49 protein-coding genes and 2 pseudogenes (1 of these 51 running past the window's edge) are annotated in these 56,148 nt (G+C 69.5%); 28 read left to right on the plus strand and 23 right to left on the minus strand.

Features of this window, described 5'->3' with window-relative positions:
- Positions 1-88 precede the first annotated feature (88 nt).
- The gene (locus ACWPXE_RS29520; RefSeq protein ID WP_454020680.1) at positions 89-433 is read left to right on the plus strand and encodes a hypothetical protein; all 345 of its coding nucleotides are present in this window, start codon (positions 89-91) and stop codon (positions 431-433) included.
- Positions 434-515: 82 nt separating this feature from the next.
- Here the strand turns inward: ACWPXE_RS29520 and ACWPXE_RS29525 are convergent, their stop codons facing one another.
- Complete coding sequence (locus tag ACWPXE_RS29525; protein WP_454020681.1) at positions 516-2,567, minus strand: cellulase family glycosylhydrolase; 2,052 nt, start codon at positions 2,565-2,567, stop codon at positions 516-518.
- Between the two features lie 390 nt (positions 2,568-2,957).
- Between ACWPXE_RS29525 and ACWPXE_RS29530 the strand changes: the two genes are divergently transcribed.
- Positions 2,958-3,368, plus strand: a complete 411-nt coding sequence (locus ACWPXE_RS29530) for a hypothetical protein (protein WP_454020682.1) — start codon at positions 2,958-2,960, stop codon at positions 3,366-3,368.
- Positions 3,369-3,424: 56 nt separating this feature from the next.
- Here ACWPXE_RS29530 and ACWPXE_RS29535 read toward each other — a convergent pair whose 3' ends face one another.
- Positions 3,425-3,775 (minus strand): hypothetical protein, encoded by a 351-nt coding sequence (locus tag ACWPXE_RS29535; RefSeq protein ID WP_454020683.1) that lies wholly within the window; start codon positions 3,773-3,775, stop codon positions 3,425-3,427.
- A 250-nt stretch (positions 3,776-4,025) separates the two neighbouring features.
- On the opposite strand from ACWPXE_RS29535, the gene ACWPXE_RS29540 reads away from it, so the two are divergent.
- The 8 genes from ACWPXE_RS29540 to ACWPXE_RS29575 all read left to right on the plus strand — a co-directional run bounded on the left by ACWPXE_RS29540 (position 4,026) and on the right by ACWPXE_RS29575 (position 13,302).
- Positions 4,026-5,288, plus strand: a complete 1,263-nt coding sequence (locus ACWPXE_RS29540; protein ID WP_454020684.1) for a GTP cyclohydrolase II — start codon at positions 4,026-4,028, stop codon at positions 5,286-5,288.
- On the plus strand, positions 5,285-6,493 hold the full coding sequence (locus ACWPXE_RS29545) for a DUF1688 family protein (protein ID WP_454020685.1): 1,209 nt from the start codon (positions 5,285-5,287) through the stop codon (positions 6,491-6,493). Before ACWPXE_RS29540 ends, ACWPXE_RS29545 begins: the two co-directional genes overlap by 4 nt.
- Positions 6,494-6,522: 29 nt before the next feature.
- Positions 6,523-7,158 carry a uracil phosphoribosyltransferase gene (gene upp / locus ACWPXE_RS29550; protein WP_454020686.1) on the plus strand — a complete coding sequence of 212 codons (636 nt, stop codon included), beginning with the start codon at positions 6,523-6,525 and terminating at the stop codon, positions 7,156-7,158.
- A 146-nt stretch (positions 7,159-7,304) separates the two neighbouring features.
- The gene (locus tag ACWPXE_RS29555; RefSeq protein WP_454020687.1) at positions 7,305-8,309 is read left to right on the plus strand and encodes a BMP family protein; all 1,005 of its coding nucleotides are present in this window, start codon (positions 7,305-7,307) and stop codon (positions 8,307-8,309) included.
- Between the two features lie 194 nt (positions 8,310-8,503).
- Positions 8,504-10,045, plus strand: a complete 1,542-nt coding sequence (locus ACWPXE_RS29560) for an ABC transporter ATP-binding protein (RefSeq protein WP_454020688.1) — start codon at positions 8,504-8,506, stop codon at positions 10,043-10,045.
- Complete coding sequence (locus ACWPXE_RS29565; RefSeq protein WP_454020689.1) at positions 10,035-11,084, plus strand: ABC transporter permease; 1,050 nt, start codon at positions 10,035-10,037, stop codon at positions 11,082-11,084. Before ACWPXE_RS29560 ends, ACWPXE_RS29565 begins: the two co-directional genes overlap by 11 nt.
- A 5-nt stretch (positions 11,085-11,089) precedes the next feature.
- Entirely contained in the window at positions 11,090-12,013 is a 924-nt protein-coding gene (locus tag ACWPXE_RS29570; RefSeq protein WP_145708446.1) for an ABC transporter permease, read from the plus strand.
- Entirely contained in the window at positions 12,013-13,302 is a 1,290-nt protein-coding gene (locus ACWPXE_RS29575) for an amidohydrolase family protein (RefSeq protein ID WP_454020690.1), read from the plus strand. The genes ACWPXE_RS29570 and ACWPXE_RS29575 overlap by 1 nt, the downstream gene beginning before the upstream one ends.
- Before the next feature lie 51 nt (positions 13,303-13,353).
- Here the strand turns inward: ACWPXE_RS29575 and ACWPXE_RS29580 are convergent, their stop codons facing one another.
- Positions 13,354-15,417 carry a methyl-accepting chemotaxis protein gene (locus ACWPXE_RS29580; protein ID WP_454020691.1) on the minus strand — a complete coding sequence of 688 codons (2,064 nt, stop codon included), beginning with the start codon at positions 15,415-15,417 and terminating at the stop codon, positions 13,354-13,356.
- Positions 15,418-15,868: 451 nt separating this feature from the next.
- Between ACWPXE_RS29580 and ACWPXE_RS29585 the strand changes: the two genes are divergently transcribed.
- Both ACWPXE_RS29585 and frc read left to right on the plus strand, forming a co-directional pair.
- Positions 15,869-16,297 (plus strand): PAS domain-containing protein, encoded by a 429-nt coding sequence (locus tag ACWPXE_RS29585; RefSeq protein WP_174439798.1) that lies wholly within the window; start codon positions 15,869-15,871, stop codon positions 16,295-16,297.
- Between the two features lie 83 nt (positions 16,298-16,380).
- Positions 16,381-17,631, plus strand: coding sequence for a formyl-CoA transferase (frc, locus tag ACWPXE_RS29590; protein ID WP_014200103.1), 1,251 nt, complete (start codon positions 16,381-16,383; stop codon positions 17,629-17,631).
- Positions 17,632-17,758: 127 nt separating this feature from the next.
- Here frc and ACWPXE_RS29595 read toward each other — a convergent pair whose 3' ends face one another.
- Positions 17,759-18,019 carry a hypothetical protein gene (locus ACWPXE_RS29595; RefSeq protein ID WP_014200106.1) on the minus strand — a complete coding sequence of 87 codons (261 nt, stop codon included), beginning with the start codon at positions 18,017-18,019 and terminating at the stop codon, positions 17,759-17,761.
- A gap of 97 nt (positions 18,020-18,116) precedes the next feature.
- Between ACWPXE_RS29595 and soxR the strand changes: the two genes are divergently transcribed.
- On the plus strand, positions 18,117-18,578 hold the full coding sequence (gene soxR, locus ACWPXE_RS29600) for a redox-sensitive transcriptional activator SoxR (protein ID WP_014200107.1): 462 nt from the start codon (positions 18,117-18,119) through the stop codon (positions 18,576-18,578).
- A gap of 438 nt (positions 18,579-19,016) precedes the next feature.
- Here soxR and ACWPXE_RS29605 read toward each other — a convergent pair whose 3' ends face one another.
- From ACWPXE_RS29605 to ACWPXE_RS29635, 7 genes are all read right to left on the minus strand, one after another.
- Positions 19,017-19,862, minus strand: coding sequence for an IclR family transcriptional regulator (locus ACWPXE_RS29605; RefSeq protein WP_454020692.1), 846 nt, complete (start codon positions 19,860-19,862; stop codon positions 19,017-19,019).
- Between the two features lie 108 nt (positions 19,863-19,970).
- Positions 19,971-22,724 (minus strand): formate dehydrogenase subunit alpha, encoded by a 2,754-nt coding sequence (gene fdhF / locus ACWPXE_RS29610; RefSeq protein ID WP_174443849.1) that lies wholly within the window; start codon positions 22,722-22,724, stop codon positions 19,971-19,973.
- 1 nt (position 22,725) lies between these two features.
- Positions 22,726-24,456 (minus strand): NAD(P)H-dependent oxidoreductase subunit E, encoded by a 1,731-nt coding sequence (locus ACWPXE_RS29615; RefSeq protein ID WP_454020693.1) that lies wholly within the window; start codon positions 24,454-24,456, stop codon positions 22,726-22,728.
- Positions 24,457-24,573: 117 nt separating this feature from the next.
- Positions 24,574-26,331 (minus strand): oxalyl-CoA decarboxylase, encoded by a 1,758-nt coding sequence (oxc, locus tag ACWPXE_RS29620; RefSeq protein WP_059399668.1) that lies wholly within the window; start codon positions 26,329-26,331, stop codon positions 24,574-24,576.
- Between the two features lie 41 nt (positions 26,332-26,372).
- On the minus strand, positions 26,373-27,062 hold the full coding sequence (locus ACWPXE_RS29625; RefSeq protein WP_035673347.1) for a GntR family transcriptional regulator: 690 nt from the start codon (positions 27,060-27,062) through the stop codon (positions 26,373-26,375).
- A 292-nt stretch (positions 27,063-27,354) separates the two neighbouring features.
- On the minus strand, positions 27,355-28,239 hold the full coding sequence (locus tag ACWPXE_RS29630) for a lipid kinase (RefSeq protein WP_454020976.1): 885 nt from the start codon (positions 28,237-28,239) through the stop codon (positions 27,355-27,357).
- Positions 28,236-28,913 (minus strand): HAD family hydrolase, encoded by a 678-nt coding sequence (locus ACWPXE_RS29635; protein WP_103041554.1) that lies wholly within the window; start codon positions 28,911-28,913, stop codon positions 28,236-28,238. Before ACWPXE_RS29635 ends, ACWPXE_RS29630 begins: the two co-directional genes overlap by 4 nt.
- 205 nt (positions 28,914-29,118) lie before the next feature.
- On the opposite strand from ACWPXE_RS29635, the gene ACWPXE_RS29640 reads away from it, so the two are divergent.
- From ACWPXE_RS29640 to ACWPXE_RS29650, 3 genes are all read left to right on the plus strand, one after another.
- A complete protein-coding gene (locus tag ACWPXE_RS29640) occupies positions 29,119-30,234 on the plus strand; it encodes an AI-2E family transporter (protein WP_454020694.1) in 1,116 nt (371 codons plus the stop codon).
- 326 nt (positions 30,235-30,560) lie between these two features.
- Positions 30,561-31,175, plus strand: a complete 615-nt coding sequence (locus ACWPXE_RS29645; RefSeq protein WP_454020695.1) for a DUF2076 domain-containing protein — start codon at positions 30,561-30,563, stop codon at positions 31,173-31,175.
- A gap of 382 nt (positions 31,176-31,557) precedes the next feature.
- Positions 31,558-32,616 carry a Glu/Leu/Phe/Val dehydrogenase dimerization domain-containing protein gene (locus tag ACWPXE_RS29650; RefSeq protein ID WP_454020696.1) on the plus strand — a complete coding sequence of 353 codons (1,059 nt, stop codon included), beginning with the start codon at positions 31,558-31,560 and terminating at the stop codon, positions 32,614-32,616.
- Positions 32,617-32,623: 7 nt separating this feature from the next.
- Here the strand turns inward: ACWPXE_RS29650 and ACWPXE_RS29655 are convergent, their stop codons facing one another.
- Positions 32,624-33,289, minus strand: coding sequence for a MarC family protein (locus ACWPXE_RS29655; protein ID WP_454020697.1), 666 nt, complete (start codon positions 33,287-33,289; stop codon positions 32,624-32,626).
- Positions 33,290-33,486: 197 nt separating this feature from the next.
- Here ACWPXE_RS29655 and ACWPXE_RS29660 point away from each other — a divergent pair, with 197 nt between their 5' ends.
- The 3 genes from ACWPXE_RS29660 (at position 33,487) to ACWPXE_RS29670 (ending at position 35,629) form a co-directional block, all read left to right on the plus strand.
- Positions 33,487-34,527, plus strand: a complete 1,041-nt coding sequence (locus ACWPXE_RS29660) for an alpha/beta hydrolase family protein (RefSeq protein ID WP_454020698.1) — start codon at positions 33,487-33,489, stop codon at positions 34,525-34,527.
- A 61-nt stretch (positions 34,528-34,588) separates the two neighbouring features.
- Positions 34,589-35,272, plus strand: coding sequence for a class I SAM-dependent methyltransferase (locus ACWPXE_RS29665; RefSeq protein ID WP_454020699.1), 684 nt, complete (start codon positions 34,589-34,591; stop codon positions 35,270-35,272).
- Positions 35,273-35,395: 123 nt separating this feature from the next.
- Complete coding sequence (locus ACWPXE_RS29670; RefSeq protein WP_454020700.1) at positions 35,396-35,629, plus strand: hypothetical protein; 234 nt, start codon at positions 35,396-35,398, stop codon at positions 35,627-35,629.
- 17 nt (positions 35,630-35,646) lie between these two features.
- Here ACWPXE_RS29670 and ACWPXE_RS29675 read toward each other — a convergent pair whose 3' ends face one another.
- Entirely contained in the window at positions 35,647-36,465 is an 819-nt protein-coding gene (locus ACWPXE_RS29675) for a hypothetical protein (RefSeq protein ID WP_454020701.1), read from the minus strand.
- 352 nt (positions 36,466-36,817) lie between these two features.
- Between ACWPXE_RS29675 and ACWPXE_RS29680 the strand changes: the two genes are divergently transcribed.
- The 3 genes from ACWPXE_RS29680 to ACWPXE_RS29690 all read left to right on the plus strand — a co-directional run bounded on the left by ACWPXE_RS29680 (position 36,818) and on the right by ACWPXE_RS29690 (position 38,966).
- Positions 36,818-37,597 (plus strand): response regulator transcription factor, encoded by a 780-nt coding sequence (locus ACWPXE_RS29680; protein WP_454020702.1) that lies wholly within the window; start codon positions 36,818-36,820, stop codon positions 37,595-37,597.
- A 200-nt stretch (positions 37,598-37,797) separates the two neighbouring features.
- Positions 37,798-38,043: an antibiotic biosynthesis monooxygenase gene (locus ACWPXE_RS29685; protein WP_454020703.1), complete on the plus strand. Its 246-nt coding sequence runs from the start codon at positions 37,798-37,800 to the stop codon at positions 38,041-38,043.
- Between the two features lie 26 nt (positions 38,044-38,069).
- Positions 38,070-38,966, plus strand: a complete 897-nt coding sequence (locus tag ACWPXE_RS29690; protein WP_454020704.1) for a sigma-70 family RNA polymerase sigma factor — start codon at positions 38,070-38,072, stop codon at positions 38,964-38,966.
- A 47-nt stretch (positions 38,967-39,013) separates the two neighbouring features.
- Here ACWPXE_RS29690 and ACWPXE_RS29695 read toward each other — a convergent pair whose 3' ends face one another.
- The 7 genes from ACWPXE_RS29695 to fliF are packed head-to-tail and all read right to left on the minus strand — an operon-like array spanning position 39,014 to position 44,596.
- Entirely contained in the window at positions 39,014-39,643 is a 630-nt protein-coding gene (locus ACWPXE_RS29695; RefSeq protein WP_454020705.1) for a hypothetical protein, read from the minus strand.
- A gap of 11 nt (positions 39,644-39,654) precedes the next feature.
- Positions 39,655-40,683 carry a flagellar motor switch protein FliG gene (locus ACWPXE_RS29700; protein ID WP_014200129.1) on the minus strand — a complete coding sequence of 343 codons (1,029 nt, stop codon included), beginning with the start codon at positions 40,681-40,683 and terminating at the stop codon, positions 39,655-39,657.
- 9 nt (positions 40,684-40,692) lie between these two features.
- Positions 40,693-41,016, minus strand: coding sequence for a hypothetical protein (locus tag ACWPXE_RS29705; RefSeq protein WP_051658806.1), 324 nt, complete (start codon positions 41,014-41,016; stop codon positions 40,693-40,695).
- A gap of 4 nt (positions 41,017-41,020) precedes the next feature.
- Entirely contained in the window at positions 41,021-41,803 is a 783-nt protein-coding gene (gene fliP / locus ACWPXE_RS29710) for a flagellar type III secretion system pore protein FliP (protein WP_454020706.1), read from the minus strand.
- A 32-nt stretch (positions 41,804-41,835) separates the two neighbouring features.
- On the minus strand, positions 41,836-42,177 hold the full coding sequence (gene fliN, locus ACWPXE_RS29715) for a flagellar motor switch protein FliN (protein WP_454020707.1): 342 nt from the start codon (positions 42,175-42,177) through the stop codon (positions 41,836-41,838).
- On the minus strand, positions 42,165-42,896 hold the full coding sequence (locus ACWPXE_RS29720) for a fliH protein (RefSeq protein WP_454020708.1): 732 nt from the start codon (positions 42,894-42,896) through the stop codon (positions 42,165-42,167). The genes fliN and ACWPXE_RS29720 overlap by 13 nt, the downstream gene beginning before the upstream one ends.
- Positions 42,896-44,596 (minus strand): flagellar basal-body MS-ring/collar protein FliF, encoded by a 1,701-nt coding sequence (gene fliF, locus ACWPXE_RS29725; RefSeq protein ID WP_454020709.1) that lies wholly within the window; start codon positions 44,594-44,596, stop codon positions 42,896-42,898. The genes ACWPXE_RS29720 and fliF overlap by 1 nt, the downstream gene beginning before the upstream one ends.
- A 187-nt stretch (positions 44,597-44,783) precedes the next feature.
- On the opposite strand from fliF, the gene ACWPXE_RS29730 reads away from it, so the two are divergent.
- The 6 genes from ACWPXE_RS29730 to ACWPXE_RS29755 all read left to right on the plus strand — a co-directional run bounded on the left by ACWPXE_RS29730 (position 44,784) and on the right by ACWPXE_RS29755 (position 49,769).
- Positions 44,784-45,284 carry a flagellar basal body-associated FliL family protein gene (locus ACWPXE_RS29730; RefSeq protein WP_109139275.1) on the plus strand — a complete coding sequence of 167 codons (501 nt, stop codon included), beginning with the start codon at positions 44,784-44,786 and terminating at the stop codon, positions 45,282-45,284.
- A 17-nt stretch (positions 45,285-45,301) separates the two neighbouring features.
- A complete protein-coding gene (gene fliM, locus ACWPXE_RS29735; RefSeq protein ID WP_454020710.1) occupies positions 45,302-46,408 on the plus strand; it encodes a flagellar motor switch protein FliM in 1,107 nt (368 codons plus the stop codon).
- Positions 46,389-47,033 (plus strand): DUF6468 domain-containing protein, encoded by a 645-nt coding sequence (locus tag ACWPXE_RS29740; RefSeq protein WP_454020711.1) that lies wholly within the window; start codon positions 46,389-46,391, stop codon positions 47,031-47,033. The genes fliM and ACWPXE_RS29740 overlap by 20 nt, the downstream gene beginning before the upstream one ends.
- 3 nt (positions 47,034-47,036) lie before the next feature.
- Positions 47,037-47,759, plus strand: coding sequence for a MotE family protein (locus ACWPXE_RS29745; RefSeq protein WP_454020712.1), 723 nt, complete (start codon positions 47,037-47,039; stop codon positions 47,757-47,759).
- Positions 47,760-48,038: 279 nt separating this feature from the next.
- Entirely contained in the window at positions 48,039-49,106 is a 1,068-nt protein-coding gene (locus ACWPXE_RS29750) for a flagellar hook-length control protein FliK (protein WP_454020713.1), read from the plus strand.
- 15 nt (positions 49,107-49,121) lie between these two features.
- Positions 49,122-49,769 (plus strand): flagellar hook assembly protein FlgD, encoded by a 648-nt coding sequence (locus ACWPXE_RS29755; RefSeq protein ID WP_454020714.1) that lies wholly within the window; start codon positions 49,122-49,124, stop codon positions 49,767-49,769.
- 83 nt (positions 49,770-49,852) lie between these two features.
- Here ACWPXE_RS29755 and ACWPXE_RS29760 read toward each other — a convergent pair whose 3' ends face one another.
- The 3 genes and pseudogenes from ACWPXE_RS29760 to ACWPXE_RS29770 form a co-directional block, all read right to left on the minus strand.
- Entirely contained in the window at positions 49,853-51,025 is a 1,173-nt protein-coding gene (locus ACWPXE_RS29760) for a calcium-binding protein (protein ID WP_454020977.1), read from the minus strand.
- A gap of 192 nt (positions 51,026-51,217) precedes the next feature.
- Positions 51,218-53,443, minus strand: a pseudogene (locus ACWPXE_RS29765) (Calx-beta domain-containing protein); the annotation flags it as partial.
- A 102-nt stretch (positions 53,444-53,545) separates the two neighbouring features.
- Positions 53,546-56,148 (minus strand): annotated as a pseudogene (locus ACWPXE_RS29770) (nidogen-like domain-containing protein); its annotated part runs 8,617 nt beyond the window's last position; the annotation flags it as partial.

Raw genomic sequence — 56,148 nt, forward strand, 5'->3', positions numbered from 1 at the left:
CGGACATTCGACGCGCCGCGGGGCCGAGCCGCGGCGTACGGTGGGGGACTCCGCTTCGCGCCCCGCGAGGCCGGTCGATCCAGTCGTGATGGCTCTGAACCTGCTGAACGGTCCCCGCACCCGGGCGGCGCTTCTGAAGGCCGTGGAGGAACGGGTGAAAACGGATGCGGAGGAGCGCCGCCGCTTCGCCGCCGCCGCCGGACGGGTGCAGGGCGCCACGGGCGAGCAGGCGCTGACCCAGGCGGTCGGCAATTACCTGCGCGACCTGTCCCGCCTTCCCGAAGCCGGGCGCAGCGGGCCTTATCTGTGGCTGGCCGAGACGGTCGCCATCCTGGCCGGCGGCGGGCGTCCGGGACAGCCGGCCACCCTCTTCCGCGACCCGCGGGCCGAGGCGGAGGCGCTTTTCCGCCCACGTGGAGTGGCCTCAGCGTAAGCGGGGCGCTTGAAAACGGGACAGGCTCGGCACCGGAGATCGTCCGGCGCCGAGCCTGTCCTTCAAAGAACGAAACGTACGATCAGGCGATCGTGCCGTCGAACAGGGCCGGCTCGATGGCGTTCATCTTCGCCGTGTTCACCGCCCAGTCGTCGGTCATGATGCCGCCGGTGTCTCCCGAGCCGGGGCTCCAGGCCCAGTAGGTGAAGCTGACGCCCTGGTCGCCCGCCGCCAGATCGGACTTGCCGTCGCCGTTGTAGTCGCCGTCCATGTACTTGACCATGGCGTCGAGCCACTGCTTGTCCTGGCCGGTCTCCAGCTTGGTCCCGAACTCGCCGACCAGGACCGGCGCGATGTCTTTCTGGACGATCCAGCCCCAGGCGTCCGTCCAGATGTCCTTCATGTTGTTCGGATAGCTGGGGTCGTTGAACCAGCCGAAGCCGGCCATCGACGGCGGGTAGTCGTGGACGGAATAGACCAGCTTGTTGTCGATGTTGAAGTCGACCGGGTTGGTCTTCACGCCGTCCAGGTTGCCGCCCCACCAGTAGGTGCCCTCGGACGAGTTCTCGACGCCCTCGACGATCAGCAGCCAGTTCGGGTTGACCGACTGGACGGCGTTGCCGATGCGCTCCGCCGCGGCCTTCCAGTCGGTGGCCTGGTTGCCGTCGCCCCAGGTGGCTTGGCCGTGCGGCTCGTTGTGCAGGTCGGCGGCGACGACCGACGGGTTGTCGGCGTAGCGCTGGGCCAGCATCTTCCAGTTCTCGATCATCTTCGATTCCGGATACTGGCTGGTGTACCAGAGCCCGTTCTCGTTGGCCGAGGCGCCGTCACCGGAGCGGTGGTGGTCGAGGATGATCTTCATGCCGGTCTGATCGGCGTAGTCGATGATCTTGTCGAACACCTCGAGGCTGGTCTTGCCCTGAAGCTCCGGGTTCTTCGAATAGTCGATGCCGGTCGGCATGCGGCCGTTGTCCAGCATGGCGTCCGACCAGGGCAGGCGGATGGTGTTGAACCCCTGGTCCTGCATCTGGTTCATGATGTTCTTGTAGCTGTCCTGCCACAAGCCCTGCGGGGCGAAGGCATAACCCTCCGCGCCGAACCAATTGACGCCGGTCAGCTTCACGTTGTTGCCGGCGCTGTCGACGATCTGGCTGCCCTCGGTGTGCAGGTAGCCGCCGCTGGACCCGGTGCCGCTGTCGGTGGAGGGGGCGGTCACCGGGGCGGTCGGCGTGGTCGGCGTCGTGCTCGGAGTCGTGGAGGGCGCGGAGGCGGAACCGGAGGTGAACAGGCCCTTGTCGGCCTCCACCACCAGCGTGCCGTTCCACCACAGATCGGCCTGCCCCTTGATGACGTCCTTGCCGTCGAGCGCGCCCTTGTCGTAGCTGACCGCGGAGTCGGTCGGGGCGTATTCGTGGCCGTTGATGGTCACGCTGCCGACATGCAGGTTGCGGTCCTGGCCGTTCACCGTGGCATCGTTGTCGTACTGGACCTGGACCTTGTGCGCCTGATCGGCGGCCAGATCGGTCTTGAAGGAAAAGTTCTTCGACTCCGTGCCGGCCGTGCCCTCGCCGATCGTCTTGCCGTCCGCCAGCACCGTGAAGTGCGCGTTCTGGCCCGCCGCGGCGGTGCCGCGGGCGTTGATGGTGATGGTCGAGGAGCCGGTGCCGCCCGTGGCGACGCTGTCAGCCTCCGGCGCGGCGGGGGTGCTGCCGGAAGTGGCCGTATCGGGCGTGGCACCGTAGAGCGACGCCGGGGTGGAGAAGTTCAGCGACCCGTTCCACCACAGGCCTTCCTGGCCGGCCATGGTCCCGCCGGCATCGTCGTGCCGCTCGTAGCTCGCGTCGGTCGGGCTCAGCGTGTGGCCGTTGATGACGATGGACTTGATGCCGAGGTCGCGGTTCGACCCGGCGTTCACGTCGTCGTTGTCATAAACAACCTGGACTTTGTGTGCCTGACCAGAGGAAACGTCAACGTCGAATGTATAGGCTTTCGGCTCGGCCGAGCCCACCGACGCCTGACCAACATCCTTGCCGTCGATCATCAGACGAAAGTGAGGATTCACAGCGTCCGAAGAGGTGCCATAGGCGTTCACGACGATTTTGGACTTGGTCAAACCAGTGGAGGTCGTCGCCATTTGTCTATTCCATTGCGGTTTCGATGGCTAGACCGTGGCTCCAGATAGTTAACGAAATACTAACAATTCCTTTAAAATGAATTAACCATTTGTGGCAAATAGGAGCGGCCGGCCGCAGGCTTTGCCTGATGCGGCGACGCAACAGCAGGCCCGCTCTGGGTTTGCCGGGGACGCGCCGGGAGCACCGCCGCCGCCCTCGCGCAGGACCGTTCGGCGCCCGTGCCCCAGTCTGGTCACAGGCGGAAGGCCAACCCGTTCACATCCGGGATGCCCCGATCGTCCCGGTGTGGACAGCGTGGTGCGAGCCGGCACGGAGTCCGCTCTTCCGAAGTGTCAACCCGTGGGCGAAGCCGCGCGTGCTACACTGTGCGTCACGACGGATGGTGGATGATGACGGGCATGAGGATGGTGGCGGCGCTTTGGACGGCGGCTTTGGCGACGGCCTCGGCAACCGCGCTTGCCGGCGCGCCGGTTCAGGCGTCCCCGGCCCCCGCCGTGGGGCAGAGCGTGTCGCTGGTGACCACCAACGGGTCGGCGACTTTCAAATTGTGCCGCAACTGGGTGTTCACCCACACCTGCCGCGAGTACGGCAACGTGCCGGTGCCGGCGCGCATCGCGGCGGGAGATTCGTTTGAAATCACCTTCGGCAGCAACCCGAAGACGATGTGGTTCCGGGTCAAGGCCGTCCTGCTTCAGGACGGGCGCTGTCTGCTGATCCCCAAGCACGAGGACATGCCCGCCAAGGGCGAGGACGAGCCGGTGGACATGCTGATCGTGGACCCCTGCCGAGTCCTGCGATGAAGGCCCTGCGGTAAAGGCGCGCCCGGTTGCGGGCCGCCTTCCGCAGGACGGCAGACTCAGCGCAGCGGGATGTTCATCTGCACGCTGAGGCCCGGGGCGGGCGCGTAATAGACCGGCGGCGGCGGTGCGTAGACCACGCGCGGGGCCGGGGCGTAATAGACGGGCGGCGGACGGCGCATCACCACGACCGGCGGGGGCGGCTCGTAAATCACCACGGGGCCGTGGCCGCGGTGGTGATGCTTGTGCTTGTGCTTGCGCCAATGCTTGTGGTCGTCGGCCATGGCCGGAGCGGCCAGCGCCACGGTCAGCACCAAGCTTCCCAGCGCCACGCTCCAGGCGCGCTTGCCAGGCTCGCGCTTGCCGAAACCACCTTCGCCTGAATGGCCCGCGCCTGAGTGGACGGACATTCCCTGCATCCTTTTTCTGCGATCGGTTGGCCCGATCCTAACAGCAGATCGTGCGCCAAAGCTCTGGCTCCAACCATCCGCCCTGGGACAAATTTCGGGCACCCCTTATTCCCCGAAGGTGGTGCCCCCGGCGGAAAGCGCGGGTCGAAAACCGAACGAACGTCAGAGGTTGCGGCCATTCGATTTGGTGTTCGCAGGCGCCAAAACTGTGTCACACTGTCGCATGGTGAATGGCATCGGGAGCGTCCGTATGGAAAGCCGCCGCAACCAGCCGCAACGTCACATCGTGCTCGCCTCGCACCCGACCGGCGGCGCCAAGCCGCGCTACACCCCGGTCCACTGGGGCGCCCCCACCGCCGCGGAGCGCGGGCCGGTCGTCGCCTCGCTCTCCGACCCGGCGCAGCGCAATTCCATTGGCGCCCACGCCGGCAGCTACGCGGTCTACCGGGCGCTCGCTGTCGCGGCGGGGCAGCTCAGCGCCTATCACGTGCCGGACCTGACCAACACCGCCCCGGCGGAACCGATCGGCCCGCACCCGCAATGGGGCGCCCCGGAGAAGATCGTCTCCATCGACCCCTTCGGCCACATGGTCAGCGAGGCCTTCGGCGATCATCTGGCGCGCGGCGTCGACGTGCGCCCGACCATCGCGGTGACCAAGGCGCGCATCAAGATGCCGGAGCTGGTGGACGCCATGCGCGCCGGGCGGCTGGCGGCGGACGGCCAGATCCTGCTGCCGAGCGGCGACGCCCGCGTGACCAAGGTCGCCATCGAGCCGGTGTGGTTCCTGCCTGGCATCGCCAAGCGCTTCGGCATCACCGAGAGCGCGCTGCGCCGCGGCCTGTTCGAGCACACCGGCAGTATGTTCCCGGAGCTGGTGACCCGCCCCGACCTGAAGGTCTTCCTGCCGCCGATCAACGGGCTGACCGTCTACATCCTGGGCGATGTGGCGGCGTTGACCGACCCGGCGCGCAAGGTCGCCTGCCGGGTCCATGACGAGTGCAACGGGTCGGACGTCTTCGGCTCCGACATCTGCACCTGCCGCCCCTACCTGACCCACGGCGTCGAGGAGTGCATCCGCACCGCCCAGGAGAACGGCGCCGGCTTGGTCATCTACAACCGCAAGGAGGGGCGCGCGCTCGGCGAGGTGACCAAGTTCCTGGTCTACAACGCGCGCAAGCGGCAGCCCGGCGGCGACCGCGCGGAGGCCTATTTCGAGCGGACGGAATGCGTGGCCGGCGTCCAGGACATGCGCTTCCAGGAGCTGATGCCCGACGTCTTCCACTGGCTGGGCGTCACCCGCATCGACCGCATGGTGTCGATGAGCAACATGAAGTCCGACGCCATCCGCCGCGCCGGGATCGAGATCGTCGAGCAGATCCCGATCCCGGACGAGCTGATCCCCGACGACGCCAAGGTGGAGATGGACGCCAAGAAGGCCGCCGGCTACTTCACCCCCGCCGTGCCGACCGCGGAGGAACTGACCGTCGCCAAGGGCCGGGGGCTGACCGATTGAGCGCCGTCAGCGACGATGATGTGGGGTGGCTGCTCTCCGCCGACGCGGTGCGCCAGCGTGCCCACGCGATCCTGGCGAAGGCCGAGCGCGGCGATCTCGCCCATTTCGCGTTTCGCCCGGACCGGCTGGCCGAGGCCGCCGCCCTGGTCGCCGCGGTGACACGGGAGTCCTACCCGGACCTGGATGTTCCCTACCACAGCCGCTGGCGGCACTTCGTGGTGGAGGGCGAGGACCGCTGGGCGGCGCTTGCCGCCGGGCTGAGGGCGGACGCCGACGAGATCGCGCGCATCCGCTTCGACCTCGCGGTGACCAGCGTGCTGCTCGACGCCGGGGCCGGCGACCGCTGGCGCTACCGCGACGCGGCGGGGGTGGAACTGGCCCGCTCCGAAGGGCTGGCCATCGCCAGCTTCGACCTGTTCCGCTCCGGCGGCCTCGCCGACGATTCGGTCCACGCCCCGCTGCGCGCCGACGCGGCGGCACTGGCCGCCATGAGCGGGGAAACACTTGCTCGCGGCTTCCAGGCCGGGCCGGACAACCCGCTGGTCGGGCTGGAGGGGCGCGCGGGCCTGCTGCGCCGGCTGGGGAGCGCGCTGACTGCCGCACCCGACCTGTTCGGCACGCCGGGGCGGGTCGGCACCCTCTACGACGCGCTGAAGGCGCAGGCCGTGGACGGCACGCTTCCCGCCTCCGCCATCCTCGACGCGGTGCTGCGCGGGTTGGGGCCGATCTGGCCGGGCCGGATCGAGCGCGGCGGCGTCAATCTCGGCGACAGCTGGACTCACTCGGCGGTCGGCCTCGTCCCCTTCCACAAGCTGTCGCAATGGCTCAGCTACTCGCTGGTCGAGCCGCTGGAAGGCGCCGGCATCGCCGTTACCGGGCTGGACCGGCTGACCGGCCTGCCGGAATACCGCAACGGCGGGCTGCTGGTGGACAGCGGCGTTCTGGTGCCCAAGGACCCGCGCCTCCTCACCGACGAGTTGGAGGTGGGGGACGAGGCGGTGGTGGAGTGGCGCGCCCTGACCGTCGCCCTGCTCGACCGCCTCGCCGACGAGGTCCGCGCCCGGCTGGGCGTGCCCGCGGAGAGCTTCCCGCTCGCCAAGGTTCTCCAGGGCGGGACCTGGACCGCCGGGCGCCGGATCGCCCGCGAGCGCCGCCCCGGCGGTGGCCCGCCGATCCGCATCCGCAGCGACGGCACCGTCTTCTGATGTGACGCCAACCACCCGAAGGGTCGCCCATGCCCATTCCGACGCTCACCGTCATCGACCATCCTCTGGTCCAGCACAAGCTGACCCTTCTGCGGCGGCGGGAAACCCCCACCGCCCGGTTCCACGAGGTGATGCGGGAGGTGTCGCAGCTGATGGGCTATGAGCTGACGCGCGACCTTCCCCTGGAGGACCGCCCGGTGGAAACCCCGCTGGCAACCTTCGACGCGCCACTGCTGACCGGCAAGAAGCTGTGCCTCGTCTCCATCCTGCGGGCCGGGCAAGGGCTGCTCGACGGGATGCGCACCCTGCTGCCCTCGGCCCGCATCGGACACATCGGCCTCTACCGCGACCAGGAGACGCTGACCCCCGTCGAGTATTTCTTCAAGGTGCCGGAGGACATCGAGGAACGGATGGTCATCCTCGTCGACCCCATGCTCGCCACCGGCCACACGGCGGTCGCGGCGGTGCACCGGCTGAAGGACGCGGGTGCCGCCTCGATCAAGCTGGCGGTGCTGGTGGCCGCCCCGGAGGGCCTGCGCACCTTCCACGACGCGCACCCCGACGTGCCGGTCTTCACCGCCGCGGTGGACGAGCGGCTGGACGAGAACGGCTACATCCTGCCCGGCCTGGGCGACGCGGGCGACCGGCTTTACGGCACCCGCTGAGAATCGTTGCCGCCCTTTTGGTCACATGCCACCCTGCCGACCCGTGAGAGCCGCAGCAGGGCTGACGCGCACGGAATGGCATTGCCGTTGCAACGCCTCTGCTGCATTTCTGAGCTGAAACAGCAAAGCAGACGGAGGGGGTTTTCATGGGGAACGTATTTGGCGTGGCGCGGCGCGCCGTCCTGTGCGGTGCTGCGGCGGTCGCCGTCGCGGCGATGGCTCTGCCCGCCTGGGCCCAGTCGAAGGTCAAGGTCGCCGGCATCTACACCGTACCGATCGAGCAGCAGTGGGTCAGCCGCATCCACACCGCCCTGAAGGCCGCCGAGGCCCGCGGCGAGATCGAGTATGTCTGGGCCGAGTCGGTCGCCAATACCGACTATGAGCGCGTGATGCGCCAGTACGCCGAGGGCGGCCAGCAGCTCGTCTTCGGCGAGGTCTTCGGCGTCGAGCGCGCGGCCCGCGCCGTCGCCAAGGACTATCCCAAGACCGCCTTCGTCATGGGCTCCAGCTTCAAGCCGCAGGAGCCGAACTTCTCGGTCTTCGACAACTACATCCAGGAGCCGGCCTATCTGACCGGCATGATCGCGGGTGCGGTGTCCAAGTCGAACGTCATCGGCATGGTCGGCGGCTACCCGATCCCGGAGGTGAACCGTCTGATGAACGCCTTCATGGAGGGCGCCAAGGAGGTGAACCCGAACGTGAAGTTCATGGTCAGCTTCATCGGCTCCTGGTTCGACCCGCCGAAGGCCAAGGAAGCCGCCTTCGCGATGATCGACCGCGGCGCCGACGTGATGTACGCCGAGCGCTTCGGCGTGTCCGACGCCGCCAAGGAGCGCAAGGTCCTGGCCATCGGCAACGTCATCAACACCCAGCCGCAGTATCCGGAAACCGTGGTCGCCAGCGCGCTCTGGCACATGGAGCCGTCGGTCGACCGCGCCATCGCCGCCGTGAAGGCGGGCAATTACAAGGCCGAGGATTACGGCCCCTACAGCCAGATGGTCCACAAGGGCTCCAGCCTCGCCCCGCTCGGCACCTTCGAGGGCAAGGTTCCCGCCGACGTGATGGCCAAGGTGAAGGCCCGCGAGCAGGAGATCCTCGACGGCAAGTTCACCGTGAAGGTGAACGACAACGAGCCCAAGTCGACGATGTGATCCACATTTCCTTCTCCCTTCTGTGAGGGAGGCCATCGAACCCTCTCCCCTCTGGGGAGAGGGTGGCCCGAAGGGCCGGTGAGGGGGTTGCGCTTGTGCCGGATGTACCGCCACGCACAACCCCCTCACCCTAACCCTCTCCCCAGAGGGGAAAGGGAATTTCTTGTTGCCTCCCCGGCACCCCGCGGACATCCATGACATCACCCCCCATCGTCCTCCGCCTCTCCGGCATCACGAAGCGGTTCGGGCCGCTCGTCGCCAACGATTCCATTTCGCTGACGCTGCACAAGGGCGAGGTGCTGGCCCTGCTGGGCGAGAACGGCGCCGGCAAGACGACCCTGATGAACATCCTGTTCGGCCATTACGTGGCCGACGAGGGCAGCATCGAGGCGTTCGGTCAGCCGCTTCCCCCCGGCTCCCCCCGCGCGGCGCTGGCCGCCGGAATCGGCATGGTCCACCAGCACTTCACGCTCGCCGACAACCTGTCGGTGCTCGACAACATCGCCGTGGGCACGGAATCGCTGTGGCGCCCGCGCTCCGACCGCACCGCCGCCAAGGCTAAGCTGCTCGACCTCGCCCGCCGCTTCGGGCTGGAGGTGCGGCCCGACGCGCTGGTCGGCGACCTGACGGTGGGCGAGCGGCAGCGGGCCGAGATCCTGAAGGCGCTCTACCGCGACGCCCGCGTCCTGATCCTGGACGAGCCGACCGCGGTGCTGACCCCGCAGGAATCCGCCAGCCTGTTCGACACGCTGCGCCGCCTGACCGCCGACGGTCTGGCCGTGGTCTTCATCAGCCACAAGATGAATGAGGTCTTCGCGGCCAGCGACACGGTCGCCGTGCTGCGCGGCGGGCGCCTCGTCGCCACCCGCAAGACCGCCGAGACCGACCGCGAGGAGCTGGCCGAACTGATGGTCGGCCGCGCCCTGAAGCCGCCCACCCCGACCCCACTGGAGCCGGGCGAGCCGGTGCTGACGCTGTCCGGCGTCACCGTCGCCTCCGGCCACGGGCGCCCGCTGCTCGACGGCGTGGACCTGACGGTGCGCCGCCGCCAGATCGTCGGCATCGCCGGCGTGTCGGGCAACGGGCAGACCGCGCTGGCCGAGCTGGTCAGTGGCCTGATCCACCCCGACTCCGGCACCATGACGCTGAAGGGCGAAGCCGCCGGCAACGCCAGCCCGGCGGAGATGGTCCGGCGCGGCGTCGCCCGCATCCCGGAGGACCGCCACGCCGCCGGCCTCGTCGGGGCTATGGCGGTGTGGGAGAACCTGATCGCCGAGCGCTACCACGACCCGGCCTTCCAGCGCTTCGGCCTGATCCGCCGGGGGGCCGCCCGCGCCTACGCCGAGGAGGTGATCGCGGCGTTCGACGTGCGCTGTCCGGGTCCGGACGCCCGCACGCAGCTGCTGTCCGGCGGCAACATGCAGAAGCTGATCCTGGGCCGCACGCTGGCCCACGGACCGGACCTGATCCTGGCGAGCCAGCCGACCCGCGGGCTGGACGTCGGCGCCGTGTCCTACGTCCATGGGCGGCTGCTGGAGGCCCGCGCCGCCGGCGCCGGGGTGCTGGTGATCTCCGAGGATCTGGACGAGATCCTGGCGCTGGCCGACGGCATCACCGTCGCCTATCACGGGCGCCTCACCCCCGTTTTGCCCCACGGCCGCGTGTCGGTCCGCCAGCTCGGCCTGCTGATGGCCGGGCATTGGGAGATTTTGCCGGAGATCGTCGATGCGGCTTGAACCGCGAGAGCATACCCCGCTGGCCGCCCGCCTGCTGGCGCCCGTGGCGGCGGTGGCGGCGGCGCTGGCGCTCTGTGCGCTGCTGGTCGCCTGGACCGGCGCGCCGGTGCTGCGCGCCTACGGCCTGCTGCTGGAGGGGGCCGCCGGCTCCCGCTTCGCCCTGACCGAGACGCTGACCCGCGCCACCCCGTTGATCCTCACCGGCCTCGCCGCCGCGGTCGCCTTCCGCGCCAAGCTGTGGAACATCGGGGCGGAGGGGCAGCTCTACATGGGCGCGCTCGCCGCCGTCGTGCTGGGCGGCGGCCTGCTCGACCTGCCGGCCTGGCTGCTGCTGCCGACCGTGATGATCGCCGGGGCCGCCGCCGGTGGTGTCACGCTGCTCGGCCCCGCCGTGCTGAAGGTGCGCTTCGGCGTGGACGAGGTGGTCACCACGCTGCTGCTGAACTTCATCGTCCTGCTGCTCGTCTCCATGCTGCTGGAGGGCGCGCTGAAGGACCCCATGGGCATGGGCTGGCCGCAGTCCGCCCCCGTCGTCGAGGCGGCCGAGCTGCCCAAGCTGGTCGAGCGCACGCGGCTGCACACCGGCCTGCTGGTCGCGCTCGGCCTGTCGGCCCTGCTCTGGCTGATCGACACCCGGACCATCTGGGGCTACGAGAACCGGGCGGTCGGTGCCAACCCGCGCGCCGCGGCCTTCGCCGGCATGCCGGTGACCCGCGTCATGCTGCGCACCGCCCTGCTGTCCGGCGGGCTGGCAGGGCTGGCCGGCGTGATCGAGGTTTGCGGGCTGAAGGGCTACCTGACACTCGACCTGTCGCCGGGCTTCGGCTACAGCGGAATCGTCGTCGCCATGCTGGCGCAGCTTCACCCGGTGGGCGTGGTCGGGGCGGCGGTGTTCATCGCCGGCATCTTCGTCGGCGCCGACGCCATGAGCCGCGCCATGCCGGTGCCCAACTACATCGCCGACGTGCTCGTTGCCACCAGCCTGCTGTGCATGCTGGTCGCCGGGCTGCTGACGCGCTACCGGCTGCGGCGGGGGTGAGCGCCATGGAGCTGTTCCAAACGATCCTCGACATCCTGGTCTCCGCCGCCTTCTGGACGGCGGTGCTGCGCATCGCCACCCCCTACATCCTGGGCACGCTGGGCGAGCTGCTGTGCGAGCGAGCGGGCGTGCTGAACCTCGGCATCGAGGGCATCATGACGATGGGCGCCATGGCCGGCTGGATGGCCGTCTACCAGGGCGCCGACCTGTGGACCGGCGTGCTGGTGGCGGCGCTGTGCGGCGGGCTGATGGGGCTGCTGCACGCCACCCTGACGGTGCCGCTGGGCCTGTCTCAGCATGTGGCGGGCATCGGCGTCACGCTGCTCGGCACCAGCCTGTCCTACTTCGTCTACCGCCTCGTCCTGCCGCAGGCGAGCACCCCGCCGACCATCGAGCCGTTCCAGCCGCTGGACCTGCCCGGCGCGCTGGCGCAGACGCCGATGACCTACATGGCGCTGATCCTCGTCGCCGTGGTCGCCTACGTCCTCTACCGCACGCCGGTCGGGCTGGCGGTGCGCATGGTCGGCGAGAATCCGGCGGCGGCGGAGGCCCAGGGCCTGAGCGTCACCGCGGTGCGCATCGGCGCGGTGGTGGCGGGAAGCGCGCTGATGGCGCTGGCCGGGGCCTTCCTCACCCTGTCGGCCTTCAACGCCTTCTTCTTCAACATGGTCAACGGGCGCGGCTGGATCTGCATCGCGCTGGTCGTCTTCGCCTCCTGGAGGCCCGGCAAGGCACTGCTGGGCGCGGTGCTGTTCGCCGCCTTCGACGCGCTGCAATTGCGGCTTCAACAGGTGGCGGGGGGCGTCCTGCCCTACCAGCTGTTCCTGATGATGCCCTACCTGTTGAGCATCCTGGCGCTGGTGCTGGTGGCGCGCCGCGCCTCCTACCCGCGGGCGCTGATGATCCCGTACCGCAAAGGAGAACGCTGATGTTCGATCTGATCCTGCGCCGCGCCACGCTGCCTGACGGCCGCACCGGCATGGACATCGGCGTCCGCGAGGGCCGCATCGCCGCCGTGGAGAAGGACCTGCCCGGTCCGGCCGGAGAGGAGATCGACGCCGCGGGCCGGCTGGTCACGCCGCCCTTCGTCGATTCGCACTTCCACATGGACTCCACGCTCAGCTACGGCCTGCCGCGGGTCAACCGCTCCGGCACGCTGCTGGAGGGCATCGCGCTGTGGGGGGAGCTGAAGCCGCAACTCGTCCAGGACGCCATCGTCGAGCGGGCGCTGGCCTATTGCGACTGGGCGGTGGCGCGCGGCCTGCTGGCGATCCGCAGCCATGTGGACATTTGCGACCCGCGCCTGCTGGCCGTGGAATCGCTGCTGGAGGTCAAGCGGCGGGTCGCCCCCTACCTCGACCTGCAACTGGTCGCCTTTCCGCAGGATGGCGTCCTGCGCTCCCCCGGCGCGCTGGAGCTTTTGAAGCGCGCGCTCGACATGGGCGTGGACGTGGTCGGCGGCATCCCGCATTTCGAGCGGACGATGGCCGACGGTGCGGCCTCCGTGAAGCTGCTCTGCGAGATCGCGGCGGAGCGCGGGCTGCTGGTGGACATGCATTGCGACGAGTCCGACGACCCGCTGTCCCGCCATGTTGAGACGCTGGTCTACGAGACGCAGCGGTTGGGGATGCAGGGCCGGGTGACCGGCTCGCACCTCACCTCCATGCATTCCATGGACAACTACTATGTCTCCAAGCTGATCCCGCTGATGGTCGAGGCGAACCTCGGCGTCATTGCCAACCCGCTCATCAACATCACGCTCCAGGGCCGCCACGACAGCTACCCCAAGCGCCGCGGCATGACCCGCGTGCCGGAGCTGATGGGCGCCGGCCTGACCGTCGCGCTGGGCCACGACTGCGTGATGGACCCCTGGTACCCGCTCGGCTCCGGCGACATGCTGGAGGTCGCGCACATGGGCCTGCATGTCGGGCAGATGACCGGCTATGACGGGATGCTCGCCTGCTTCCGCGCGGTGACCGAGGCGCCGGCCAAGCTGCTGCACCTCGACGGCTACGGGCTGGAGGTGGGCTGCCACGCCGATCTGGTGGTGCTCCAGGCCGCCGACCCGGTGGAGGCGATCCGCACCCGCGCCACCCGCCTGTTCGTCCTGCGCCGCGGCGCCGTCGTCAGCCGCTGCGCCCCGGTGGAGGCCCAGCTCTCCCTGCCGGGCCGCCCGGAGTCGGTGTCCTTCACCCTGCCCACGGCACAGGCGAGGTAACGTCCCGCAATCCTTCCCTCTCCCACCCGGGGAGAGGGAAGAACCCGCGGATCAAGCCTTGTGGACCCCGGCGATGAAGCGGTCGATTTCGCGGGCCAGTTCCTTGGACTGACCGGCCACCCCGGCGGCGGCGGCGAGGAGCTGGTCAGCGGCAGCGCCCGTATCGCCCGCCCCGGCCCGGATCTCGCCCATGCCGCCGCTGACCTCGCGGGCGCCGTCGGCGGCCTGCAGGACGCTGCGGGCGATGTCGCGGGTGGCGGCGGACTGCTGGTCCACCGCCGCGGCGATGCCGGACGCGATGCGGCTGACCTGGGCGATGGTCTGGCTGATGCTGCGCACCGCCTCCACCGCCTCGCCCGTCGCGTCGCGGATGCCCTTGATCTGGCCGACGATGTCCTCGGTCGCGCGGGCGGTCTGGTTGGCCAGGCTCTTGACCTCTCCGGCGACCACCGCGAAGCCCTTTCCGGCCTCGCCCGCACGGGCCGCCTCGATGGTGGCGTTGAGCGCCAGCAGGTTGGTCTGGCCGGCGATGTCGTTGATCAGGCCGACGACGGCGCCGATCCGCTCCGCGCTGTCGGCCAGCACGACGACCGCCGAGTCGGCGCGCTTCACATCGGCCACCGCCGCCTCGGCGATGCGGGCGGACTCGCCCACCTGCTGCCCGATCTCCTCCACCGAGGCCGACAGCTCCTCGGTCGCGGCGGCGGCGGTCTGCACGTTGTCCGCGGCGGAATGGGCGGAGAGCGTCATCCGCTCCGACCGGCCGTGTGTCTGCTCGGCGATGCCGGTGAGGGCGCGGGCGGTGGATTCGAGCTGCTGCGCGGCCGAGGCCAGCGCCCCGGTCAGGCCGCCCGCCCGCTCCTCGAACCCGCGCTGCAGGTCGAGCAGGGTGGCGGTCCGCGCCTCCCTGGCGCGCCATTCCGCCTCCTGCTGGCGGCCCAGGTCGCGGGCCTGGACCAGCCCCTGCTTGAACACCCCGACCGCACGGGCCATGGCGCCCGCCTCGTCGCTGCGGTCGGCGCCGGGAATGGCGGCGTCCAGATCGCCGGCGGCCAGCCGGTCCATGGTGACGGTCAGCCCGGCGATCGGCCGGGCGATGCCGTCGCCCACCCGCCACGCCACCAGACCGCCGAGCAGGATGCAGCCCACCCCGACCAGGACGGTCAGCAGGGTCAGCCGGTTGGCGTCGGCCATCACGCTGGCCTGCGGCGCGGCGACCAGGAACGACCATGCGCCGTCGGCTCCGGTGAAGCGCACCGGCGACAGGCGCAGGTAATAGGGGGCACCGCCGAGCGTGACGACGCCGTCGTAGGCCCGCCCTTCGGCGATGGCGCGGCGCGCCTCCTCCGGCAGGTCGTCGGCGGGATGGGACAGGCGGCCGGCGTCGGGATGGGCCACATAGACCCCGGCGCCGGTGAGCACCGCCGCGTGGCCGTCGCCGTAGGGCTTCACCCGGCGGACCAGATCGGTCAGTCCGCTCAGCGTCAGGTCGACGCCGGCGACGCCGATCACCCGGTCGCCGTCCTTCACCGGCGCTGCGGCGCTGGTCATCAGCGTCTTGGTCAGATCGTCCAGATAGGGTTCGGTCAGAACCGGCTTCCCGGCCGCGGCGGCGGCCCGGTAATACTCCTTCTCCTTCACATCGGAGAAGGGATAGCCCTCGCTGTCGTCGGCCTTGGGGCCGGGCAGCCACAGCAGGCTCATCCGCCCGGTGCCGGGCAGCCCCAGGATCTCGCCGGCGCGGTCCATCCCGGCGACTTCGCGGTCGCGCCCGTCGAACCCGTCGTCAGCCATGTCCACCCACACCCCGGCGTAGAGCGGGCCGACCGCCATCAGGCGGTTGAGGTAGCGGTTGACCGTCTCGCGGCGCGGAGTGCCGGTGGAGCGCTCCACCTCCGCCAGCGCGGCGGCGGAACGGGCGTCGGCCAGGGCGGCGGAGATGTCGGCGGCCACCCGCGCGCCGTGATGGTCGGCGGTTTCGGCCACCAGGGTCGTGACCGCCCGCTCCGCGGCGTCGCGCGACAGGAACAGGGAAACCGAGGTGACCGCCGCCGCTCCCACGGCCAGGACAGCGGTCATGCCGATGATGATCTTGGTTCTGAAACGCCCCGTCATGCCCCTACCCTGTCCGAGCCGCCACCCCGGATCAGGGGCGGTCGGCCATCTTGGCACAGCGGAAACCGAACGGCCATATCTGCCGGCTACGGATCATCCGCCGGCTCAACGGTGGCGAGCGCCCGCCGCCCCCTCCATCCGCCGCGGACGAGGCGGGTGCCGGTTTTATACCGGAGGCTTCATGGCGGTGCCCCGGTGCCGGATCGGACCGGGATGCGCGCATCGGGCCGCCCCCTCTCCCATTCTTCGGCATTTGCCGCGAAAGGTCCGAAGGGCGATTAGTTCGCCTAACGCACAAAAGAGCTTGCCAGGCATTTCGCATCTGGTATACGGTATCTCACATCCCATCGCGCTTCGGAAACGAAGTGCAAAACCAACGGCGCGGGCGTGTTTTGAAGAAAACATGACGGTGCCCGAAGGTTTCGGGTCCGGTGTCGGAGCGAATGCTTTCATGAGCGCAACAGTCGATTTCGCACAGCTGGTCATGGCCGCCGGGGACGCGATCGTCGTGTCCGACGCACAGGGCGCCATCACTCTGTGGAATCCGGCGGCCGAGCGGATGTTCGGCTTCGCGGAAGGCGAAGCGCTGGGGCAATCGCTCGACATCATCATCCCGGAACGCCAGCGCCAGCGCCATTGGGACGGCTACGCCAATACCATGCGCACGGGCCAGACGCGCTACGGCAGCGATGTGCTGCGCGTCCCGGCCCTGCACAAGGACGGGCACGCCCTGTCCATCGCCTTCACGGTCGCCCTGCTGACCGCGCCGGACGGCACGGTGACCGGAATCGTCGCCATCATCCGCGACGAGAGCAGCCGCTGGGCCGAGGAGCGCAAGCTCCGCCGACGCCTGTCGGAGTTGGAGTCCGCAAGTCCGTAACCCACAACCCATCCCGCCAGTTTGTCCGTGTTGTCCAGTGCTCAACAACGGCATCGCAATAAGTGAGAGGGAGTAAACGAGCCATGAGCAAGCCGCTCGAAGGAATCAAGATCATCGACTTCACCCACGTTCAGGCCGGCCCCGCCTGCACGCAGCTCCTCGCCTGGTACGGCGCGGACGTCATCAAGGTGGAGCGGCCGGGTTCCGGCGACGTCACCCGCAACCAGCTCCGTGACATTCCCGAAGCGGACGCGCTCTACTTCACGATGCTGAACAGCAACAAGCGCTCGCTGACGCTGGACACCAAGACCCCGCAGGGCAAGGAAATCCTTGAGAAGCTGATCAAGGAGTCCGACGTCCTCGTGGAGAACTTCGGGCCGGGCGCGCTCGACCGCATGGGCTTCACCTGGGAGCGCATCAACGAGCTGAACCCGGGCATGATCGTCGCCTCGGTGAAGGGCTTCAGCGACGGCCACCATTACGAGGACCTGAAGGTCTACGAGAACGTCGCCCAGTGCGCCGGCGGTGCGGCTTCGACCACCGGTTTCTGGGATGGCCCGCCGACCGTCAGCGCCGCCGCTCTCGGCGACAGCAACACCGGCATGCACCTCGCCATCGGCATCCTGACCGCCCTCATGGGCCGTTCGAAGACCGGCAAGGGCCAGAAGGTCGCCGTGTCGATGCAGGACTCGGTCATCAACCTCTGCCGCGTCAAGCTGCGCGACCAGCAGCGTCTCGACCGCGTCGGCTACCTGGAAGAGTACCCGCAGTACCCGCACGGCGAGTTCTCCGACGTGGTTCCGCGCGGCGGCAACGCCGGCGGCGGCGGTCAGCCGGGCTGGGTCCTGAAGTGCAAGGGCGCCGAGACCGATCCGAACGCCTACATCTACTTCACCATCCAGGGCCATGCCTGGGCGCCGATTTGTAAGGCTCTCGGCAAGCCGGAGTGGATCGACGATCCGGCCTACAACACCGCCCAGGCGCGTCAGGACAAGATCTTCGACATCTTCGCCTTCATCGAAGGCTGGCTGGCCGACAAGACGAAGTACGAGGCGGTCGACATCCTGCGCAAGTTCGACATCCCGTGCGCCCCGGTGCTGACCATGAAGGAAATCGCCGAATGCCCGTCGCTCCGCAAGAGCGGCACGATCGTCGAGGTCGACCACAAGGCCCGCGGCAAGTACCTGACCGTCGGCAGCCCGATCAAGTTCTCCGACATGACCGTCGAAGTGACCGGATCGCCGCTGCTCGGCGAGCACTCCGACGAGGTTCTGGCCAGCCTCGGCTACACCCCGCAGCAGATCGCCGAGCTGCACGCCAACAAGGTTGTCTGATCGCTTCCCGACAGTCTGACGGCACACCTCGCGAAGACGGCGCCCCCAAAAGGGGCGCCGTTCCTTTTTGTGCGCCCGGCGCCCCGCTCTCTCCAGGGCCCGCTCTCTCCAGGGAGAGAGGGCGCTTTCAGCGCAGCCACTCCCTCACTTCACGGATGCGCTGGTTGCCCTCCGGCGTGCGGGCGTAGGCCTTCCCGTACTGGGTCTCGTACTCGCGCACGAAGCCCTGGCGCAGCAGCCCGTCCAGCACCGGGCGGACGATGGCCGGCTTCAGGTTCGCGGCCTTGGTGATCGTCAGGAACGAGGCCGGCAGAGCCGTCACCTCCGGCCCCGGCGTGGCGCGCAGGGTGTTGAGCGAAGTCCAGTCGACGGAGGTTGGTGAAATCATCGGCTACCCTCGATGCGGCGCGCTGTTGACTCTCTCTCGATACGACCTCAACTTCACTTGAGGTCAAGAGGTTCCGAACCCCAGGGGAGGCCCGGCGATGGCGATTCTCGATCCCGCGGACATGGACAAGGACCTTTCCGTGGGCGAGGTCGCGGAACGCTCCGGTGTGGCAGTGTCCACCATCCACTTCTACGAATCAAAGGGGCTGATCGCAAGTTGGCGGAGCAGCGGCAACCAGCGCCGCTTCCCCCGCGACGTGCTCCGGCGCATCGCCGTCATCAAGGTGGCCCAGCGCCTGGGCGTTCCCCTGGCCACCATCGCGCAGGCGCTGAAGACCCTGCCGGACGGCCGCACCCCCACCGCAGAGGACTGGAAACGCTTGTCCGCGGCCTGGAAAGCGGACCTGGACGAGCGCATCGCCGTGCTCACCAAGCTGCGCGACGGGCTGGAGGGGTGCATCGGCTGCGGCTGCCTGTCGCTCGGCGAATGCCCGCTGCGCAACCCCTGGGACGAGCTGTCGGAGGACGGTCCCGGACCGCGCCTGCTCGATCCGCGGTGACATCCGCGCTGTTTTGCCGCACTGCAGCATGGCCTCCCCGTCCGGCGCCGTCCCGGCAATAAAAAGGCCGTGCTGTTTCCAGCACGGCCAGTATCCGAGAGGCTCGCATATAATGCGGAGCAACAACCCGCCCGATACAAAGGGTGATGAACCCTGTGTAAGAAGAATGATGCCCGAGTCTTCGCCGGGACGCAACAAGGAATCTCAAGTTTCCACATTGCGGAAACAAAGTGTTTTTCCAAAAAAAAGACCGCGCCGTTGCGGGCGCGGTCAGTTTCTTCAGGGCAGCACTACGTGACAGGAAGGAAAACCGGGGTAACAGCCGCCCCAACCCAATCCGAAGGATTTGCGGATCGGGGCGGATCGCGCCTCCCGGCCGGCGCGAATTCGAATTCCGTAAGGGTGTTCCGGATCAGGCCCAGGGATCAGGCCCAGGGATCAGGTCGGGAAACGCCCGCCGATCTCGGCGGTCACCGCCGCGGCGGTGCGCTTGACCATCTCACCGAAGGCCACGACGCGGGCGTCGTCCAGGCGCCGGTTGGTGCTCGACAGCGACAGGGCACCGATGACGCGGGCCTGCTCGTCATAGATCGCCGCGGCGACACAGTGCAGGCCGCTGACCCGCTCCTCCTGGTCCACGGCGTAGCCGCGGTCGCGCGTCAGGATCAGCTCCCGGTGCAGCGCCGGGATCGACGACACGGTGGTCCGGGTGAACTGGCGCATGCCGCGCTGGGTCACGATGCTCTGCACCCGCGTGTCGGGCATGCCGGCGAGCAGCGCCTTGCCGACGGCGGAACAGTGCAGCAGCGTGCGGTCGGTGACGGGAAGCGCCGCCTGGGCGACGCGCGGGCCGCCGACCCGGTGCAGATAAATGGCCTCGCCGTTCTCCTCAACGGCCAGATTGACGACCTCGCTGGTCTCCTCCATCAGCCGGCGCATCCGCGGGCGGGCGACGTCGAGCAGGCTGCGCGTCTTCAGGAAGCCGGTGCCGGTCATGTAGGCCTGCACCCCGACCGCCCAGCCGCGCTTGCCCTGGTCGAAGCGCACGTAACGCTCCTCCTGCAGGGTGGTCAGCAGACGGTGCGCCGTGGAGGGCGAGAGATGCGCCGCTTCGGCCACCGCGGTCAGGCTCATCGGGCTGTCCGACTGGCCGAGGATGGTCATGATGCTCAGTGCCCGCGACAGCGACTGCACGAGATTGCCCTTCGCCGCACGGTCCACGGTTTCCGCGCGGCCTTCGGCCCGCAGGGCCGGGGGTGCCATCATCAGCGCTTGCGTCTTCATCGTCCCATCCCTCTCGAAATCGTCCGGCGCTGTTGCATCGCGCCGTTGTCGTCCTCGGGTGTGGCGGCCCCCGGTTCTCCCTTGCGGGGAGCGGGGGCCGCCGGTTGGCTATGCCGCCGGCTCGATGCGGGCCGCGGCGAACTTGAACTCGGGAATCTTCCCGTAGGGGTCCAGCTTCGGGTTGGTCAGCACGTTGGCCGCCGCCTCGGCGTAGCAGAAGGGCACGAACACCAGCCCGGACGGGACGTTGTAGTCCGACCGCGCCTTCAGCTCGATGGTGCCGCGCCGGGTGGTGACCTTCATGCGGTCGCCGCCCTTGGCACCCATCCGCCGCAGGTCCGCCGGGCTCATGTAGGCCACCGCCTCCGGCTCCAGATCGTCCAGAACCTGGGCGCGCCGGGTCATCGAACCGGTGTGCCAATGCTCAAGCTGGCGCCCGGTGGTCAGCACCATCGGGAACTCCGCGTCCGGCTCCTCCGCCGGCGGGATCACGTCGGCGGGGACCAGACGCCCGCGGCCGGTGGCCGTGGGGAAGCCGTCGCCGAACACGATCTCCTGGCCCGGATCGTCCGCGGACAGGCTGGGGTAGGTCACCGAGCGCTCGCGCTCCAGCCGCTCCCAGGTGATGTTGTCGAGCGACGGCATCGCCCCCTTCATCTCCCGGAACACGTCGCGCGGGTGCTCGTAATTCCAGTCCAGACCCAGGCCGCGGGCCATGGCGTTGACGATCCACAGATCCTGCCGGGCCTCGCCGGGCGGCGGCAGGGCCTGGCGGCCGAGCTGGACCTGGCGGTTGGTGTTGGTCACCGTCCCGGTCTTCTCCGGCCAGGCCGAGGCGGGCAGCACCACGTCGGCGTATTTGGCCGTCTCGGTCAGGAACAGGTCCTGCACCACCAGATGGTCGAGCTTGGCGAGCGCGTCGCGGGCGTGCTCCACGTCCGGATCGGACATGGCCGGGTTCTCGCCCATCACGTACATGCCGTTCAGCGAGCCGGCGTGGATCGCGTCCATGATCTCCACGACGGTCAGGCCGCGCTTGGAGTCCAGCTTGGTGTCCCAGAAATCCTCGTAGAAGGCGTGGACCTCGGGATCGTCCACCGGACGGTAATCCGGGAACATCATCGGGATCAGGCCAGCGTCGGAGGCGCCCTGGACGTTGTTCTGGCCGCGCAGCGGGTGCAGGCCGGTGCCGGGGCGCCCGATCTGGCCGGTGACCAGCGACAGGGCGATCAGGCAGCGCACGTTGTCGGTGCCGTGGGTGTGCTGCGACACGCCCATGCCCCAGAAGATGATCGAGCCCTTGGAGGTGGCGTAGAGGCGCGCGACCTCGCGGAGCTGCTCCGCCGGGATGCCGCAGACCGGTTCCATGGCCTCCGGGGTGAAGCTGGCGATATGGGCGCGCAGCTCCTCGAAGTCCTGGGTGTGCTCCGCCACATACCGCTCGTCGTACAGCCCCTCGCTGATGATGACGTTCAGCATGGCGTTCAGCATCGGCACGTCGCGGCCCGGCTTGAACTGCAGCATGTGGCTGGCGTGGCGCTTCAGCACCTGACCGCGCGGGTCCATGATGACCAGCTTGGCGCCGCGCTTGGCAGCGTTCTTGAAGAAGGTCGCGGCGACCGGGTGGTTCTCCGTCGGGTTGGAGCCGATGACGACGATCACCTCGGCGTCCTTGGCCGCCATGAATGGGGCCGTCACCGCGCCCGACCCGATGCCCTCGATCAGCGCCGCCACCGAGGAGGCGTGGCACAGGCGGGTGCAATGGTCGACGTTGTTGGTGCCGAAGCCGACGCGCACCAGCTTCTGGAACAGGTAGGCTTCCTCGTTGGAGCCCTTGGCCGAGCCGAAGCCGGCGAGAGCCGAGCCGCCCCGCTCGTCGCGGATCTTGCGCAGACCGGCGGTGGCGACCTCCAGGGCCTCCTCCCAGCTCGCCTCGCGGAAGTGGGTCAGCGGGTTGAGCGGGTCGATGTCCACGTCGTGCTTGGACACGCCCTCCTTGCGGATCAGCGGCTTGGTCAGGCGGTGCGGGTGGTGGATGTAGTCGAAGCCGAAGCGGCCCTTCACGCACAGCCGGTTCTTGTTGGCAGGACCGTCGCCGCCCGTCACCGACAGCAGCTTCTCGTCCTTGATGTTGTAGGTGAGCTGGCAACCGACGCCGCAATAGGGGCAGACGCTGTCCACCTTGCGGTCCGGGGCGGCGGCGAAGACGCCGCTGTTCAGGTCCACCTGGGTCTTCGGCATCAGCGCGCCGGTCGGGCAGGCCTGGACGCACTCGCCGCAGGCGACACAGGTGCTGTCGCCCATCGGGTCGGCGAAGTCGAAGACGATCGTCTCCTTGTGGCCGCGCAGCGCCATGCCGATGACGTCGTTGACCTGGACCTCGCGGCAGGCGCGGACGCACAGGTTGCACTGGATGCAGGCGTCGAGCTGCACCGCCATGGCCGGGTGGCTGAAGTCGGGCTTCGGCGCGCATTCCCGGCTGGGGAAGCGGCTGTCCGAGACCTCGAGGCGGTCGGCCCAGCGCCAGAACTTGCTGTCGGGGTCGTGGGCCTCCTCCCGCTTCGGCTGGTCGGCGACCAGCATCTCGATGACCATCTTGCGGGCGAACTTGGCGTTCTCGCTGGCCGAGCGGACGCGCATGCCCGGCGTCGGGTGGCGCACGCAGGAGGCCGACATGGCGCGCTCGCCGTCGATCTCGACCATGCAGGCCCGGCAGTTGCCGTCCGCGCGGTAGCCCGGCTCGTCGGCGTAGCAGAGATGCGGGATCTCGGTGCCCAGGCGGTTGGCGACCTGCCAGATCGTCTCACCGGCGTGGGCTTCGACGAGTTCGTCGTCGAGGTGGAACAGGATGCGGTCGCTCATATCACCGGACCTCCCCGCGCAGATCGTCGCGGAAGTGCTTCAGCGCACTCTTGAGTGGGTTCATCGCGGCCTGACCCAGGCCGCAGATCGACGCCGTGCCCATCAGCCGGGCGAGTTCCGTCAACAACGGCTCGTCCCACACCGGCTGCTTGATGAGCGCCACCGCCTTCTCCGTTCCGACGCGGCAGGGCGTGCACTGGCCGCAGCTTTCGTCCTCGAAGAAGTCCAGCAGGTTGCGCACGACCTTGCGCATGTCGTCCTGGTCCGACAGCACGACCACCGCGGCGGAGCCGATGAAGCAGCCGTGCTGCTCCAGCGTGCCGAAGTCCAGCGGGATGTCGTCCATGCTGGCGGGCAGGATGCCGCCCGACGCGCCGCCGGGCAGATAGCCCTTCAGCGTGTGGCCGTCGGCCATGCCGCCGCAATACTCGTCGATCAGCTCGCGGATGGTGACGCCGGCGGGGGCCAGCTTCACGCCCGGGTCCTTCACATGACCGGAGACGGAGTAGCTGCGCAGGCCCTTGCGGCCGTTGCGCCCGTGGCTGCCCCACCAGTCGGCGCCCTTCTCGAGGATGTCCCTGATCCAGAACAGCGTCTCGACGTTGTTGATCAGGGTCGGGCGGCCGAACAGGCCGACGACCGACGGGAAGGGCGGCTTGTGCCGCGGCAGGCCGCGCTTGCCCTCGATGCTCTCCAGCATCGCGGACTCCTCGCCGCAGATGTAGGCCCCGGCGCCGCGCCGCAGATGGATGCGGGTGTGCCCGGCGAGGCCGGCCTTCTCCACGGCGGCGATCTCGTGCTCCAGCACCTCGCGGATGTGCGGGTACTCGTCGCGCAGGTAGATGTAGACGTCGGTCGCCTCGACCACCCAGGCGCCGATCAGCATCCCTTCCAGGAAGCGATGCGGATCGTTCTCCAGATAGAAGCGGTCCTTGAAGGTGCCCGGCTCGCCCTCGTCCCCGTTCACCGCCATCAGGCGGGGGCCGGGCTCATGGCGGACGAAGCGCCACTTGCGGCCGGTCGGGAAGCCGGCGCCGCCGAGGCCGCGCAGGTTGGCGCCCTCCAGCTTGCCGAGGATGTCGTCCACCGGGACGTTGCCGGCGAGACAGTCGGCGAGCAGGCGGTAGCCGCCCTCCGCCTTGTACTGCTCCAGGCTGACATAGGTGGGGAGCTGCGGGTGCGTCTCGCCGTTCTTCACGGCGGTGACCACGCTCTCGACCGTGGCGTTCTCGTGCAGGGCATGGCCGATGGCCACCGCCGGGGCGTTGTGGCAGGCGCCCATGCAGGGCGCGCGCACCACCCGGACGTCCGGCCCCATGTCGGCGGCCTTCAGCTCGTCGAGCAGCTTTTCGCCGCCGGCCATGCAGCAGGACAGGCTGTCGCAGACCCGGACGGTCACGGGCGGAGGGGCTTCCTCCCCGTCCATCACGATGTCGAAGTGGGCGTAGAAGGACGCCACCTCGTACACCTCCACCAGGGCCAGCCGCATCTCGTGGGCGAGCGCCGCGAGATGGCGGGCGTGCAGCCCGTGATAGGTGTCCTGCAACAGGTGCAGATGCTCGATCAGCAGGTCCCGCTGCCGGGACCGGTCACCGAGAAGGTCCTGCACCTCCGCCAGGGCCGCCGGATCGACCTGCCGGCCCTTCGGCTGGGGCCGGGTGTTCCGGCGCCCCGAACCGGGATGGATGGCGCGCCTTTTGTTGTCGTCTTTGGCGACGATGGCCGTGTCCATGTCCGCCCTCCCCTCTCGTCTCAGGCTGATTCTTAGTAACGCTGGGATGTCGTGCCGTCGTTTGGAACCGCCCCCCGATTTTTCGGGGGGCTTAATTTTTTATAATTTAGGAAGGCGTTACTGCTTAGGACCCTTGCGGACGGCGCTGGTGGGGTTGAGGCTGCCGATGTTGCCGCTCTCCGACCCGGCGTTGGGGTCGATCACCGCGTTGATCAGCGTCGGCCGGCCGCTGTCCATCGCCGCGCTGACCGCGCGGTACAGCTCGTCCGGCGTCGTCACGTTGACGCCCTCGCCGCCGAAGGCCTCCATCATCTTGTCGTAGCGCGAGTCCGGAACGAAGACCATCGGCGACGGGTCCGACCCGCCCGTCGGGTTCACGTCCGTCCCCTTGTAGATGCCGTTGTTGTTGAACACCACGATGCACACCGGCAGGTTGTAGCGGCAGATCGTCTCCACCTCCATGCCCGAGAAGCCGAAGGCGCTGTCGCCTTCCACCGCCAGCACCGGCTTGCCCGACTCCACCGCAGCGGCCACCGCGAAGCCCATCCCGATGCCCATCACGCCCCAGGTCCCGACGTCCAGGCGCTTGCGCGGCTGGTGCATGTCGATGATCCCGCGCGCCAGGTCCAGCGTGTTCGCCCCCTCGTTCACCAGCAGAGCCTCGGGACGCTCCTGCACCACCCGGCGCAGCGCGCCGAGCGCGCCGTGGAAGTTCATCGGCGAGGCGTTGCTCATCAGCTTGGGCGCCATCTTGGCGATGTTCGCCTCCTTGCGCGCCGACACAGCCCCCGTCCACTCCGCCGGCGGCGGCGTCCAGCCCTTGGCCATCCCGGCGGTCAGGGCCGACACGCACGACCCGATGTCGCCGACCAGCGGGGCCACGATCGCCACGTTGCTGTCCATCTCGCGCGGCTCGATGTCGATCTGGATGAAGGTCTTCGACCCCGGCTCGCCCCAGGTCTTGCCCTTGCCGTGCGACAGCAGCCAGTTCAGGCGCGCCCCCACCAGGACCACCACGTCGGCGTCCTTCAGCACCATCGAGCGCGCCGCCCCCGCCGACTGCGGGTGGGTGTCGGGCAGCAGGCCCTTGGCCATGCTCATCGGCAGGAACGGAATGCCGCTCTTCTCGACCAGCTCGCGCACCGCCTCGTCGGCCTGGGCGTAGGCGGCGCCCTTGCCGAGGATGATCAGCGGCCGCTTGGCGCCCTTCAGCACCTCCAGAGCGCGCGCCACCGAGTCCGGCGAGGGCAGCTGCGCCGGGGCGGCGTCGACCACCTTGACCAGCGAGCGGGCGCCCTCGGCGGCGTCCATGACCTGCGAGAACAGCTTGGCCGGCAGGTCGAGGTAGACGCCGCCCGGACGGCCCGACACCGCGGCGCGGATGGCCCGGGCCACGGCGATGCCGATGTCCTGGGCGTGCAGCACGCGGAAGGCTGCCTTGCACAGCGGCTTGGCGATGGCCAGCTGGTCCATCTCCTCGTAGTCGCCCTGCTGGAGATCGACGATCTCGCGCTCCGACGAGCCGGAGATCAGGATCATCGGGAAGCAGTTGGTGGTGGCGTTGGCCAGCGCGGTCAGGCCGTTGAGGAAGCCCGGCGCCGAGACGGTCATGCACACGCCCGGCTTCTTGGTCAGGAAGCCGGCGATCGCCGCGGCGTTGCCGGCGTTCTGCTCGTGGCGGAAGGAGATGACCCGCAGCCCCTCGCCCTGGGCCATGCGCAGCAGGTCGGAAATCGGGATGCCCGGCACGACGTAGAGGTTCTCGATGCCGTTGAGCTTGAGGGCATCGATGACGAGCTGGAAACCATCCGTCAGCGCCGGTTCCGCATCGGTGGCGGCCGTGGCTTGGTTGTTGAGGACTGTGACGGCTGACATAAGGGTTACTCCTCCCCGACTCTTATTCGGTTCACGATCGGTCAATCGAGAAAATCGCAGTGCTGTTCGACATGGCGGGCCAGCCCCAGCGTGTGCTCGCGCACCCGCCGCTCGGCCAGGTCGGCGTCGCGCCGGGTCAGGGCGTCGATGATGTCGCGGTGCTCGACGATGGACGTCTCGGCCCGGCCGCCGCGGCGCATGGTGACGCGGCGGATGGCCCGCATGTGGATGAAGAAGCGGTCGGTCAGGTCGGCGATGAGCGTGCAGCCCGAGGCCTGGATGATCGACTGGTGGAAGGCGACGTTGGCGTCGGAATACTCCAGCACGTGGTCGGCCAGCTCGCCTTCGGCGAAGCGGTCGAAGGTCTCGTGCAGGTCGGCCATGCCGCGCTCGTCAGCGCGCTCGACGAAGAGGCGGGCGGCCATGCCCTCCAGCGCCGCGCAGACGGTGATCATCTCGATGATCTCCGCCTTGGTCTTGCGCACCACGAAGATGCCGCGCCGGGGCATCGAGCGGATGAAGCCCTCCTGCTCCAGCAGCGCCATGGCCTCGCGCACCGGGGTGCGGCTGACGCCCAGCGCCTCGCAGAGCTGGCGCTCGTCGAGGCGGATCTCGCTCGGCCCGCCGTAGATGTCCATCTGGGTGATGGCTTGGCGCAGCGACTGGTAGGCCTTGGCCTTGAAGCTCATCCCCTGATCCAGGGGTGCGACCGAGAAACTCATCGTCTGCATGGCTGTTCCCGTCCCTGACTCTTCTTTCCCTCGCGTAGGAGGGTCCCCGGCTGAAGGGGTTTGGGCCGCGGTTTCGTTGCCCCGGAGAAGGGAAGCGGCTTGGATTGGTGATACGGTATACCAGATACCACTAGCCCGCAAGCGATTATGTTCGCTCAGCGAACTGTTTCACGAACGCACTTGGAATGGAGGGGGAATGTCGCGCCGGGGTTGTGGGGATGGCTGATGCTTTGCCCCCACCCTGGCCCTCCCCCGCTGTGCAGCGAGGGAGGGCCAGGGTGGGGGCAAGTCCTCACCGCGGCGGCGCGATGACCGCGACGGCTCCGGGCCGTACGCGGAAGCGCGCCGGGGTGTGGGTGGTGATGTCGCCATCGGTGTTCACCGGGCGGCGGTGGCGGGTGGTGATCTCCACCTCCTGCCCGTACCAGGCATGTACGTTCTTCCAATGCCCATGCCGCCCGCGCCGGAAGTCCGGGTACAGCAGGGGCCACTCCCACCAGCCACGCAGGTCGATGCTGTAGACGTCCAACTGCCCGTCGTCGGGAGCGGCGTTCTCCTGCACGGTCATGCCGCCGCCGTAATGGCGCCCGTTGCCGACGCCGATCTGCACCGACTTGACGCGGTGTCGCGCCCCGTTGATGCGGATCTCGGCACGGAAGGGCGCCATACGCCGCGCCACGCGAAAGGCCGCCACGGCGTAGCCGAACACGCCCCAGCGCCGCTTCATCTCGCGCGTCAGTTCGCGGGCCAGCTCGACGCTGAGACCGATGCTGGCGACGTTGAAGAAGGCCACACCGTTGACCTCGCCCAGGTCGATCCGGCGAATCGGCCCGCTGACCGCCAGCTTCGCCGCCTCCCGCACGTCCAGCGGGATTCCCAGCGTGCGCGCCAGATCGTTCGCCGTGCCCATGGGCAGGACGGCGAGCGGCAGACCGGTGTCGGCCAGCGCCGAGGCGGCCGCGTTCAGCGTGCCGTCGCCGCCCCCGATGATGACCATGTCCACCGAGTCGGCATGGTCGCGGATCGCCTCGGCGATGTCCTCCCGCTCGCGGCACTCGGCGCGGATCAGGGTGACGCCCGCCTTCGCGGCCTCCTCCCGGATGTCGTCGAGCGCGCGCTGCCCCTGGCGGGCCTTCCCGTTGACGATCAGCAGCGCGCGGCGTCGGTCGGCGCTCAGCGTCGGCCTCCCACCTCGTCCAGATGCTCCAGCAGGCTGGCGGGGTCCTCATAGACGCGGAAGGCTCCCGCCCGCTCCAGCTCGTCCTGCCCGTAGCCGCCGGACAGCAGCCCGATGCTGAGCGCGCGGGCGCGCCGCGCGGCCAGGATGTCCCACACGCTGTCGCCGACCACGATGGCCGTTTCGATGGCGACGCCGAGCCGCTCCGCCGCGGCCAGGAACAAGTCGGGGTCGGGCTTGGCGTATTTCACCTGATCGCGCGTCACCACCGGCACTTGGTCCGGGTCGACGCCCAGAGCCTCCAGCCCGGAACGCGCCGTCTCGATCCGCCCGCTGGTGGCGATGGCCCAGGGGATGCCCGCCGCCGTCAGGTGGGACAGCAGCTCCTGCGCGCCTGGCAGCGGGCGGACGCGCCCGGCCAGCCCGCGGAACGCCTCGGCGTGGCGGCGGCGCAGCCGCTCCAGAAGCTCCGGGCTGATGGCGAGGCCGGTCTCGCGCAGCAGCATGTTGGCGAACAGGCCGCCGCTCATGCCGATCTTGCGGTGGATGCGCCAGACCGACAGCTCGATCCCCTCATGGTCCAGCGCCTCCTGCCAGGCCAGCACATGCTGGTAGACGCTGTCGATCAGTGTGCCGTCGAGGTCGAACAGGAAAGCCGTGTTGATGCGGTCCATGGCGTGTGTCCCCAAGGCTGAATCCCGCTCCGGCGGAGCCGGCCCCAGTGAGTTGGTGGCAGCTCCACTGCACCGCAACGTCTCCCGGATGGCAATTCTGCGCCCCCTGCACCGAATGGGGCGCAGCGGAACTTCGGCGCCGGTTTCGCGTCAAGCTCATGCTGCCCAACCGGCAGCGCGGCGCAACAGCGGGGAGCGGACGGCTTTGGCACAGCGTGAGGACGCGGACGGGAACCGGGGCTGGTCCATCGACCGGATGACGCTCGGCCTCTGGCTGCTCGGCCTGCTGGCCGCCTTGGCCGTCCTGTGGGGCCTCAGCGCCGCCTCGCCGGTGCTCATCCCGCTGGCCGGCGCCTTCTTCGTGGCGGTCGCCGTGGCTCCGGTCGGGCGCTGGGTGCGCGACCGGGTGCCGCCGCGGCTGGCCCTGCTCGGCCCGCTCGCCGCCATGCTGACGGTGCTGCTGGTGCTGGCGGTCTTCGCCGGAGGCCTGTGGTTCATCGGCCAGCGCGTGGCCGGCGAGGTGCCGCGCCACGCCGAGGAGCTGCAACGGCTCTGGGGGGAGGCGAACGGCTGGATCAACGGGCTGCGCGAACGGTTTCTTGGCGACTCCGGCAGCAGCGACTCCGGCGGCGGCGGGGCGGAGGCGCTGTCCGGTCTCGCCGCGTCGGTGCTGACGGTGGCGCGGGAGGCCGTCTCGACGCTGGTCATCGTCCTCTTCCTCGCCCTGCTGATGCTGGTCGAGGCGCCGGTCTGGCGCGAGAAGATCGTCAAGACGCTTGGGCCGGAGCGCTGCGCCACCACCGTCACCGCGGTCACCGCCATCGCCCAGCAGTTCCGCCGCTTCCTGCTAGTCAGCACGACGCTGGGGCTGATCACCGGGGCGCTCTACATCGGCTGGCTGTCGCTGTTCGGGATCGACTTCCTGTTCCTGTGGGGCTTCCTTGCCTTCCTGCTGAACTACATCCCGGTGATCGGGTCGGTGGGAGCGGCCACGCTGCCCGTGCTGATGGCGCTGGCCCAGGGCGGCTCGTCCACCGCCCTGATGGTCGCTGGCGGGCTGCTGGTGATCGAGCAGGTGATGGGCAATTTCATCGGCCCGCGGCTGGAGGGCAAGCAGCTCGCCATCTCGCCCCTGGTGATCGTCAGTTCGCTGCTGCTGTGGAGCTGGCTGTGGGGGGCCGCCGGGACCGTTCTGGCGGTGCCGATGACCGTCCTGATCGCCATCGCGCTCAGCCACATCGACGCGCTGCGCCCCTTCGCCTTCGTGCTCAGCGACAAGAGCGACCGCCGCCGCTTCGAGGAGCGCACAAGGCCCGAGTAACGCAGCGCTGTTTTTCCGTTATTTTTCTGGCGCCCCCCTCTCTTGACAGGGTTCCCGGCCCTCCCCACGTCTCCGGGACCTGTGATCCGGGCCCCTCTGGCGACTTAGACGTGGTCGCGATGTCGGATCTCTTCACCTGCTCTTGCGCCGACGGGCGTGACCGCACTTGGAGGGACTGAATGCTCCCATGGACCCGCGATCCCCAGACCTCTCCCACACTCCCTACTGCCTTTCGGCCCCCTCCGGACGCCGCCGCCCACCCAATGGACGACGCGCCGGGGCACGCCCGGACCATCCCTCAAACCACCGAGAGCACGAGCACCGCCATGGACCAGACCGAACGCCAGATCATTGACGACCTCTTCGCCAAGCTGCGTCAGGCCGAGGCCCAGTCCGGCCCACGCGACCCGCAGGCCGAAGCCCACATCCGCGACACCATCGCCCGCCAGCCGGGCGCGCCCTACCTGATGGCCCAGGCCATCGTCATGCTGGAGCAGGCGCTGGCCGCCTCGCAGAACCAGAACCAGGAGCTGGAGCGCCAGCTTCAGGAGCGCCCGGCCGCGGCGGCCGGCGGCGGCGGCATCTTCGGCGGCCTGTTCGGTGGCGGCGCCGCCAAGCCCGCCCCGGCCCCGCAGCAGCGCCCCGGCGGCTCCCCCTGGGGTCAAGCGCCCGGCGCCGCCCCGGCCTACGGTGATCCGCGCGTTGCGGCCTACGCCCAGCAGCCGCAGCGGGCCGGTGGCGGCTTCATGGCCGGCGCCATGCAGACCGCCATGGGCGTGGCCGGCGGCATGCTGATCGGCAGCGCGCTGTCCAGCGCCTTCTCCGGCGGCGGCGAGGCCATCGCCCAGGAGGCCCAGGGCGCCATCGATCAGGTGGCCGAGGAGATCCCCAGCGAAGAGGATTCGTGGGGCGGCTTCGGCGGGGACGAGGAGGAATTCTGATCCCTGCGGGAACCGGCCGGGTGGCCTCCCCCCACCGCCCGGCCGGTTCCCGGCCTCCTTCCTTTTGAGAGCGGACCGGAAATTATCGTTCGCGGTCCCGTCCGCGACACTTTCCCGCCGCCAGACCGCCCTGCCGCTCATCTCCTTGCTTTTTGCAGGCCAGCCAACCGTCCGTCTTGCCAGCATTTTCATGCGCATCTAGTTTCCTTCAAGAGAACAGCCCGTCGCTTCCCCGCCCGACCATGCAGGGGTGAAGCACAGGGCAAGGAAAAGCGGACACGCCGTACCACCGCACGGCGCGCGGAACACTTCCGCGTGCAACGCCCGAGCTTTGCGTCACGGTGATCCCCGCTTTTCAAAAAGAAAAAATTTGGAGGAAACCGTGCCGCTGTTCGACCATCCCGATTTCGACGACCATGAGCAGGTGGTCTTCTGTTCCGACACGGCGTCCGGCCTGCGCGCCATCGTCGCCGTCCACGACACCGCGCTCGGCCCGGCGTTGGGCGGCTGCCGCATGTGGCCCTACGCCAGCGACGAGGAGGCCCTGCGCGATGCGCTGCGCCTGTCGCGCGGCATGACTTACAAGTCGGCCCTGGCCGGCCTGCCGCTGGGCGGCGGCAAGTCGGTCATCATCGGCAACCCGCGCACCGACAAAAGCGAGGCGCTGCTGCGCGCCATGGGACGCCACGTCGAACGGTTGGGCGGACGCTACATCGTCGCCGAGGATTCCGGCACCGGGGTTCCCGACATCAAGACCATGGCGCAGGAAACCGCCCATGTCTCCGGCGTGGTCGAGAAGGCGACCGCAAGCGGCGGCACGCGCAGCGGCGACCCATCCCCCTCAACCGCCTACGGCGTCTTCGTCGGGCTCCGCGCGGCGGTGCTCCACCGCCTGCACCGCACCGACCTGGAGGGGCTGACCGTCGCCATCCAGGGCGTGGGCAGCGTCGGCGGGCATCTCGCCCGCTATCTGGCCGAGGCCGGGGCGCGGCTGTGGGTCGCCGACATCGACGAGGCGCAGGCCCGCCGCGTGGCCGACCGCGTCGGCGCCACACCGGTGTCCGCCGACGCCATCTTCGATCTGGAGGTGGATGTCTTCGCCCCCTGCGCTCTGGGCGCCGTCCTCAACGACGAGACGATCCCGCGGCTGACCTGCCCGGTCGTCGCGGGTGCTGCCAACAACCAGCTCGCCGAGGCCCGGCACGGGCAGGCGCTGGCCGACCGCGGCATCCTCTACGCCCCCGACTACGTCATCAACGCCGGCGGGGTGATCGACGTCTATCACGAGCGCGCCGGTTACGACCACGGCCGCGTGATGAGCCACATCGAGCGGATCGCCGACACGCTGACGGAGATCTTCGCCCGCGCCGACATGGAACGCAAACCGACCGCCGCCGTCGCCGACCGCATGGCCCGCCAGCGCGTGGGGCGCGCCCGCTGAATCAGGCTCAACGCCCCGAAGCCAGCACGGGGAAGGCGTCCAGGATGCCGGTCAGCAGGATCTGCACGCCGACGCAGAACAGCAGGAAGGCGAACAGCCGCGTCAGCACGCGGGCGCGGGTGTGGCCGAGCAGAGCCACCAGCCGGTCGGCGGAGCGGTAGGACAGCCAGATCAGCAGCGCGATGGCCAGCGCCGCCGCCGACACGCCGATGAAGAAGTTCGTAAGGCCGGCGGTGTCCCCCGGGCGGGTGGCGCCGAGCGCGATGGCGACGGAGATGGTGCCCGGGCCGGTGGTGAAGGGAATGGTCAGGGGGAAGAAGGCCGATTCCCCGACATCGGAGTCCCCGGCCTCCTCCGCCGGTGCGGCCTGCTCCTGCTTGCGGGCCTCGTGGGCTTCCGGGGCGCTCAGCAGCGCCCAGGCGCGCTCCGCCACCACGAAGCCGCCGGCGATCCGCAGCGCCGCCAGCGAAATGCCGAAGAAGTTCAGCACGTAGGACCCCGCCCACAAGGCGGCCAGCATGACGATGGCCGAATAGACGGCAACCCGCGCGGCGAGCTGCACCCGCTCCTTCGGGCTGCGCTCCGCCGTCACCTGGCTGAAGATCAGCGCCATGGCGATGGGGTTGACGATCGAGAACAGCGCCGTGAAGGCGAGAAGGAAGCTGTCGAACATGGGACGGGCCGACCTGTGCCTTGGCGGTTGGCGGGGCGCACCGCCGTGGTACAGGCCGGCCCGTTTCTTGGCAAGGAGCCATGATTTGTGGACCCCATTGTTCAGGCAGGAAACACCGTGCTTGCCGTTTGACCGGCAAGACGGCCACACTCCCCCCAACGGGGAAGGCCTCGTGACGTGATGCCGGAGGGGTTGCGATGGGTCCGCAGACACGGCGGTGGGTTCTGGCTCTTCTGATGACCGGGCTGCTTCCGGTCCTGCCCGCGCGGGCGGAAACGCCGGCCCAGTTCCGGGCGGCGGTGTCGCAGATCGCCTACGCCGATCCGGGCACGGGCAAGACGGTGCCGATCCTGCTCTTCTACCCCACGCGCGATCCCGTGCAGCCGATCCGGCGGGGACCCTATCACCTGAACGTCGCCCCGGAGGGCGGACCGGCGCTGGATTCCGTGCCGCTGGTGATGATGACCCAGGGACCGGCGCGCAACGGTCTGGCGATGGTCAGCGTCGCCCTGTTCCTGGCGCGCCGCGGGATGATGACAGCCATCGTGACCCATCTCGGCGGCATGGAACCGGACGCGGATCCCAGGGCCGGCAAAGGCGACCGGATCGGCACCGTGCCGCTGTGGTCGGAACTGCCGCTGCAACTCCGCGCGGCTCTGGACGCTTTGCTGGACTCCTCGCCCATGGGCTTCCGGGTGGACCGGCAGCGCATCGGCGTGCTCGGCTACGCGTCCGGTGGCCATGCAGCGCTGGCGGCGGCGGGCGGGGTCGCCGATCCGGGACGGCTGGCCCAGATCTGCGTCACCCACCCCGACGACCGGACCCTCTGTCCGGCGGGCGCCAAGACCGCCGCCGCGGCCTCGCCGAAGCGGCTGGAGGCCGCCAGCGATCCGCGCATCCGCTCGCTGCTGCTGATGGACCCGGTCGGCGCCCTGTTCGCGGACGGCGCGCTGTCCCGCGTCACCGTCCCGGTCCGGCTGTACGAGGCGGAGAAGGGCGACGAGAGCGGCGCCCTCCAGGTGGCGCGGGTGCGCGGCCTGTTGCCCCAGCCGCCGGAATACGACCTCGTTCCCGGTGCCGGCCACTACGCCTTCCTGACACCGGTCCCGGCCAGCGCCGCCGCCCGCTTCGGAGCGACGGTGCAGGACCCGCCGGGCTTCGACCGCGCCGCCTTCCACACGCGGCTGAACGACGAGGTCCTCGACTATTTCCGGCGGACGCTGAACGCCGCGCCCTGACCCACCGGGGCCGGAACGCCGCCCAACACCTGCCAACCATCAAGAAAAACGGAAACGCACCATGACGACGTTGACCCTGAAGGACGCCCTGGCCGAGGTTCTGGACCCACGGGACCGGACCGTGGTGGATGTCGGCTGCGGCGACGGGTCGCTGACCCGCCATTTCGCGGGACTCGGCGCCCGGGCCATCGGCATCGAGATCAGCGAGGGCCAGCTCGCCCGCGCCCGCAAGGCGGAGCCGGTGGCCGGCGCCGACTACCGCGTCGGCAAGGGGGAGGCGCTGCCGCTGGAGGACGCGTCGGTGGATGCGATCGTCTACTCCAACAGCTTCCACCACCTGCCGCTGGCGGTCATGGCCGACGCGATGGCAGAGGCGGCGCGGGTTCTGAAGCCCGGCGGAACGCTGGTGGTGGTGGAGCCCATCGCCGAGGGCGCCTATTTCGAGGTCATCCTGCCCATCGAGGACGAGACGGAGGTGCGGGCCGCCGCCTACGACACGCTGAAGCATCCGCCGCTGCCGTTGCAGACGGTGGACGAGACGGTCTACAGCACCGTGGTGCGCTACCGCGACGCCGATCATTACCTGACCCACGTCACCGCCGTGGACCCGGTGCGGCGCGAGCGCCTGCCTCCGGTGGAGGCCGAGGTCCGCCGCCGCTTCGCCGCCAACGGGCGGACCGACGCGGAGGGGATGACCGCCTTCGACCAGCCGATGCGGCGCATAGTCTTCAAGAAGCTGCCTTAAGCACGCACCACTTGGCGGCGATACGGCGGCATGCCAACATGAGCGCCGCCGTTTGGTCACAGGCGCGCCATCGCGCGTCCGGGGCATAGTGGAGCGGCGTCACCCTTTCGAAGGTCGAAGACCATGCCCCGCCCCACCCTGTCCCGCTCCGGCCTGCCCCGCTCCGGCTTGTCCGCCGCCATCCTGCTCTTCCCGGCGGCCTTGCTTCTGACCGGTTGCGGCGTGGTGGTCGCCACCGTGGACACGGCGGCCAGCGTCGCCGGGTCCGCGGTCAGCGTCGCGGGCGACGTGGTGTCGGCCACGGCCCATGTGGCGACCGCGCCCTTCCGCGGCGGCGACGAGAAAAAGGACGAATAACGCTCAGCGCCGGACGCTCAACGCCGGAACAGGCGGCGCCACCAGGGGCTCTGCCGCCGCGCCAACTCGGTCACCAGAATACGGCACTGGTCGCGCATCGCCTCGTAAGCGGCGACCTCGGCCTCGCGGTCGCGGCGCAGGCCGTCCAGCGTGCCGGTCAGCCGCTCCAGCCGCTTCTCCAGCTCCGCGCCGGTCCGTCGTTCCTGCTCCAGCGCCGCCTGCGCCTCTTCGCTGCGGCGCTCCGCCGACTCGATGCGCTGGCGGAAGCCGCGTTCCCGCGCCTCCGTGTCGGCGATCAGCCGTTCCACGAGGTCACCGATGCGTTTGCGCTCGGCCTCGCGGTCGGCCTGGAGACGGTCCAGCGCCACCGCGTGGGACAGGCGCAGGGCGGCGATCTCCGCGTTCACCGCGGACAGGCGGTCCTCCGCGTCCTGAAGCGCGCGGGCCATGCCCTGCTCGCGCGCCGAGGTCTCGGCGATCAGCGTCTCGACGAGCTGGTTGATGCGGTCGCGCTCGGCCTCGCGGTCGTCCTGGAGGGTCCCGACCTCCCCGGAACGCGCCCGCTCCACCTGCCCGATGGCCTCGCGCCAGCGTTCGCGTTCTGAGGCGTGCTCGGCGATCACCCGCAGCCGCTCCGCCCGTTCGCTGTCCGCCGCAGCCTCCGCCTTGGCGATCTGTTCGCCCAACGTGGCGACCTGATCCCCATAGACGCGCAGGAGTTGCGTGGTTTCCTCCGACGGCGCCTTCGCCGCGCGCTGACGGGTGGTCCGCTTGGCCGGCACCGCGGGCGGAGGCGTCGTATCCTCGGCGTTGGAGAGCGGCATCATCTCGGTCATCGCGGCTTATCCTGACAGTCGGGCCTGCATCGCCACAGTAGCGCGTCCCGCGCCCTGCGCACAGGAACCTTTTTTCCATAGGCCGGGGCCGGGAGACGGTCCGGTACATAGACTGCCGAGAATTCATCTCGCATTTTCACGAATTTCGTCGGCAAATTTTCCAAAATCAGGTCTGTTAACAGGTTTTAAAACCGCTTTAACGCCGACTCCCGCCTCTCGCCAAGGTATTAACACCAACGATTGACAGTACGGATTTCGATTGGTTTTTTGAATGATGTTTGCAGGCGCGAAAAAGACTTTTCCTAAAAAGCAAAACAATCGCCCTGGTCGATCCGATGCTGCGGAGAACCCCATGCGTGCTGTTCTGGTTGAACCGAACCCCCTGATCGCCGACGCGCTCGGCCGTCAGCTCGGCATGGGGAAGATCCGCTACGACCGCCAGGACTGGGCCGGGCTGGAGGAGCTTCTGCAACAGCAGGGGGCGGAAGGACTTGGCTACGACGCCATCGTCCTGGGCAGCGTCGACGACCCGGCGCGCTGCGTGGCGGCGCTGCGGGCGCATCAGGTCGGGGCGGCGATCCTCTGCCTGCTCGACCGGCGCTGCGTGACGACGACGGTGGAGCTGCTGCACGCCGGGGCCGACGACGTGCTGGTCAAGCCGGTGGTCAGCGCCGAGGTGCGGGCGCGCATCGAGGTGGCGCGGCGGCGCTCGCGCGGCTTGCTGAGCAACGCGGTGCGGGTCGGGCAACTGACGGTGTTCCTCGACGGGCGCGACCCGGAGGTCGCCGGCGAGCGGCTGCGGCTGAGCCAGCGCGAGCACGCCATCCTCGGCGTGCTGGCCGCCCATCACCGCCGCGTCGTCTCCAAGGAGCACATCTACGACGAGGTCTACGGCCTGTCCGGCGCCGACCCGCTGGACAAGGTCATCGACGTCTACATCTGCAAGCTGCGCAAGAAGATCGCCGAAGCCACCGGCGGCGCCCGCTACATCGAGACCGTCTACGGACGCGGCTACAAGTTCGAGGCCCCGCCCGAGCATGAGGACCCTGCCCCGGCCCTGCAGGCGCGCCGGGTGTTGCCGGGCTACGCGGCGTTCGGGCGCGGGATTGGCGAGGCGCGGCTGGCGGGGTGAGGGCGGACACGATCTGAATGCCGCGCGCTTCCCTTTTTCGTCCGGCATGTCACATTTCGCGGGCAGGCGTTGTCATCCCCTTCGTGGCTGCACTTTTGAAGGAGGTGACGATGGCCAAGGACATCGCAACGATTGACCCTGGGTCCCCATGCCTGACGCTGATAAACGTTTATGAGGTCGAGCCGAAGAAGTAGGCTGCCTTGGCGAAGGCCCTTTCGGAATCGACCGAAAACACCATTCGCCACCAGCCCGGCTTCATGTCGGTCTGCATCCATTGCAGCCTCGACGGAAAGAAAATCGTGAACTACGCCCAATGGGCATCCAAGGAGCACTTCGAGGGCTTCATGAAGAAGCCCGAGACGCAAGAGCAACTCAAACAGTTCGCAGGCCTCGCGACGTCGGTCACGCCAAGCCTCTACACGGTCGAAGCCGTTCACGCCGAATAACGAAGGAATGGCAAAGCGGCAGGACCATGGACGACATCCCCACCGACCCATCATTCTCTGAAATTCGCCCCCGCCTCATCCGCCTCGCATACCGGATGCTCGGATCGGTGGCGGATGCCGAGGACATCGTCCAGGATGCCTATCTCCGCTGGCTGGCGACTGACCATGGGACGGTCCGACAGCCGGCGGCCTTGTTGCACACCATCGTCACGCGCCTTTGTCTGAACGAACTGAAATCCGCGCGGCGCAGACGCGAAACCTACATCGGGCCGTGGCTGCCGGAGCCCATCGTTGACGTGGGGGAATTGGATTCCATCGACGACATCACGCTTCCGTTGATGATCGCGCTGGAGCGTCTGTCGCCGTTGGAGCGAGCGGCCTTTCTGCTGCACGATGTTTTCGGCATGGGGTTCGATGAGGTCGCCAGCGCCATAGGCCGTGAAGCCGCAGCATGCCGCAAACTGGCCGGCCGGGCGCGTGAGCATATCCAGGCGGCTCGCCCACGCTTCCTCGTGACGGAAGAGCATGGGCTGGAGATCGCTGCGGCGTTCTTCGCCGCGTCGCGCGACGGTGACATGGACCGGCTGCGTTTGCTTCTCGCCGATGATGTCATTGCCAGCGCGGACGGCGGTGGCAGGGTGCCGGCTTCGCAACGTCCATTGATCGGAATCGATGAGGTAATGGCGCGGCACGTCCAGCTTGCGCAGGAGTTCAACCAGTCGCCGTCCTTTCTCATACGCTATGCCATGATCGACGGGCTTCCCGGCTTCATCTCCGTCGAGGGCGGCCGGATCGTGCAGACCACCGCCTTGCACATCGAGCAGGGAAAAATCTTCGCAATCTACATCACCAGAAACCCGGACAAGGTGCGGCACCTGGACGGGCACTGTCGCGGAGTACGGATCGAGATCGAGCAGAGCTGAGGCCGATCAACGGCTTCAGCCCGTTCCCTTCGGGTTTCGACGGACGCTCAACCCGACCAGTCCGCGCTGAGAGCCTCCTCTTCCAGATCCAGCCAGGCCCCGGCCAGCGGCCCCACCGTCAGGTCGCCGCCCAGGCCCGCGTCGCCCATGGCTCCGGCGAACCCGTCCTGCATGTCGGCCAGCGCGGCGGAGGACAGGCCGCCGCCGGTCTGCAGCGTCACGTCGAACCGCCGCCCCTCCCCCGCCGCGACGAGCTGCACCGCCCCCAGCGCCGGCAGCCGCATCTGCAGAACCAGCGCGCTTCCCGTCTGAAGGTCAACCCCGTCGGAAATGGCGCAGAGCAAACCGCGGCAGCCGCCCACCACAGTGCCGTCCATTACCGGGATGCTCAACACCCGCCACTCCCGCCCGTCCGCGGTGCGGCGGTGGCGCGGCGCCAGCGCCAGGTCGAGATCGTCCAGCAGGGCGCCACCGTCGAGCTGCTCCAGCAACCGGCAGCGTTTCGGCCCCAGCCACGCCCGCGCGCCGTTGGCGGTCGCCGCCAGGAAGAAGGCCAGCCCGAGGCCGAAGGTGGAATCGCAACGCGGCAGCCCGCCGCGCAGCTCCTGCGCCGCCCGCGGGTCCAGCGCCTCCACCACCGCCAGCAGATGGCCGACCTCGGCAACCGCGTCCGGCATGAGCACACCCATCAGTAAACGACGGCGTCCGCTTCGTCCGATTGCGGAAGGACGATCGCCCCATCGTCGGCCATGGCCTTGGCGACCTGCACGATCTCCGCCTGAGCCTCGTTCACGTCGCGCATGCGCACCGGCCCCATGTTCTCGATCTCGTCCTGGAGGATCATGCGGGCGCGCTCGGACAGGACGGACAGGAAGTGGTCGCGCTGCAGCGCCTCCGCTCCCTTGAGCGCGATGGCGAGTTGTCCGGTGTCGCAACGCCGTATCACCGCCTGGAGCGACACGCGGTCGAGCCGCAGCAGATCCTCGAAGGTGAACATGAGCTGGCGGATGCGGTGGGTCGAATCCGGCATCACGGCGTCCAGGTCGGTGAAGATGTCCGCCATGGTGTCGCGGTCGATGCGGTTGAAAATGTCGGCCATCCGCTCGTGCGTGTCGGCGCCGTGGGTGCGGGCGTAGTTCGCCATGAACTCGTTGTGCAGGATGGATTCGATGTCCAGCAGCACCTCGCGCTGCACGGATTCGATCTGGATCATCCGCTCGATCACCTCCAGCCGCAGCGCCGGGGCCAGCAGCGGCAGCACCTTGGCCGCGTGGTCGCTGCGCATGCGGGACAGGATGACCGCCGCCGTCTGCGGGTACTCGCCCGCCAGATAGGTGGCGAGCACGGCCTCGTTCACGTTGGACATCTTCTCCCACATGGTGCGGCCCGCCGGGCCGCGGATCTCGCCCATGATCTCCGACACGCGGTCGTCGGGCAGGAAGCGGGAGAGCATGCGCTCCGTGCTGTCGTAGGAGCCGACGACGGAGCCGGTGTTGGCGAAGCGCTCCGTGAAGCTGCGCAGCAGCGCCTCGACGAGGTTGGAGGTGACGTTGCCCAGGCTGGCCATGGCGCGGCTGACCATGCGGATCTCGTCGTCGTCGAGCTTCTCCATCAGGCGCGAGCCGCGTTCCTCGCCCAGCGCCAGGAAGATCACCGCGGTCCTCTCCGACCCGCTCAGGCTCTTGAAATTGTCTCGGATCTTGATCGGCATGCCCATGCTGGCACCTCAGAAGAAGCGGTCGGCGGTCAGGGTGGAGTGGTCGGAGTCGTCATCCCGCTCCAGGGGGCGGTCGCCCTGCAGGCGGTCGTGACGGAAGACGTTCGCCAGAACGCTGCCGGCGACCAGCACCATGCGGTGCGGCACCAGCGGGTTCGGATCGAGCGCGTTCAGGAGGGTGACGACGGCCGTCTCGTCGTCCACCGTGACGCCCCGCCGTCTGGCGAAGGCGGTCACGCTGTCGGCCATCCCCGACGCCCCGGCGGGGGGTGCGGCGGGCGGCGCCGACAGACCGGCGGAGGGAACGGCGGGCAGCAGCCGGGGCTCGGTCATCGCGTCAGATTCCCCCATAGGAGCGGATCAGGCTGTTGGCGATCAGGAACCAGCCGTCGGTCAACACGAAGAAAATGATCTTGAAGGGCAGCGCGATCATCACCGGCGGCAGCATCATCATGCCCATCGCCATCAGCACCGCCGCCACCACCATGTCGATCACCAGGAAGGGCAGGAAGATCAGGAACCCGATCTCGAAGGCACGGCGCAGCTCCGACAACAGGAAGGCCGGGATCAGCACGCGCAGGTCGGCGGTGGCCGCCGTCTTCGGCTGCTCCGCCTCCGGCTTGCCGGTGAAGCCGGCGAAGGCCGACAGGTCCTTGTCCCGCACCTGGGAGGCCATGAAGTTGCGGAAGGGCTCGACCATCCGCTCCAGCCCCTGCTCCTGGGTCACCTGCTCGTTCAGCATGGGGCGCAGCCCATCCTGCCACGCCGTGTCGAAGACCGGCCCCATGATGTGGAAGGTCAGGAACATGGCGAGGCTGATCAGCACCATGTTCGGCGGCGACTGCTGAAGGCCAAGCGCGGAACGCAGCAGCGACAGCACGACGATGATCCGGGTGAAGGAGGTCGCCATGACCAGCAGGCCCGGCGCCACGCTGAGCACCGTCAGCAGGACGATGCCCTGGATGACGCGCCCGGACAGTGACCCGCTCTCCCCCGTGGCGCTGCCGAGCGCGCTGCCGATGGAGGACAGGTCCAGCCCGCTGCCCTGCGCCCAGGCCGCCGCAGGAAGCAGCACGGCGAGGACGAGGGCAAGGGCGGGCGGAAGCAGGCGTCGGATCATGGCGGAGCCCCGTGGATGCGGCACAAGGGGTGTCAATCGATCGCCAGATCGGTGCGCACGATCTCGGTCAGCGTGACGCCCAGCCGCTGGTCCTCGACGATCACCACCTCGCCGCGGGCGACCAGACGGTGGTTCACCAGGACCTCCACCGGCTCGTCCACCTTGCGCTCCAGCTCCACCACGGCGCCGCGGCCGAGCTTCAGGAGCTGAGCCACCAGCATGCTGGTGCGGCCGAGCACCACCTGCACGTCCACCGGGACGTTGTAGATGGCGTTCATCGATCCACCGGCAGTGGCCGCGGCGGGGATGCCGACGGCGTCCTTCTCGGCGGGCTTGGCGTCGTCTTCCAGGACGTCGAGGTTCAGTGGGGCCATGATGCGGTGCTTTCCGTGTCGGTGAAGAGGTCATGTTCGGTGGACAGGGCGGCCAGCGCGCGGTCGCACAGGCCGTCGACCGCGCGCTCCACCGCGGCGGGGTCGTAGCGCAGGCCCCCGGCCTCCCAGGCGGCGTCGAGCCCGCCGGGCGGCAGGGACGGGTCGGCGACGACCTCCAGCGCGCCCTTGAAGCCAAGGGAGTCCGGATCGGCCAGCCGAGCGCGGACGGGCTCCGCCAGATCGGGATGGACACGCAGCCGCAGCCGCGGCGACCCGCCGGCCAGCCGCAAGGCGTCGGTGGCGAGCCGTTCGGTCTCCGCCGCGCCGATCCGCTCCAGCAACGCCGGGGCGAGGCGGCGGACGAGCGCCAGCATCACCGCCGTCCCTTGCGCCTCCACCCCGCGCAACGCGTCGGCGAAGCGGTCGTCCAGCGCGGCCAATTGCTCGTCGAGATGGGAGAGCGCCTGCGCCAGAGCGGCGTCGGTGCGCGCGGCGGCCTCCGCCGCCCCCTCGCGCCTGCCCTGCTCCACCCCCTCGGCGAAGGCGCGGACTTCGGCGCCGTAGACGGCGGCTTGGAGGTGGCGTTCGGAATGGACGATCTCGTCGAGAGGGTCGGTGGGCTCCGGTTCGGGATCGGCCCCGAACTCCGCCGCGGCCTGCGCCGCGGCCTGGGCCGTGCTGTCGAAGCGCTGGTCGAAACGGTAGCGCGGGTAGCCCATCAGACCGCCTCCTCGTAGAGCCAGGAGCGGAGGATGTCGATCGCCTCATCGGGATACTGGTCGACGATGTCGCCCAGTCGGCGAATGGAGGAGGCGCGCACCCGGCCCTCCACCGTGCGCAGCTCGATGAGCTGGTCCATCGTCTCCTCGATGCCCGGCAGGGCCGCGGTTGCCGGCTCGCCCGCGTCGGTGAGCTGGGCCGCCTGCATGGCGGGATCGCCGCCCATGGCCGGACCGGTGAGCTGCGGCATCGCCGCTCCCGCGGCCAGCGCCGGGGCGGCGGCTTCCGCCGCCACCGGCTCCGGCGCCGGGAAGACGCGGCGGATCAGCGGGCGCAGCCCCAGCACGATCAGCAGCCCGCAGAGCACCAGCAGGATCACCCACTGGATCAGCGTCATCACGTTGCGGCTGAGCGTATCGACGATCTCGGCCATCGGCTCGCGGGCGCCCAGCTCGGGGGCGAGGTTGACGAACTCCAGGTTGTCGACGGTGACCCGGTCGCCGCGCGCCTCGCTGAAGCCCATGGCAGAGCGCACAAGCTCGGTGATGCGCTGCAACTCCTCGGGCGAGCGCGCCTCGTAGCTGCGCGTGCCATCCTGCGCCGTCGCCCAGGTGCCGTTGACCAGCACGGCGACGCTGACCCGGCGGATGTCGCCCGGCTCGATCACGGTTTCGCGGGCGACGTTGGAAATCTCGTAATTGACCGTCTCCTCCTGGCGCTTGGAGTCGGAGGAGGAGCGGTTGTTCTGGGACTGGGCGCGGACCTCGCGCTGCGGCAGGTTCTGCTCGGCGGTGACCGGCGGCTCGCCCGTGCTGTCCAGGCTGCGGTCCTGCTCCTGCACCGTCTGGGTGGAGCGGACGACCTGGCTGTTCGGATCGAAGCTCTGGCTGCGCACGACCTCGCGCTTGGTTTCGACGTCGACAGCAACCTGGACGCGAACATTCCCCTGCCCCAGCCGCGCTACCAGCATCTGCTCGATGGCGCGGGAGATGCGCGTCTCGTGCCCGGCGCGCAGCCCGTCGACCTTCGCCGAGGACCGGGCGTCGCCGTCCTCCTCGGTCAGCAGCACCTCGCCGGAGGCGTCGAGCACGGTGACGGCGCTCGGCTTCAGGTTGGGCACGGCAGCGGAGACGAGGTGGCGGATCGACAGCGCCTGCCGCCGCTCCAGCGGCGACCGGCCGCGCATGCGCACCACGATGGATGCGGTCGGGGTGGGGGCGGCGCGCGAGAACTCCTCGCGGTCGGGGAGCACGATGTGGACGCGCGCCGCCTCGATACCGGACAGCGTCTCGATGGTGCGGGCCAGCTCGCCTTCCATGGCGCGCAGCCGGTTCATCCGCTGCATGAAGCTGGTGATGCCCAGCGGCTTGTCGGTGTCGAACAGCTCGTAGCCGATGCCGCCCCGCGACGGCAGGCCCTTCTCGGCCAGCAGCATGCGCAGCCGCGGCACCTCGGCCTCCGGCACCTGGACGGCGGTGCCGTCGAAGGCGGCGGACACCGGCACGCCCATAGCCTCCACCGCCTTGACGATGCGCCCGGCCTCCGCCGGTTCCAGCCCGGTGTAGAGCGGCGTCATGTGCGGCCGCGACAGCAGAACCGCCATGGTGGCGACCGCCAGGACGATGCCGACACCCGTGCCGGCCAGCACCAGAAGGCGCGTGCGCCCAAGCGTCCGCAGATTGTCGATCAGTCCCGTCACGACACCCGCACCTTTAAAGTTTCCGAAAAGCGGGGACCGTAATGTTCACCCCGTGAGCCTTCACAACCTACCGGGATGACTTTTAAGCGGAGTAAAAGCCGCGAAGATAGACCGGAAGGAAGTCGCTAAAACTTGATCGTTTAAAACAGTCTCTCAAATTTTCGGTATTTTGGAGGCGCCGGCCGCGATGAATACAGATGCTGGAAAGGCAAGGACGGGAACGCCGGGCCGGCAGCGGATGTACGTCATCGTGCTGCCGCTGGCCCGGCTGGCGCTGGGTGCGGCCGCCCTGTGCGGCGTCGCCGCGGCCGGGTTCGGCGGCTACTGGATGGCCGTCGGGCCGGACGGGGTGGCGCGGCTGTTCGAGGGCACGCCCATCGCCGAACCGGCCCAGGCGACTCTCGACATGCCGGAGCTGCTGGTGAACCTGCGCCCCGACACGCCGTCGCGCTTCATGAAGATCGGGGTGACGCTGGCGCTGGCGCCCAAGGACCGCGGCCGGGTGGAGCAGGCGATGCCCCATCTCGTCAACGCCCAGCAGGAGTTCCTGCGCAACATCGACCAGCACGACCTGCGCGGCTCCGCCGGTCTGCTGCGGCTGCGCGAGGAGTTGCGCCGCCGCTTCAACCTGATCCTTGGCCCGGACACGGTGTCCGACGTCCTGCTGCGCAGCCTTCTCACCCAATAGCCGACCCAGAGGAACGGATGAGCACTCCCATCGACACGGACGACGGCAGCGGCGAAAACGGCGCCACCGGGGACGATCTCGACTGGGGCCTGGACGCCGCCTCCGGTGAGTCCGAGGCCGCCGCCCTGATGGCCGACACCAAGGAGCTGAGCCAGGAGGAGATCGACCGCCTGCTGAACTTTGCCGTCGGACCGCAGACGGAATCCGCCGGCCAGACCCGCGCCATTGAGCGGCTGATCAGCACGACGACGGTCAACAAGGACCGGCTGCCGATGCTGGACGTGGTCTTCGACCGCATGGTCCGGCTGCTCAACACGTCGCTGCGCCAGTTCTCCTCGACCAGCGTGGAGGCCAGCCTGCTGCGCATCGACTGGCTGCGCTACAACGAGTTCCTCGACACCATCGAGCTTCCGGCCCTGGTCGGCGTCGCGCGGGCGGAGCAGTGGGACAACCACATCGTCGTGTCGGTCGACAGCGCGCTGATCTACTGCATGATGGACGTGCTGCTGGGCGGACGGCGCAGCCGCGCCCGGCGCATCGACGGGCGCACCTACACCTCCATCGAGCGCAAGATCACCGAGCGGCTGATCCGGGTCATCCTCCAGGATCTCAGCCAGTCCTTCGACCCGATCACGCCCATCGACTTCACCTTCGACCGGCTGGAGACGAACCCGCAATTCGCCACCATCACCCGCGCCACCAACGCGGTGATCCGCGTGCGCATCGCGGTGGAGGTGGAGCGCCGCGTCGGCCACGCCGAGGTGGTCATCCCCTACGCCACGCTGGAACCGGTGCGCGGCAAGCTGGTGCAGACCTTCATGGGTGAGAAGTTCGGCCACGACACGGTGTGGGAAAGCCACCTGAAGGCCGAGCTGATGCGCGCCAAGCTGGACCTCGTCGCGGTGCTGCAGCAGACGCAGGTCTCGCTGGGCGAGGTGCTGAACTGGGAAAAGGGCACCTCGCTGAAGCTGCGCATCGACCCCGACGCGCCGGTGGTGCTGCAGAGCAAGACCACCCCCCTCTTCGCCGGCCACATGGGCCAGCGCAACGGCAACATCTCCGTCAAGATCGACACCGACCTGGAGACCAAGCAGGAGCTGATCGATGGTCTCATTCCTCATTGACGCCGTTCTGGCGGTCATGCTCGTCACCGCCACGGTGTTCCTGGTGATCGTCAACAAGCGGCTGAAGGTGATGCGCTCCAGCCAGGCCGAGATCGGCGCGCTGATCGGCACCTTCTCCAAGACCATCGACGAGACGGAGGCCTCGGTGCAGCGGCTGGTCGCCGCCGCGACGGAGGCCTCGGCCAAGCTGTCCGATGGGCTCGACCGCGCCAAGGGCGTGACCGAGGAGGCGGCGCTGGTGCTCGGCTCCTGCGAGCGGGCGTCCAAGCGCATCGAGGCGTCCGTGCAGGAGGCCCGCGCCCTGGTCCGCCGGCTGGAGGACGGCCCGGCGCCGCGCCCGCGGCCCCGCCCGGTCCCGCCGCCCGCGGCCGTCCCCGCCACCGTCACGGAACCGGTGCCCGCCCCCGCGCCGGACAGCGACGCGCCGGAGGACGAGGATGGCTTCCGCCCGATGCGCGTCGCCGCCCTGGCCGGGGCCGCCGCACGTCCTGTGGAGGAGCCGCTGGCCGCCCCGGAGGCCGCCACTGAGGCCGCTCCCGAATCCATCGTGGACACCGGCGGCGCGCGGCAGCAGGCCGCCAACGCCTTCTACGCCCGGCTGCGGGCCATCGGACCGGAGCGCTGAGCCATGCTGCGCGTACTTCCCATCACGCTGGTGGCGATCCTGATGGTGCTGCCGCTCAAGCTCGGCTCGCTGATGGAAGGGCTGCCGGTGGTTGCCCAGCAGTTCGACCGCGAGTTCGGCAAGCATGAGCGCCCCTGGGCCAAGGACCTGAAGGGCGGCGCGGAGTCCTCCTCCCTGGACGCCCCGCCAGCGCCGGCCCCCGCTCTGGCCGCGCTGCCGATGACCGCGGCGGCTTCGCCCGCGGACGCCGCCCTGCCCGCGGCGAGTTGCACCGACCCGGCCCTGCGCGCTGCCATCGCGGAGCAGAAGGCCGACGTGACCGCCCGCACCCGCCATCTCGGCGAGGCGGAGGCGGTGCTGGCCGCCGCCGAGACCCGCGCCACCTCCCAGATCCAGAAGCTGAGCGCCATCAAGCGCGACGTGGAGGCGCTGATGCAGCAGCGCTCAAACCTCCAGGCAGAGGATCTGAAGCGCATGGTGACGATCTACGAGACGATGAAGCCGCGCGACGCCGCGCGCATCTTCAACGACCTGGAAACCGACATCATCATCGACGTGCTGGACCGCATGGCCGAGCGCCGCTCCGCCCCGATCATCGCGGAGCTGGAGGACGGCAAGGCGCGCGAGGTCACCCGCCTCGTCCTGCAACGCCGCGCCCTGCCCGGCGACCGCCCGCCGCCGCCCGCCCCGCTGCCCGTCCGCCTGATGCAGACGCCGACGAACTGAACCCGGTCGCGGTTCTCTCACCAAGAGACATCATGCCCAGCCTTCCCGACGTCATCGCCGCTCCACCGCCCCGCCCCGCCCGTTCTACGGAGGGAACGGCGGCGCCGTCCCCGGCACGCCGGGCGAGCCCGAGGCGTCCGGCACGCCCTTCGCCGACCTGCTGGACGATGCGGCGGGGCAAAGCGACGCCGATGCGGACGGTGACCAAGCGGACTCCCCGCCCCAACCGGCGGCGCGCCGGCCGGCGCCGACGCCGCCCTGGCGGCGCTCCTGCCGCTGTTGACCGCTCCGCCGCCCGCCACGGCGCCCGGCATCGCGGCGACCGGGGACTTGCCGGAGTTCGTGCCTTCGACCGATGGCCTGCCGGTGGTGCCACCCGTCACGACTCCCCCGGCGGAAACCGCCGCGACGCCCCAGCCGCCGGTTCCGTCCCAACCCGGTTCGCCGCCGCCAACCGCGTCGCTGCCCATGGCTCCCACCATCGCGGCGATCCCGAATACCAGACCGGACACCGGGGCGGACGGGACGCCGCCGCAGGCCACGACCGACTCCGCGGCACCCGCCATCTCGTCCGTTGCCCTGCCGGCTTCCGGGGCCAAACCGGACTCAGCCCCGCTGTTCCAAGCCAAGGACCCCGCGACGCCCGCCAAGGGCGACGCAACGCAAACCCCATCCCCCCAGCTTCAGCAGGCGATGGCCCAGGCGGGCGGCAACGCCGCGTCCAACGGCGGCACCGGCCAGAATCCGGGGCAAGGACAGGGACAAGGCCGCGGCAACCCGACCGGACCGGAAGCCTTGTCGGGCCTGTCCTCCCCGGCGGACCCCGTCGGCGCGGCGCCGCTGCCTTCCGCCCTCGCCCCGCCGGCGGCCCACGCGGCGGCCCACTACGCGGCGCATCCCGGCGAGAGCGCCGCGGCGCGGCTGCCCGCTGCCCAGGTGGCCGGCCAGCTGGTGCGCGTCGTCGAGGCGGGCGGCGGCGAGTTCCACATCGACCTGAAACCGGAGGAGCTTGGCCCCGTCCGCGTCGTCGCCGAGCTGAGCGGCGCCCGCGTCAACCTGCATGTCCAGGCCGAAAGCCCGGAAACGCTGGCCCTGCTGCGCCGGGACATCCATCACTTGGAACGCGCCCTGTCCGACGCCGGGTTCGAGCTGGACGGCGGCACCCTGAACTTCTCGCTGCGCGGCGACGGCGAGCCGCGCGGCTTCGCCTTCTCCGGCCAGGGCGACGGAACGGGGGGGCGCCAGGACGGCCCCGGACGGGCTTTCCGCCTCGCCGATTCCTCCGGCGCCCTGCCGCCCGAACGCGCCGCCCGCCCCATCGACGGCCTCGTCGACATCTCCGTCTAGCCGCAAGGACCCGCCATGACCACGACCGCGGCCACCAACACGGCCACCACTCCCCCCGCCGCCGCCAAGAAGCAGACGGTGGATTACGAGGCGTTCCTGAAGCTGCTGACCGCGCAGCTGCGCAATCAGGACCCGCTGTCACCCATGGACGCCACACAGTTCATGACGCAGCTCGCCCAGCTCTCCACCGTGGAGCAGGGCGTGCGGACGAACGAGACGCTGGGGCAGGTTCTGGACACGCTGAAGAACAGCGGCATGCGGCTGGACATGGCCTATCTGGGCCGCAAGGTGGAGGCCGCGTCGGACCGCATCAGCCTGTCGGAGGGCAAGGCGGAAATGGCCTACGCCATCGATGGGGCTGCCGCATCGGTGAAGATCGAGGTGGTGAACGACGCCGGGCAGGTGATCTACAGCGCCCCGGGCAGCCCGAAGACGGGCCGGCAGACCTTCACCTGGGACGGCAAGCGCAGCGACGGCGCCACCGCCGCGGACGGCACCTACCTCGTGCGCGTGACGGCGAAGGACAAGGCCGGCACGTCGCTGACCACCGCCACCGTGACGACCGACACGGTGAAGGAGGTGCGCAGCGTCGACGGCGAGACGCAGTTCGTCCTGAAGGGCGGCGCCACGGTGAAGGGCACGGACATCCTGTCCGCGTCCTGACGGTTTCACCGGATTGATCCGATGGTGGAAACGGCGTGCGGGCCGGCGGGGGAGAACTGTTTCCCCGCCGGCCCGCGGCCTTTTTACGAGAACCAGGAGTCGGTGACGCCGGTCAGGCCGACCACGGTGACGGTGCTCTTGTCGGACAGGGTGAAGACGGTGTTCTTGCCGACGGTATGGGCGCTCGCCTTGATGTCCGCGATGCTGATGCCGGCGATCGCGAAGCCGAGGATGTCCTCGTCCGGGTTGAACTCGAACACATAGTCGTTCCCGCCGCCGAGCGTGAAGGCGAAGATGTCCTTCCCCGCACCGCCGATCAGCCAGTCGTCACCGCCGAAGCCCCAGAGCACGTCGTCACCGGCACCGCCGAACAGCGTGTCGTTGCCGTCCTCGCCGACCAGGGCGTCGTTGCCCTCGCCACCGTCGATCAGGTCGTCGCCGGCACCGCCGCCGATCAGGTCGGCCCCGGCACCGCCGAGGATGGAGTCCTTGCCGTCCCCGCCCACGATGGTGTCGTTGCCCGCGTCGCCGGTCAGCAGGTCGTCGCCGTTCATGCCGAACAGCACGTCGTTGCCCTCGCCGCCGATGGCGGTGTCGTTGCCGTCCTCGCCCATCAGCCAGTCGTTGCCGGCGTCGCCGCTGAGCAGGTCGTTGCCGTTGCCGCCGCCGACCACGTCGTCGTCGCCGCCGCCCATCACGGTGTCGTCGTCGTCGCCGCCGTGCAGGGTGTCGTTGCCCGCGTCGCCGGCCAGCAGGTCGCGCCCGGTGGTGCTGACCACCACGTCGTTGCCACCGCCGCCGCGGGTGGTGTCGTCCCCCGGACCGAGGTTGATGGTCTGGGCGCTGTCGTCGCCGATGGTCAGGCTGCTGCCCTCCCCGCCGGTGAATGTGCCCTGGCCGACCAGCACCGCGAAGTCCACCCGATTGAGAACGACCGAACCGCCGGCGTTGCTGCCCATGTTGATGATGAGCGCCTCGCGCGGGGCCTCAAAGTCCGCACTGCCGGTGATGGTGACCGGTCCCGAACCCGTCGGGGTCAAAGTGCGCAGCGTCATCGCACCGCCGCCGCCGGCGAAGGCCGCCACCTCGTTCCGGATCGCCGTGGTCTGGCTGTCCGGCAGGAGGGCGGCGAGCATGCCGGCGAAGACACCGGCCATCTGGCCGCTCTGTACCGTGGATTGCGGACCGTAGGCGGTGAGGCTCCCGCCCGCCGACACGTTCGCCTGGAGGAGCGTGCCGCTCAGCCAGCCCTGCATCAGCGAAATGGTCACGCCATCCCGGCTGCCGGCCGGCACAGGCTGGGCAAGGCCCGTCTGGACGAAGGGAACGTCGATGCCCGCAGGGGCACTGCCGCTTCGGGTCTGAACGACGACGCCGTTCACCGTCTCATCGCCCACGGGCTTGGTACCGCTGTTGAGGCTGATGACCCCCACATCGTCGTTGCGGATGGTGCCGGTCGCCGTGGCCGTCCCGATCGTGCCGCCGCTGGCGTTCGACAGCGTGACCGTCAAGGTCTCGTCGGCCTCGACCTCCCGATCGCCCTGGACGTTGACGGTGATCCGGGCGGTCTGCTCGCCCGCCGCGAAGGTGACCGTACCCTGCGGCAGGGCGTTCCCGGCAAAGTCAGCGGCGTTGACCGCGGAGGCACCGCTGCCCGCCACCGCGTAGGACGCGGTGGTGGAGCCGGAAGTGTCGCCCGTGCGGGTGACCAGGAAGGTCAAGGCCGTCGTGCCGTCATTGCCCTCCGCGGCGCTGCCGGTTTCCGCCGCGATGGACAGCGATGGCGGCGGCGGAGCGCCGTTCTTGATGACGCCCGTCGCCACCGCAGTGCCGAGGGTGGCGCCGTTCGGGTTGGAGAGCGTGACCGTAAAGGTCTCGTCCGCTTCGTTCAGGGCGTCCGTCGCGATGGCGATTTCCACCGTCTTCGTCGTCTCACCGGCCGCGAGGCTGATGACACCCGTCGGGAAGGCGTTGCCCAGGAAATCCGCTGCGGACGCCGGGCTCGGCCCGCTGCCGGCCACCGTGTAGGTGACGCTGACCGGGTCGAGCGCGTTGTCGCTGCGGGTGATGGTGAACGTCGCCTTGGCGTTCGTCCCTTCCTGCACGATGGCCGACGCCGCCGCGATGTCCAGACGGGGAGTCAGCGCGCCGTCGTCGTTCTCGATCGTCACCGTCGCCCGCGGCGCCGCGATCACCGCCTGGGTAGGGGCACCGGACTGTTGAGACAGGGTGACGGCGAAGGTCTCGTCGGCCTCCGCCACCGCGTCGCCGGCCACCGCGACGGTGATCGTCGCGGAGGTCTGGCCGGCGGCCAGCGTCACCGTCCCGCTGGGAAGCTGCCCGCCGAAGTCCAAGGCGTCCGTCGCCCACGTGCCGAAGCCCGTCACCGCGAAGTCGAGCACCAGATCGGCGCTGGAGTCGCCCGTCCGGTAGACGTCGAAGACGACGTTCGTGCTGCCGCTGTTGCGCTCCGTCACCGTGGCGGTGCGGGCCGCGATGGTGATCACCGGGGCGGCGGCGGGCGTGTTCGACGTGGAGGACTGCTGCGTCGGAGCGTTGGTCTGCGTGGCGCCCTTCAGGAAGCTGGCGTCGCCGGTCAGCGCCACGTCGAGCAGGGCCGCCTGTCGCAGCGCCGGATCGGTGATGCCGGCGGCGTCCAGCAGAGCCTCCGCCCGCTCGCGCAGCGCCGCCGGCAGCGAGTCGACCGACAGCACCTGCCGCGGGAAGCTGCGGTCGGTGTAGGTCGCCGTCGTCTCGCCCTGGCCATAATCAAACAGCGAGGTCTGCTGCGACACCCGCCAACCGTCCGCGTAGCTGCCGTACAGGACCGCATAGTCGATGGGCTGCGACAGCACCGTGCCGTCGGCCAGCGCCAGATCGTTGGAGGCGTCACCGTCGAGATTGCCCATCAGGCCCTCGATCGACCCCGCCGCACGGCTCGGCGACAGATAGAGCTGAAGGTCGACGCGGTCGGCCTCGACCGTGACGATGAGCTGCTCCTGGTTCGAATAGACGATGGTGTAGACGTTGCCGGAGCGGAAGATGTGCCCGTCACCGACGGCGAGCGAGCCGGTGGAGTCCGGGATGTCGGTCGCCACCCCGTCGATGCGCAGCGGATGGGCGGAGTCCTTCGCGTTGATGGACACCCGGACCGACCCGATCTTCGTCGCCACCGCCGTGTTGATCGACACCGCGTCGCCCAGCGCCGCGGTGCGGAGCTGAACGATCCGCTCGTCGCCCGACTTGGCGTTGACGTAGGTGAACTCGCCGACCGCCTGGAAGCTGTAATAGAAGCCGTCGAAGGTCACCAGATGCGGGTCGCCCCAGTTGGCGCCCGGACGGAAGCCCGGCGGCAGCGGCGGCGCCTGGTTGTCGTCGTTCAGGACGGTGCCGGTTGCCTGACGGTTGCCCAGCTTGATGTTCGACCCGTCCGCCGGGGTGGTCAAAGTCACCGCGAAGGTCTCGTTCGCCTCCGCCACGGTGTCGCCCAGCACGTCCACCGAGATGGTCTTGCTGGTCTCGCCCGCCGCGAAGGTGACCGTGCCGTCATAGGGCAGGAAGCCGCCCGCCAAATCCCCGGCGCCGACCGGGTTGCTGCCCGTGCCGGCCACCGTGTAGCCGACCGACACCACGCCGGTCGTGTCGCCGGAGCGGGTGACCGTGAAGGTGAAGCGGGTGGTCCCGCTGTTGCCTTCCGCCTTGGACAGCTGGCCCGGTTCGATGGCGACGACCGCCGGCAGGACGTTCGACGCCGTGCCGCCGGTCATCTCGAAGCGCCACAGGCCGTTCACGCCCGTGTTGCCCGCCGTGGTGTCGAGGGCGAGCATCCCCGCCTCGCTGCCCGACTGCGGCAGGATGAACAGGCCCGCCGTGTCGCCATTGCCGGCCGTGTAGCCGGCCCGCGCGACCGTGTTTCCAGCGGTCTGCGCCCAGTTGACGGACTCGTAGCGGAACTCCGCGTCGAAGTCCCCGTCCTTGCGCCCGGTGGCGCCGGCGGCGTTGGTCAGGACGAGCTGGAAGGCGTTGCGCCCCCCGTCCGTGCCGCCGTTGGCCGCCACGTCGTCCCAGGTGATGACGATGGTCCCGGTGACCGGGTCGAGGTCGTAATAGACGCGGTTGGTGCCCTGCGAGGTGCCCCCCGGAGTCGCCGCGCCGGTGCCGCCCCGCGTGTCCACGTCAGCCAGGAAGGGCGCGATCATCGCCGGGGCCGTCGCCGACAGCGCGCCGGCCGACGGACCGGCGGACAGCGGCGCGTCGAAGGAGATGCTGCCGTTCGTGTTGATGTAGAAGCCGGTGTAGACCTTGCCGAAGACGTTGATGCCGTCGGCGAAGACCGACCGGATGTCGATGAAGGCGCTTGACCCGTCGTTGCTGCGGTCCAGCTCGTTCTCGCCGAAGCCGGCGGTGCCGCCCAGGCCGCTGATCAGCCGCGCCCCGATGGCGGAGGCCGGCGTCAGGTCGACCGTCTGGTCGGTGAAGCGCAGCTCCTCCACCGCGGTGATGCGGGCGACGCCGTCCGTCTTGGTGCCACGGGCGTGGGTGACGGTGATCGTCCCGCCGTTGTTGACGATGTCGTAGTTTGCCTTCGCGTCGGTGAAGACCACCGCGTCGAGTCCGGCGCCGCCGTTGATGTCGTCGGTGCCGCCGCTGGCCTGGAACAGGTCGTTGCCGTCGCCACCGTTCAGCGTGTCGTCGCCGGCCCCGCCATTCAGCGTGTCGTCGCCGGCGTCGCCGGACAGCAGGTCGTTGCCCAGACCGCCGGACAGGCTGTCGTTGCCCAGACCGCCGGACAGGCTGTCGTTGCCGCCGTTGCCGGACAGCCGGTCATCACCGGCCTGGCCCATCAGCCGGTCCGGCGTGTCGCCACCGGTCAGCGTGTCGGCGTCGGCGGTGCCGGTCAGGTCGAGGCCGTTGGCCCGAACGAGAACGCCGCCGCTGCCCTCGACCTCCTGCAGTTCGTGGAAACCGGCCAGCGTCAGGGTGGCGTCCACGACGCCGTCGCCGTTCGTGTCGAACAGCAGCTGGGTGGTGGCGCCACCGGAGGTGACGAAGCGGAAACCGACCTGAGCGCCGCCCGGCTGGGCCACGGTGCCGGTGAAGGGACCGCTGCCGACGAAGGTGAAGGGAATACCGGACAGGTCGATGCGGTCGCCCGCCGCGAAGTCGGTGATGCGGTCGCCGTTCGCCTCCGCCACGCTGGCGTAGCGGAAGGTGTCGTTGCCCTCGCCGCCGCTCAGCACGTCCTCGCCGGCCCCGCCGGCCAGCGTGTCGTCACCGGCACCGCCATAGAGGAAGTCGGCACCGCCGAGGCCATCGAGACGATCGTCGCCAGCCCCGCCGGTCAACGTGTCGGACGCCGCGCCGCCGGTCAGCGTGTCCGCGCCGTCACCGCCGGTGGCGGAGATGGCGGTCACGCGGACCAGAACGCCGCTGTTCGACGGATCGGCTGCCAGCGCGTGGGTGCCGGCCAGATGGATGACGCGGTCCGCCACCCCGTCGCCGTCGATGTCGAACTGGAGATCGGTGGTCGCGAAGGCGCCCGTGCCGGAGTTGACGTAGTTCACCGCCACGCCGCTGCCGAAACGCTGGGAAAGCGGCGTGGTGCCGAGGAAGCTGGCCGACAGGCCGGAAATATCGATGCGGTCGCCTGTGGCGAAGTCGGTGATCAGGTCGCCGTCGATGTCGGTGGCGCGGGCGAAGACGAAGGTGTCGTTGCCGGCGCTGCCAGTCAGCTCGTCACGGCCTTCCGATCCCACCAGCGTGTCGTCGCCGTCGCCGCCCTGCAGCGTGTCCGCGCCGGCTCCGCCGATCAGGCTGTCGTTGCCGGACTCGCCCGACAGGCCATCGTTGCCGTCGCCGCCGATCAGCGTGTCGTTGCCGTCGCCGCCATACAACAGGTCGTCACCGCCAAGCCCTTCCAGCCGGTCGTCACCGCCCCAACCGGCCAAGCGGTCCGCGCCCTCGCCGCCGGTCAGCGTCTCCGCCCCGTCGGTGCCGCTCAGGATCTTGTTGGACACGCGGACCAGGATGCCCGCCCCGTCTTCCCGCAGCACGTGCACGCCGGCCAGATCGATCACGGAGTCCGCGATGCCGTCGCCGTTGCCGTCGATCTCCACGCGGGTGCGCTGCTGGCCTTCCCCGGCAGCCGCGAAGCGGATCTGGGCCGGGCCGAGGTTGACGGTGGAACCGGTGAAGGCACCGCCGCCGATGAAGACGGCGCCCAGCGCCGACAGGTCGAGACGGTCGCCGTCCGCGAAGTCGGTGATGCGGTCACCCGCCGCGTCGCCCACGGTCAGCACGCGGAAGGTGTCGTTGCCGGCACCGCCGGCCAGCGTGTCGGCCCCGTCACCGCCGAGCAGCGTGTCATCGCCGTCGCCGC

The sequence above is a fragment of the Azospirillum sp. Marseille-Q6669 genome (assembly GCF_965111635.1).

Excerpts from the sequence above, each read along its gene's own strand:
- ACWPXE_RS29520 (WP_454020680.1), top strand. The coding sequence starts at position 89 with ATGGCTCTGAACCTGCTGAACGGTCCCCGCACCCGGGCGGCGCTTCTG.
- ACWPXE_RS29525 (WP_454020681.1), bottom strand. The coding sequence starts at position 2,567 with ATGGCGACGACCTCCACTGGTTTGACCAAGTCCAAAATCGTCGTGAAC.
- ACWPXE_RS29530 (WP_454020682.1), top strand. The coding sequence starts at position 2,958 with ATGACGGGCATGAGGATGGTGGCGGCGCTTTGGACGGCGGCTTTGGCG.
- ACWPXE_RS29535 (WP_454020683.1), bottom strand. The coding sequence starts at position 3,775 with ATGTCCGTCCACTCAGGCGCGGGCCATTCAGGCGAAGGTGGTTTCGGC.
- ACWPXE_RS29540 (WP_454020684.1), top strand. The coding sequence starts at position 4,026 with ATGGAAAGCCGCCGCAACCAGCCGCAACGTCACATCGTGCTCGCCTCG.
- upp (WP_454020686.1), top strand. The coding sequence starts at position 6,523 with ATGCCCATTCCGACGCTCACCGTCATCGACCATCCTCTGGTCCAGCAC.
- ACWPXE_RS29555 (WP_454020687.1), top strand. The coding sequence starts at position 7,305 with ATGGGGAACGTATTTGGCGTGGCGCGGCGCGCCGTCCTGTGCGGTGCT.
- ACWPXE_RS29560 (WP_454020688.1), top strand. The coding sequence starts at position 8,504 with ATGACATCACCCCCCATCGTCCTCCGCCTCTCCGGCATCACGAAGCGG.
- ACWPXE_RS29565 (WP_454020689.1), top strand. The coding sequence starts at position 10,035 with ATGCGGCTTGAACCGCGAGAGCATACCCCGCTGGCCGCCCGCCTGCTG.
- ACWPXE_RS29570 (WP_145708446.1), top strand. The coding sequence starts at position 11,090 with ATGGAGCTGTTCCAAACGATCCTCGACATCCTGGTCTCCGCCGCCTTC.
- ACWPXE_RS29575 (WP_454020690.1), top strand. The coding sequence starts at position 12,013 with ATGTTCGATCTGATCCTGCGCCGCGCCACGCTGCCTGACGGCCGCACC.
- ACWPXE_RS29580 (WP_454020691.1), bottom strand. The coding sequence starts at position 15,417 with ATGACGGGGCGTTTCAGAACCAAGATCATCATCGGCATGACCGCTGTC.
- ACWPXE_RS29585 (WP_174439798.1), top strand. The coding sequence starts at position 15,869 with ATGAGCGCAACAGTCGATTTCGCACAGCTGGTCATGGCCGCCGGGGAC.
- frc (WP_014200103.1), top strand. The coding sequence starts at position 16,381 with ATGAGCAAGCCGCTCGAAGGAATCAAGATCATCGACTTCACCCACGTT.
- ACWPXE_RS29595 (WP_014200106.1), bottom strand. The coding sequence starts at position 18,019 with ATGATTTCACCAACCTCCGTCGACTGGACTTCGCTCAACACCCTGCGC.
- soxR (WP_014200107.1), top strand. The coding sequence starts at position 18,117 with ATGGCGATTCTCGATCCCGCGGACATGGACAAGGACCTTTCCGTGGGC.
- ACWPXE_RS29605 (WP_454020692.1), bottom strand. The coding sequence starts at position 19,862 with ATGAAGACGCAAGCGCTGATGATGGCACCCCCGGCCCTGCGGGCCGAA.
- fdhF (WP_174443849.1), bottom strand. The coding sequence starts at position 22,724 with ATGAGCGACCGCATCCTGTTCCACCTCGACGACGAACTCGTCGAAGCC.
- ACWPXE_RS29615 (WP_454020693.1), bottom strand. The coding sequence starts at position 24,456 with ATGGACACGGCCATCGTCGCCAAAGACGACAACAAAAGGCGCGCCATC.
- oxc (WP_059399668.1), bottom strand. The coding sequence starts at position 26,331 with ATGTCAGCCGTCACAGTCCTCAACAACCAAGCCACGGCCGCCACCGAT.
- ACWPXE_RS29625 (WP_035673347.1), bottom strand. The coding sequence starts at position 27,062 with ATGCAGACGATGAGTTTCTCGGTCGCACCCCTGGATCAGGGGATGAGC.
- ACWPXE_RS29635 (WP_103041554.1), bottom strand. The coding sequence starts at position 28,913 with ATGGACCGCATCAACACGGCTTTCCTGTTCGACCTCGACGGCACACTG.
- ACWPXE_RS29645 (WP_454020695.1), top strand. The coding sequence starts at position 30,561 with ATGGACCAGACCGAACGCCAGATCATTGACGACCTCTTCGCCAAGCTG.
- ACWPXE_RS29655 (WP_454020697.1), bottom strand. The coding sequence starts at position 33,289 with ATGTTCGACAGCTTCCTTCTCGCCTTCACGGCGCTGTTCTCGATCGTC.
- ACWPXE_RS29660 (WP_454020698.1), top strand. The coding sequence starts at position 33,487 with ATGGGTCCGCAGACACGGCGGTGGGTTCTGGCTCTTCTGATGACCGGG.
- ACWPXE_RS29665 (WP_454020699.1), top strand. The coding sequence starts at position 34,589 with ATGACGACGTTGACCCTGAAGGACGCCCTGGCCGAGGTTCTGGACCCA.
- ACWPXE_RS29670 (WP_454020700.1), top strand. The coding sequence starts at position 35,396 with ATGCCCCGCCCCACCCTGTCCCGCTCCGGCCTGCCCCGCTCCGGCTTG.
- ACWPXE_RS29675 (WP_454020701.1), bottom strand. The coding sequence starts at position 36,465 with ATGACCGAGATGATGCCGCTCTCCAACGCCGAGGATACGACGCCTCCG.
- ACWPXE_RS29680 (WP_454020702.1), top strand. The coding sequence starts at position 36,818 with ATGCGTGCTGTTCTGGTTGAACCGAACCCCCTGATCGCCGACGCGCTC.
- ACWPXE_RS29690 (WP_454020704.1), top strand. The coding sequence starts at position 38,070 with ATGGACGACATCCCCACCGACCCATCATTCTCTGAAATTCGCCCCCGC.
- ACWPXE_RS29695 (WP_454020705.1), bottom strand. The coding sequence starts at position 39,643 with ATGCCGGACGCGGTTGCCGAGGTCGGCCATCTGCTGGCGGTGGTGGAG.
- ACWPXE_RS29700 (WP_014200129.1), bottom strand. The coding sequence starts at position 40,683 with ATGGGCATGCCGATCAAGATCCGAGACAATTTCAAGAGCCTGAGCGGG.
- ACWPXE_RS29705 (WP_051658806.1), bottom strand. The coding sequence starts at position 41,016 with ATGACCGAGCCCCGGCTGCTGCCCGCCGTTCCCTCCGCCGGTCTGTCG.
- fliP (WP_454020706.1), bottom strand. The coding sequence starts at position 41,803 with ATGATCCGACGCCTGCTTCCGCCCGCCCTTGCCCTCGTCCTCGCCGTG.
- fliN (WP_454020707.1), bottom strand. The coding sequence starts at position 42,177 with ATGGCCCCACTGAACCTCGACGTCCTGGAAGACGACGCCAAGCCCGCC.
- ACWPXE_RS29720 (WP_454020708.1), bottom strand. The coding sequence starts at position 42,896 with ATGGGCTACCCGCGCTACCGTTTCGACCAGCGCTTCGACAGCACGGCC.
- ACWPXE_RS29730 (WP_109139275.1), top strand. The coding sequence starts at position 44,784 with ATGAATACAGATGCTGGAAAGGCAAGGACGGGAACGCCGGGCCGGCAG.
- fliM (WP_454020710.1), top strand. The coding sequence starts at position 45,302 with ATGAGCACTCCCATCGACACGGACGACGGCAGCGGCGAAAACGGCGCC.
- ACWPXE_RS29740 (WP_454020711.1), top strand. The coding sequence starts at position 46,389 with ATGGTCTCATTCCTCATTGACGCCGTTCTGGCGGTCATGCTCGTCACC.
- ACWPXE_RS29745 (WP_454020712.1), top strand. The coding sequence starts at position 47,037 with ATGCTGCGCGTACTTCCCATCACGCTGGTGGCGATCCTGATGGTGCTG.
- ACWPXE_RS29755 (WP_454020714.1), top strand. The coding sequence starts at position 49,122 with ATGACCACGACCGCGGCCACCAACACGGCCACCACTCCCCCCGCCGCC.
- ACWPXE_RS29760 (WP_454020977.1), bottom strand. The coding sequence starts at position 51,025 with ATGCAGGGCTGGCTGAGCGGCACGCTCCTCCAGGCGAACGTGTCGGCG.